The organism is Nonomuraea sp. 10N515B (genome assembly GCF_052245915.1).
In the GTDB taxonomy this organism is placed as follows: domain Bacteria; phylum Actinomycetota; class Actinomycetes; order Streptosporangiales; family Streptosporangiaceae; genus Nonomuraea.
Genome location: NZ_JBQQBQ010000021.1, coordinates 1 through 56964 on the forward strand (window position 1 = coordinate 1; position 56964 = coordinate 56964).

Here is a 56964-nt window from a genome sequence, read left to right on the forward strand (position 1 = left end):
CAATGATCATGTTCGGATGAATCATCCAAGCAATAACCGTCAAAAATGACGGGGTCATACATGTGTGATGCACATGCACTGGCTTTTAACACACTGTTGAGTTCTCAAGAAACGGACGCGTACATCCCCACCAGGATCTCTCGAGATCCAAGTGTGGAGGCTCCTCACACTTCGTTTCCTTCAGAATACCAGACCCGGACGATTCCTGTCAAACCGCCCGATCCGGGAGCTTCCGGACCTGCCTCTCCTCGAGGCAACCATGCTAACTTACCCTGACTTTCGGCTCTTGTCCAACCGCGTGGTGGGCGCAACCCGAAGCCGGGGCTCGTTCGGAGGGATGCCAGGGCTAACCGGCCCTGCGTTGAAAACTGTAGCAGCCTCAACGGCGCAGAAGGTCCATCTTCGGTAACGAATGGACCTTCCCCGCGTACGTACGGTTCAAACACCGAGCCCGGCGAGCTGTGCCTCCAGCCGCGCGATGTCGGCGGATGCCTGCTCGGCCCGGCTTCTGACCTTGGCCACCACGTCGTCCGGCGCCTTGGCCATGAACTGCTCGTTGCCCAGCTTGGCGGCCACCTGTGCGGCCTCCTTGCGCGCGGCGGCCAAGTCCTTCTCCAGCCGCTTGCGCTCGGCGACGACGTCGATGGCGCCGGCGGTGTCGATTTCCACCGTCACGTCGCCCACCGAGAGCCGCGCTGTGGCGCTGAACGACTCCGTCGGCTGCGTCAGGCGCAGCAACGCGCGGACCGCCGTCTCCTGATCCGCCAGCTGCGTGCCGGCGAGTCCGAGCCGGGCGGCCACCTTCTGGCCCGGCTTGAGGCCCTGATCCGAGCGGAACCTGCGCACCTCGGTCACCAGCTCCTGCAGCGCGTCGATCTCCGCCTCGGCGGCGGCGTCCGCGTAGCGGGAATCGGCGACCGGCCACGGCGCCACGACGATCGACTCGCCGCCTGTGACGGCCCGCCACAGCTCCTCGGACACGAACGGCACCAGCGGATGAAGCAGCCGCAGCAAAGCGTCGAACACGTGGCCGAGCACCAGCCGCGTGTGGTCGAGCCCCTCACCGAGCTGGATCTTGGCCAGCTCCAGGTACCAGTCGCAGACCTCGTCCCACGCGAAGTGGTAGAGCAGGTCGGCCGCCTTGGCGAATTCATAGTCCTCGAAGGCGGCGTCCGCGGCCGTCACCACGGTCTGCAGGCGCGACAGGATCCACCGGTCGGCCGCGGTCAGGTCGGCGCCGTCGAGCGACCCGACAGCGGCGCCGTTCATGAGCGCGAACCTGGTGGCATTCCAGATCTTGTTGCAGAAGTTGCGTGAGCCGGCCGCCCACTCCTCGCTCACCGCGACGTCGGCGCCGGGGTTGGCACCACGCAGCAGCGTGAAGCGGGTGGCGTCGGCGCCGAAGCGCTCGATCCAGTCGAGCGGATCGACCACGTTGCCGAACGACTTGGACATCTTCTTGCCGTATTGGTCGCGGACCATTCCGTGCAGCGCCACGACGCGGAACGGCGGCTCGCCGTCCATGGCGTAGAGCCCGAACATCATCATCCTGGCCACCCAGAAGAACAGGATGTCGTAGCCGGTGACGAGCACGGACGTCGGGTAGAAGCGGGCCAGCTCCGGCGTGGCGTCCGGCCAGCCCATCGTCGAGAACGGCCACAGCGCGGAGGAGAACCAGGTGTCCAGGACGTCGGAGTCCTGCGTGTAGCCGGCGGGCGGCTCCTCGTCGGCGCCCACGCACACGACATCGCCCTCGGGCCCGTACCAGACCGGGATGCGGTGCCCCCACCACAGCTGGCGGGAGATGCACCAATCGTGCATGTCGTCGACCCAGTCGAAGTAACGCTTGGCCAGCTCCGGCGGGTGGATGCGGGTGCGCCCGTCGCGAACCGCGTCACCGGCCGCCTTCGCCAGAGGCCCGACGTTGACGAACCACTGCAGCGACAGCCGCGGCTCGACGACCGTCTTGCAGCGCGAGCAGTGGCCGACCGAGTGCACGTAGGGGCGCTTCTCGGCGACGATCCTGCCGTCCGCGCGCAGCGCGGCGACGACGGCCGGCCGGGCCTCGAAGCGATCGAGCCCCTGGAACGGCCCGTGCGCGGTGATCACGCCGCGCTCGTCCATGACGGTCAGCGACGGCAGGGAATGACGCCGTCCGATCTCGAAGTCGTTGGGGTCGTGGGCGGGGGTGACCTTGACCGCGCCGGTGCCGAAGGCAGGATCGACGTGCTCGTCGCCGACCACGGGGATCATGCGACCGGTGAGCGGCAGCTCGACCATCGTACCGATCAGGTGGGCGTAACGCTCGTCCGAGGGGTGAACGGCCACGGCGGTGTCGCCGAGCATGGTCTCGGCTCGTGTGGTGGCCACGACGATCTCGTCGGAGTAGCGGATCGAGACCAGCTCGCCCTCGTCCTCGCTGTGCTCGACCTCGATGTCGGACAGCGCGGTGAGGCAGCGCGGGCACCAGTTGATGATGCGCTCGGCGCGGTAGATCAGCCCGTCGTCGAAGAGCCTCTTGAAGATCGTCTGCACCGCACGCGAGAGACCCGTGTCCATGGTGAAGCGCTCGCGTGACCAGTCGACGCCGTCGCCCAGCTTGCGCATCTGGCCGAGGATCCGGCCACCGGACTCCTCTTTCCACTGCCAGACCCGCTCAACGAACGCCTCGCGTCCCAGGTCGTGCCGCGACAGCCTTTCCTTGGCCAGCTCACGTTCGACGACGTTTTGTGTGGCGATGCCCGCGTGGTCCATGCCGGGCAGCCAGAGCGTCTCGCGCCCCTGCATGCGGGCGCGGCGCGTGAGCGCGTCCTGGATGGAGTGGTCGAGTGCGTGCCCGATGTGCAGGACGCCCGTGACGTTGGGCGGCGGCAGGACGATGCTGTATGGCTCGCCCGAGCTGCCCGGGTCGGCGCCGAAGTAGCCTTCGGATACCCAGCGGTCATAGTTCCGGGTCTCGACGTCGGCCGGTGTGTATTGCGTAGGCAGCTCTGGCGTTGTCACAGTGACCAATTCTAGGGAGGCGTACGAGCGGAAAAGGCCCCAAGCCCCGAAGGCGGGGCACTGGGGGCATGGCGTATGACGGCCCACCCTGAGGTGAAATGGGCCCAATACGCCGAAGCGCCCGCGTGGCGGACTGCCACGGGGCGCTCGGTGCGCGGGGAGGACGGCTCAGGCCGACTTCTCGCGAGGCGTGCGCTGCTGCTTCGCGGCGAGCTGGTCGCGTGGTACGAGAGTCGGGATCGCGTGCTCGAGCACCGACTCGCGGGTGATGACCACCCGGGCGACGTCCTGCCTGGAGGGCACCTCGTACATGACCGACTGGAGCACCTCCTCCAGGATCGCGCGCAGGCCGCGGGCGCCGGTGCCGCGCAGGATGGCCTGGTCGGCGATGGCCTCGAGCGCGCCGTCGGTGAACTCCAGCTCCACGCCGTCGAGCTCCAGCAGCTTGCGGTATTGCTTGACCAGCGCGTTGCGCGGCTCGGTGAGGATCTGGATGAGGGCCTCGCGGTCGAGGTTGTGCACCGAGGTGATGACCGGCAGGCGGCCGACGAACTCGGGGATCATGCCGAACTTCAGCAGGTCCTCCGGCATCACGTCGGCGAAGATGTCGGCCGTGTCGACCTCTTCCTTCGACCGGATGATGGCGTTGAAGCCGATGCCCTTCTTGCCGATCCGCGACTCGATGATCTTTTCCAGACCCGCGAACGCACCGCCGCAGATGAACAGCACGTTGGTCGTGTCGATCTGGATGAACTCCTGGTGCGGGTGTTTGCGACCGCCCTGCGGAGGCACCGAGGCCGTGGTGCCCTCCAGTATCTTCAGCAGCGCCTGCTGAACACCCTCGCCTGAGACGTCACGCGTGATCGACGGATTTTCGCTCTTGCGGGCGATCTTGTCGACCTCGTCGATGTAGATGATGCCGGTCTCGGCCTTCTTGACGTCGTAGTCGGCGGCCTGGATGAGCTTGAGGAGGATGTTCTCCACGTCCTCGCCGACGTAGCCGGCCTCCGTGAGCGCGGTGGCGTCGGCGATGGCGAAGGGCACGTTGAGCATCTTCGCGAGGGTCTGCGCCAGCAGCGTCTTGCCCGAGCCCGTCGGCCCGAGCAGCAGGATGTTGCTCTTGGCCAGCTCCAGGCCGTCGTCTCTGCCCCGGTCGCCGGACTGCACCCGCTTGTAGTGGTTGTAGACCGCCACCGAGAGCGCCTTCTTCGCCTTGTCCTGACCGATGACGTAGGCGTCGAGGAACTCGTAGATCTCCCTCGGCTTGGGCAGGTTGTCCCACTTGAGCTCGGAGGACTCCGACAGCTCCTCCTCGATGATCTCGTTGCAGAGATCGATGCACTCATCGCAGATGTAGACGCCTGGACCGGCAATGAGCTTCTTGACTTGCTTCTGGCTCTTTCCGCAGAAAGAGCACTTCAGCAGGTCTCCCCCGTCGCCGATGCGTGCCACCCCAGATACTCCTTTGCGTGGGACCGCCCTGCCCTTGCGAGCAGTGTCTCCGGACATCCTCCGGACTTGGCCGAACCGCTCAGGTTTCGACGTTACCGTCTTCTGGGCCCTCAGTGAGCCCCCTAGCGGCGAGTCGCACCGGAACGTGCCCTATTGGGCAGCGCCCCGGTGCGTCACGTCTCGTCTAGGAAGCTACGGCCTGAGCTCGTTTCTTCCTGGACGGGATGATGTCATCGATCAGACCATACGCCTTTGCCTCGTCCGCGTTGAGAATTTTGTCGCGTTCGATGTCCTTGCGGACTTCGGCGGAGGTCTTGCCCGTGTGCTGGGCCACGATGTCCTCCAGGAGAGTCCGCATGCGCAGAATCTCCCTGGCCTGGATCTCGATGTCGCTGCCCTGGCCGCCGCCCTCGGTGGACGGCTGGTGGATCAGCACCCGGGCGTTGGGCAGCGCGAACCGCTTGCCTGGGGTGCCGCCGGACAGCAGCACGGCCGCCGCGGAGGCGGCCTGGCCGAGGCAGACGGTCTGGATCTCCGGCCGGACGAACTGCATCGTGTCGTAGATCGCCGTCATGGCCGTGAAGGAGCCGCCGGGCGAGTTGATGTAGATGCTGATGTCACGGTCGGGATCGAGCGACTCCAGCGTCAGCAGCTGGGCCATCACGTCGTTGGCCGACGCGTCGTCGATCTGCACTCCGAGGAAGATGATGCGGTCCTCGAAGAGCTTGTTGTACGGGTTCATCTCCTTCACGCCGTATGACGTGCGCTCGACGAAGGAGGGGAGAACGTAACGGCTCTCGATGTTCATGTCAGCTCCCCCTAGGAAACCGGGCCCTGTGAGGGCACCTGTCGTGCGCTACGGACGACGTGGTCGATGAAGCCGTAGTCCTTGGCCTCTTCCGCCGTGAACCAGCGGTCGCGGTCGGAGTCGGCCTCGATCTGGTCCAGCGGCTGCCCCGTGTGGAAGGCGATCCGCTCCGCCAGCGTCTTCTTCACGTAGAGCATCTGCTCGGCCTGGATGGCGATGTCGGCAGCGGTGCCGCCGATGCCGCCGGACGGCTGGTGCATCATGACACGGGCGTGCGGCAGGCCGAAGCGCTTGCCCCTGGCCCCGGCGGTGAGCAGGAACTGCCCCATCGAGGCCGCCATGCCCATCACAACCGTCGATACGTCGTTCGGCACGTATTCCATCATGTCGTAAATCGCCATGCCTGCACTCACCGAGCCCCCCGGCGAGTTGATGTAGAGCGTGATGTCGCGCTCTGGGTCGTCGGCTGCAAGGAGCAGCAGCTCGGCGCAGATGCGGTTGGCGATCTCGTCGTTGACCTCCTGCCCGAGCACGATGATGCGCTCCCTGAGCAGGCGCTGGTAAAGCTGGTCTTCAAGCCGGAAGGCGGAGCCGTTCTCACGGCCTCGAGACTCAGGCTGATAGAAGGTCGGCGGGCTGGTCACAGCGTCACCTTCCGATGCGTCGTAATCGATTGGCTTTGCTTGTGACCTTAACGCGCGCCGCCTACAGGTCATGCCCGGTCCCCCGCACTGTTCGCTGACGGCGCATGTTCGGGGCCTTGCGCCCGGGTGTCCGGGCCATCCAACCGGCGACCACCCCTGGCAGCCCTCAGACGGCGGTCCTCGCCGACCAGGAGGCGGTGGCCGGTCGAGGAGGGCCTCGTGCCCTTGGCGCTCCCCATGGGCCCTCTGAGCGCCCCCAGCGTCGCCTTGCGGCCGGGCCGTCCCTGGCAGCCACGGTGCCCGCGGGTCGTGTGCGGGCGCGGGAAGGGGCGGAAGCGTCGCCCGCAGCAGTGGCGGGGGCGCCGGAACGTCGAAGCCCCCGGACCGATTCGATCCAGGGGCTTCGTGGTGCCCGGCGAAGGGCGTGAGCTTACGCCTCGGGCTTGTCCTCGGCCTCGGCCTCTTCCTGAGCAGGCTCTTCACCGTTGATCTCGGTGTAGATCGCCTTGAGGTCGACGTCGTTGCCCTCGGTGTCCACGATCTTGGCGGCGTCGCCGATCACGGACTTGGCCTTGTCGCGGACGATCTCGACCATGGCCAGCGTGAGCTGGTCGTTGTCGGCCAGGTGCTTGGCCAGCTCGTTGGGCTGGACGCCCATCTCCATGGCGCGGCGCACCACGAAGTTGGTCAGCTCCTGCTCGGAGACGCCCAGCTCCTCGGCCTTGACGATCTTGTCGAGCACGAAGCCGACCTTGAGCGCGCGGGCGGAGTTCTTCTCGAACTCGTCGAAGCGCTCCTCCTCCGTCGTCTGGTAGAGGCGGAAGAAGGCGTCGCGGCTCAGGCCGCTCTCCGCCACCTGGTGGTCGAGGTTGTGCTTGCGGGCGTCGACCTCGGCCTTGAGCGCGCTGTCCGGCAGCGGGATGTCGATCTGCTCGAGCAGCGCGTCGAGCGACTTCTCCCGGGCCTGCACGACCTGGTCGATGAGCTTGTTGCGGCGGGCCTGCTCGCGGATGCTGGCCTTGAGCTCGTCGAGCGTGTCGAACTCGCTGGCCAGCTGGGCGAACTCGTCGTCCAGCTCCGGCAGGACCTTCTCCTTGACCGACTTGACGGTGATGATCACGTCGGCTTCCTCGCCGGCGTTCTCGCCTCCGACCAGCTCGGTCTTGAAGCTCTTCTCCTCGCCGGCGGACATGCCCTCGAGCGCGGTGTCGAGGCCCTGCAGCACGGAGCCGGCGCCGACCTCGTAGGAGACCTCGCTGGCCTGCTGCTCCTCGATGTTCTTGCCGTCGATCTCGGCGCGCAGGTCCATGACGACGAAGTCGCCGTTGGCGGCCGGGCGCTCGACGCCGGTCAGCGTCGCGAAGCGCTGGCGCAGCGCGTCGAGCTGCGTGTCGACGTCCTCGTCGGAAACCTCGGCGGAGTCGACCGTGACCTCGATGCCGGCGTAGTCGGGCACCTCGAAGTTGGGCCGGATGTCGACCTCGGCGGTGAACTCGATCTGCTCACCGTCTTCGATCTTCGTGACCTCGATGTCGGGCTGGCTGACGGGGAAGACGTCGACCTCGTCGACGGCCTGGCCGTACAGCTTGGGCACCGCGTCGTTGAGGGTCTCCTCCAGCACTACCGCCCGGCCGAAGCGCTGCTCGATGATGCGGGCCGGAACCTTGCCAGGCCGGAACCCGGGGACGCGCACCTGCTGCGCGACCTTCTTGTATGCCGCATCCATGCTCGGGCGCAGCTCGTCGAACGGCACCTCGACAGTGAGCTTGACCCGCGTGGGGCTGAGCTCCTCGACAGCGGTCTTCACGGAATGGTCTCCTTGATCAAGCTACGAGTGATCGCGGGCGCGTCCATCGGTACGGCCCACGCGCCGCGCCCACATGTGCGGTGTTGGGGCATGCTCTGCCACGGCCGCATCCAACGCCGATGGTCCAGTCTAGGGCAGATGCACACCCAACAACGACGCCCGCCGCCGTCAGAACTCCTCCGAGATCGTCCGCAGTAGCTCGATCGTCTCATCGGGGGTGGTGCTCACGGCACACAGCCGCTCCATCACCTCGGTGTATCGGTCCACATCCTCACGCTTGTCCAGGTAGAGCGCGCTGGCGAGCTGCTCGACGTACACGACGTCGGGCAGGTCGGGATCGGGGAAGCGCAAGATGCTGAACGCCCCGCCCTCGGCACTGTGCCCGCCGAAACTGAACGGCATGATCTGGATCGTGATGTTCTGCTGGCGCATGAGGTCGATGAGGTGCTCCAGCTGGGCCCTCATCACCTCGGCTCCGCCGATCGGCCGCCGGAGCGCGGCCTCGTCGATCACCGCCCAGAAGACCGGCCCGTCCGGCTTGTCCAAGATCCTCTGGCGCTCCAGCCGGAGATCGACCCTCCTGGCGATCTCCTCCGCCCCAATGCCCGCCGCACCGGCGGTCACCACAGCCCTTGCGTACTCTTTGGTCTGCAACAGTCCCGGCACGAACTGGACTTCGTAGGTCCTGATCCTGGCGGCCGCCTCTTCGAGGCCGACGTACGCCTGGAACCACGTGGGCAGGACATCGTTGAACCGGTGCCACCAACCCGGCTCGTTGGCGGTGGCGACCAGGTCGAGCACGGCGGAGCGGGCCTGCTGGTCCACGACCCCGTACAGAGTCAGCAGGTCGGCCACGTCGCGTTCTTTGAACCCCACTCGGCCCAGCTCCATGCGGCTGATCTTGGATTCCGAGCCACGGATGAGGTGGCCGGCCTCCTCACGAGTGACGTTCTTCGCTTCCCTGAGCTTGCGCAGCTGGGAGCCCAGGAGGATGCGCAGCGCCGTCGGCCCGGAACCCGGCTGGTTCTGCGTCACTTTGCCTCCTATCAAGGTCCGCACACACAGTGACACCACATCGCCTTGAATGACAAGGTCTCAACCTCGTGTCCGATTCCGGGATCTATGCCCAAAAACGGTGTTTGCTATTGCACATTGCAGCTGCACGTGCATTTGGGTCTTGCAGCCGCAGCGGTCGTGACCCATGATGGCTTAGTGCATATTGGGCCAAACATGCACTAACCAAGGCTGAACGGGGAGGTATCGGCGGCATGGTGGAGGATCCTCTGGCCACTGCCGATTGCCTGCAGATCACCCGCGAAGTGGGCTTCGACCACCTGCTCTCGGGTGGCGGCCAGCCGTACACGACCGCGTGCCCGTTGCCCTTTCAGGCCGACTCTGTGAAGACCGCCAGGGACGTGACCCGCTCCACACTGCAGGGCTGGGGACTGCACGACCTGAGCGACGACGCCGCGCTCGTGGTGTCGGAGCTGGTGACGAACGCCGTCAGATACGCGATGTACGCCGCCGGGCGCCGGGAGATCGAGCTGCTGCTCATGCGGGTCGCGCCGCACGTGCTGCTCGCGGTGGCCGACCCCAGCGACGAGGTGCCGCGGCCCAAGGAGCCGGATTTCATCTCCGAGAACGGGCGCGGCCTTTACATCGTCGAAACGTACAGCCAGTGCTGGGGCTGGGACCCCCTGGCTCGCGGCGGCAAGGCCGTCTGGGCGCTGTTCCGCACGGAATCCTGACCCAACCTTTAGATCACCTGGTACGGCGTCTCCCTGTTCTCTCTCGTGACCAGAATGCTAAATTGGTCATCGGTCAACAGTCACGAGGAGGCCTTTGTGCATGCCGAGCACCGCGGGCGGGCTGACCGGATTCTCGACGCGGCCAAGGAGCTGCTGCTGCGCTGGGGATACCGGCGGGTGACGATCGACGAGATCGCCAAACGCGCCGGGGTCGGCAAGGGCACGATCTACCTGCACTGGCGTACCCGCGAGCAGTTGTTCTTCGCCGTCGGCGCCAGGGAGGCGGTGGCCATGCTGGAGGCGGTCGTCGCGGGCATGCGGGCGGATCCTGACGAGATCGCGCTGCACCGGTACATGCGCCGGTTCTTCCTGGAGGCGATGCGGCGGCCGGTGCTGCGGGCGATCTTCACCAGGGACGCCGAGATGCTCGACAAGTTCCTCGCCAGCCCGGCCAGGAAACCGCTCGAGGGCGCCAAGTTGCTCGCCTCGCGCGAATACCTGGGTGAGCTCGCCCGGCACGGGTTGCTGCGGGAGGGTCTGCGACCCGAGGACCTGGACTATCCGCTGCCGACGATCGTGTTCGGGTTCTTCGCCGTCGAGCCGCTGCTTCCGGCCGAGGTCACGCTCAGCCTGGAGGAGAAGGCCGGCGTCCTGGCCGACACGTTGCGCAGGACGTTCGAGCCGGAGCGGCTGCCCGACTGCGCGCCGGCGGCCGAGCGGGTCATCGAGATCTTCGAAGGGCTCTCCCGTGACTTCCGTGACGCGGCTTATGGAGGCGGCGATGGGACATGACATCCGTGGGCTGCACCACGTGGGACACGTGGTGCATGACATGGGACAGGCGCTCGAGCGATACCGGCGGATGGGGTTCGCGCTGCCGGGGCCCGCGTACCCGGTGGTGGGCGAGCCGCCCGAGCCGGTCGGGGTGGGCAATACACACGCGTACCTCACCGGCGGCTTCCTCGAGCTGGTCACCGTCGCCGGGGCGGGGCGGGTTCCCGGCGACGCGCGGCTGATCCCGCTGCGGGCGCCCGCGGAGCGGCTGCCCGCGCTCAAGGAGGCCGTCCGCGGCACGGCGGCCAACCTGGAAGCGTGCCTGCGGCGCTTCGAGGGTGTGCACATCCTGATGTTCGACGCACTCGGCATCGACGGCGCCGCCGCCCGGCTGACGGCCGGCGGCGTCGGGCACGGTGGGGTGCAGGCGGCCCAGCGGCCGGTCGAGACGGCGGACGGGGTGCGGATGGAGCCCGTCCGGTGGCTGGAGATCGACGGCTCCGAGCCGGGGCTCGTGCCGGAGGGACGGGTCGGGCTGGCGGAGAACGCCTCCGCGCATGAGGCCGCCGACCATCCCAATGGCGCGGTCGAGCTGGTCGAATGCGTGTTGTGCGTGGCCGACGACGAGCTGGACGAGGCCGAGCGGCGCTATGAGCGTTATGTGGGACGTACGGCATCGCGGGACGGGCTCGTGCGGACCTTCGCGCTCGGCGGCGACGGTGCTCACATCACGCTGGTCGGCGCGTCCCGGCTGGACGCGCTGTTGCCGGGCGAGGGTGCGGTGGCGCTGCCCGGGTTCGCGGCGTACGCGGTGGCGGTGCGGGACGTCGCGGCCACCGGGCGGTTCCTGGGCGAGGCCGGGATGACGGTCGGTGAGACCGCCGCAGGCGAGATCTTCGTGCCCGCCCGCGAGGCGCTCGGCACCGCGATCGTCTTCCGTCAGCGGTGACGGCGAAGCGGCAGGGGACCGTTATTCGCCGGTAACGCCGTCGATACGCTCGCGTAGAAGATCGGCGTGACCGTTGTGGCGGGCGTACTCCTCGATCATGTGGACGAGGATCCAGCGGTGCGTGCAGTCCCGGCCGTTGCGGTCGCCGACGGCGTCCAGCGGCGTGGCGGCCGAGATGGCGCGGGCGCGCTCGATCTCGTCCTGCCACGTGGCGAACGCCTCCTCGGCCGAGGCGGTGTCGACGTCGTTGAAGTCGGCGTCGTTGTCGCGGTCCTTGTCCCACAGCTTGGGGATGTCCTCGCCGTTCAGCACGCGGCGGAACCAGGAGCGTTCGACGTGCGCCATGTGCCTGACCAGGCCGAGGAGAGACAGGGTCGAGGGCGGGGCCGAGCGCAGGCGCAACTGCTCGTCCGACAGGCCCGCGCATTTGACGGCGAGGGTGGCGCGGTGCCATTCGAGCCAGTTGTTGAGCACCGTCAGCTCGTCGCCGGTGAGGGGCGGTGGGGTACGGGAGTCGATCACGAGCCCTGACCTTACCTTCGGCCTGGTGTGCGGCTTTCAGTGCATGGAGATGTGCACGTGGTCGAAGTGGTTCTCGGTGATGCTGCCGCGGTCCGACATTCCGCTCCAGCCCGAGCTGTGGTTGATGCGCTGCTTCCAGATCACGTACTTGATGCCGAGCTTGTCCATGTTCTTGATCGCCCACTCCGCGATCCGGTCGCCCAGCGCGAGGTTCGCGGCCGACGGCATCGAGCCTCCGGTGCTCATCATGAAGTCGCAGGCGCGTCCGAGCGGGTGCTCGCCGCTGGAGCCCGAGCGGAAGCACCCCACCGTGTACGGCAGCGAGAAGTTCTTGCCCACCTGCTCGCGCATGAGCCGGGTGCGCGGAGTGATGTTGTCGGAGCCGGAGGGAAGTTCGGGGGCCCAGCTGCCGTCGGATTTGCGGCCGGTGCCAAACGGCACGAGGTCCTGGAGCTTCTTCTTGATGTCCTCGATGACGTCCTCGGCCTCGTCGCGCTGCTTGTCCACCTCGGCCGCGTCCCCGCGGATCTCGGCCGCCAGCGCGGCGGCGTCCTTGGCGGCCTTCTCCTTGTCGTCACGGGCCTTGGCCACGCCCTGCACGAACGCCTGCTGTTCGACGGTCAGCTGGTTGAGCACGGCCGCGCTGCCGCCGCTCGCGGGCAGCATGAAACCCGGCACCGGGGGGTTCCCGTTCTGGTAGCGAAGCCGGGCGATCTCGGCGACCCGCTGCTCGGCCGCGGTCAGCGTCTGCTCCGCGGTGGCCAGGCGCTCATTGGCCGTTTTGGCGGCCTGCTGGGCCTTGGCCAGCTCGACGCGCTTGAGGTTGTACTGCTCGATGAGCTTGTCGATCTTGCTGTTGAGCTGCTTGAGCTGGGCGCGGAGCTCGGACTCCGTCGGTTTGGGTGCCGCCGACGCCGCGGTCGCCGGGAAGAAGGCAACGGCGGCGGCGGTGATGAGGCTGATGGCAAGACTCGCGAGGGACGGCGAAGGGAGCGGAGCTCCCGAGCGAATCAGGGCAGCCGCCACGTAGATGTTTCCTCTCCCTCTGCCGGCCGGGTTAGCTGACGGGTTCGGGCATGGGAGATCCCTACCACCGAAGTGGATTCACCCCACGTGCGATGGGTCCCCGGCTCCCGGGCAACTCGCCCGGGATTAGGCGGGCACCGGCCGTTACGGCCGGTGCTTATCGGGATATTAGTGGTAGATCACGAGTCATGCGACCTTAAGTAGAAATCTATTAGTGATCTACTCGTGATCGAAGCATGCGTGCGGCCTCCTCCGGCAGCACGTCGTTGACGAAGGCCCCCATCGCCGACTCCGACCCCGCCAGATACTTCAGCTTCTCCGGCGCCCGCCTGATGGTGAACAGCTCCAGGTGCAGGTAAGCCAGCTCACGGCCCTGTCGTACCGGCGCCTGGTGCCAGGCCGCGATGTACGGCATCACGACCCCGAACAGCCCGTCGAACGCCTTCAGCACCGACGTGTACAGCGGCGCGAACGCGGCACGCTCCGCCTCTGTCAGCGCCGCCAGGTCGGGCACCTGCCGGTGCGGGTAGAGGTGCACCTCGAACGGCCAGCGCGCGGCGGCGGGCACGAAAGCCGTCCACAGCTCGTTGGCCGCCACCACCCGCGTGCCGGCGGCGCGCTCGGCGGCCAGCACGTCGGCGAACAGGTTTCCCTTGTAGCGAGCGGCGGCGCCCAGCTGCAGCTTGGTCCGCGGGGTGACGTACGGATAGGCGTAGATCTGGCCGTGCGGGTGCGCGAGCGTGATGCCGATCTCCGAGCCCCGGTTCTCGAAGCAGAAGACCTGCTCCACGCCCTCGATGGCGGACAGTTCGGCCGTGCGGTCGGCCCATGCCTCCATGACCAGCTCGACCTGGGCGTCGGACAACCGGGAGAAGGACGAGGAGTGCTCGGAGGTGAAGCAGACCACCTCACAGCGGCCCACGGCCGGACGGACCTCACTCAGCCCGCCCACTTCCCCATAAGTCCCGATATTTTCGGAAAAAGAGGGGAAGCGGTTCTCGAACACCACCACGTCGTAGTCGTACGCCGGGATCTCCGTCGAGCGCGTCTCCGACGACGGGCACAGCGGGCACTCGGCCGCCGTGCCGGTCGGCTGGTGCGTCCGCGTCTGCCGGTGCCCCGCGATCGCGATCCACTCCTCGGTCAGCGGGTCGTAGCGCAGCTCAGAGGCCACCGGCCGGGGGTCCAGCGTCCGCCGGTCGATCGCGCTCCTGTCGGCGTCGTCCCGCCGGTCGAAGTAGATCAGCTCTCGGCCGTCGGCCAGGTTGGTGATGGTGCGCTTCAAAGCGAGCCCTCCGCGATGATCAGTTCCCCGGCCGTTTCGGCCAGGTGCGTACGTGCTTCCTCCGGCAGCCCCGCGTCGCTGATGACCACGTCGGCCTCGCTCAGCTCGGCGATGGTGCTGATGCCCACCGTGTTCCACTTAGTGTGGTCGGCCGGGACGACCAGGCGGTTGGCGGCCGCCACCAGCTCCCTGTCGGTCTCGGACTCGAGCAGGTTGGGCGTGGTGAACCCGGCCCGCACGCTCATCCCGTGCACGCCGAGGAAGAGCGTGTCCACGTGCAGGCGGCGGATGGCGGCCACGGCCACCGGGCCCACTAAGGCGTCCGATGGCGTGCGTACGCCGCCGGTCAGCACCACCGTGCGGTCGGCGCGCGGATTGCGGTGGAAAACGTCGGCGACGGGGATGGAGTTCGTGATCACCGTGAGCTCGGGCACACCGATCAGGTGGTGCGCCAGCACCCAGGTGGTGGTGCCCGCGGACAGCGCCACAGCGGTGCCGGGGCGCACCAGTTGTGCCGCGCAGCGCGCGATGGCCTGCTTCTCCTGCTGCTGGCGGGCGGACTTCGCGGTGAAGCCCGGCTCCTCGGTCGATCCCGGGCCGAGGGCGGTCGCGCCGCCGTGCACCTTTTCCAGCAGGCCCCGCTCGGCCAGCACCTCGAGGTCGCGGCGGATGGTCATGTCGGAGACGCCGAGCTCGCGGACGAGGTCGGCCACCCGGACACCGCCGTCGCTGCGTACGCGTTCGAGGATCGCCTGCTGACGCTGCTGTGCGAGCACGCCCCCTCCTTCCAACAGATTCCACCAAATTATGACACGGATAAGTTCGGGGAATGTTAGATCGGGTGGCGTCGCTTGCCCTGGTCGGCGCAGGCGAGAGACGGTGAGGGATCAATGCCGTAGCACCCGATCATCGGAGGCGAGCGTATGGCCAAGCGCGCACGCAAGGGCAAAGCACGCAAGAAGAAGAAGGCTAACCACGGCAAGCGGCCCACCGCACGCTGACCCGGGTGGCCGCCTCTGCCCGGCGGCCACCCGATTTCACCCGGGTAGTTCGGTGAGGGCCTGGTCGATGCGGTCCTGCGGGAGGGTGTAGTCCTCCAGTTGCCCGGCCAGGTGACGATCGTAGGCGGCCAGGTCGAAGTGCCCGTGGCCGCAGAGCGCGGTGAGGATGACCTTCTTCTCGCCGCTTTCCTTGCAGCGCAGCGCCTCGGCGACGGTCTCGGCGAGCGCGTGCGTGGGCTCAGGGGCGGGCACGATGCCCTCCGTCCTGGCGAAACGCACGCCGGCCTCGAAGCATTCGTTCTGGGATCGCGTGACGGCCTCGAACAGGCCCAGCTCGTACATGTGCGACAACAGCGGCGACATGCCGTGATACCGCAGGCCGCCCGCGTGGATCGGGTCAGGCACGAACGAATGCCCCAGTGTGTGCATCTTGAGCAGCGGCGTGAGCCCGGCGGTGTCGCCGAAGTCGTAGGCGTAGACGCCGCGGGTGAAAGACGGGCAGGCGGCGGGCTCGACCGCACGGAACACGGTCGAGATCCGTCCCGCCAGCTTCTCCCGCAGGAACGGGAAGGTCAGGCCGGCGAAGTTGGAGCCGCCTCCCGTGCAGCCGATGACCAGGTCGGGCATCTCGGGGAGCTGCTCGAGCGCCTCCTCGCCGATCACCGTCTGGTGCATGAGCACGTGGTTGAGCACCGAACCGAGCGCGTAGCGGGCGTCGGGGGTCGCCGCGGCCACCTCGACGGCCTCGCTGATGGCGATGCCCAGGCTGCCCGGCGAGTCGGGGTGGTCGGCCAGCACCTTGCTGCCCGCGCCCGTCACGGAGGACGGGCTGGCGTGCACGGTGGCGCCGTACACCTGCATGAGGGAGCGGCGGTACGGCTTCTGGTCGTAGGAGGCGCGGACCATCCAGATCTGGCACTCGATGTCGAACTGGGAACAGGCGAACGCCAGCGCCGATCCCCATTGCCCGGCGCCCGTCTCGGTGGTGAGCAGCCGTACGCCCTCGCGCGCGTTGTAGTAGGCCTGCGGCACGGCCGTGTTCGGCTTGTGCGAGCCCGCGGGCGAGCCGCCCTCGTACTTGTAGTAGATCCTCGCCGGCGTGCCGAGCGCTTTCTCCAGGCGCCGCGCCCGGATCAGCGGCGTCGGCCGCCAGAGCCGGTAGACGTCGAGCACCTCCTGCGGGATCGCGACGAACCGCTCCCCGCTGACCTCCTGCGCGATCAGCTCCATGGGGAAGAGCGGAGTCAGATCGTCCGGCCCGATGGGCTGCCTGGTGCCGGGATGCAGCGGTGGAGGCGGCGGAGCGGGCAGGTCGGGAACGATGTTGTACCAGTTGCTGGGGATCATCGCCCCAGTCTGCGCCGGGAACGCGCGGCATTCCAGCATCCCAGCGCGCCGGGCCGGCGGGCCGGGGGCTACGAGCTGCTGGGCCGTGCTACGAGCCGGGCCGTGCTACGAGCCGCTGGGCCGTGCTCTGTCGCCGAGGACCAGGACGGCGAGCCGATCCGGATGATCGGCCCTCACCACCACGTCCGCCGCCTGCTGCGGGCGGACCTCATGCTCATATCTTTCGTACGCGGGCAGCCGCCACCGCTCCTCCTCAGGCGTCCCCCGCTCCAGAGCCCCCGCCGACAGCCACACGTGCACGCTGACGTCGAACGCGAGCCCCCGTCCCAGCAGCAACGTCCCGTCGACCAGCACCACGCCGCCCTGGGGCAGCTCCTGGTACGGCTCCCGGTACGCCCGGTCCACCCGGCTGTCCCACAGCGCCCGCAGCACCCGCCCCGATCCCCCGGCCTCCAGCGGCTCGAGCACCTCCCTCCGCAGGCCCTTCACGTCGAGCCAGTCCTCGTAGAAGGCGTCGGGATCGGTCCTGCCGTGCTCCAGGCGCAGCGACGCGGGCCGCAGGAAGTCGCCCGCCGACACCCGCAGCACGGGCCGCCCGCGCGACCGGAGCGGCGCCACGAGGTCGTCAGCGAGCGTCTGAGGACGCGTGGCGGGCGCCCCGTCCACGGCCACCCGCACCCATTCCTCCCCCGGCCGCGCGGAGATGAGCTCGGCCAGTTCCTCGATGAGGACGTCACGGGAGATCGGTCGCGCACGCATCGTCCCTAGCTTACGATCGCCGATCTCGCGGCAGCATTGAAGGCGTGCTCCTGATGCGCTGAGGATGTGCGCATGGATGATCAGGAATTGGCGAAGGTCTATCGTGACACGAACTTCCAACCCGCCCCTGGCGAAACCGTGGTGCACAAGGGGGTGGCGAACCTGTGGGCGGGGCCTGAGGCAGTGGGCGGCCGTCTGTGGCTGACCAGCCGGTCGCTCGTGTTCCGTTCGCATGCGGTGAACGCCCAGAGGGGCGTCTGGGCGTGGCCCATCGAGGAGATCGTGTCGACCGCGCCGGTCAACACCCTCGGGATCGTCCCGAACGGCTTGGCGGTCATGTTGCGGAACGGGGATCGGGTCCGCTTCGTGGTGCGTAAGCGGCGCGCCTGGATTCAGGTGATCGAGCAGACGAGGGGCTGATCCCTTCATTCGATTGCTGAAGAAAGTGCGGAGAACACGAAGGCCAGGTCGCCTCATGCGGCTGACCTGGCCTTTTGGTGCTTGGAGCGGACGACGGGAATCGAACCCGCGTAGCTAGTTTGGAAGACTAGGGCTCTACCATTGAGCTACGTCCGCGCGAACCGGTCGAACTCTGGTCTAGACTTCATCCGGTCGTCAGGGCGTAAGCGTACCGGAGTCCCGGAGCGCATGCGCACTCGGCGAGACGGGGCGTGGCGCAGCTTGGCAGCGCGCTTGCTTTGGGAGCAAGAAGTCGCAGGTTCAAATCCTGTCGCCCCGACTTCAGGACCAGCAGGAAGGCCCCCTCCAAGATCGGAAGGGGCCTTCTGAGTGACAAACTGAGTGACATGTCCGCAGGCAGCGCCTACGGCGCGCCGAAGATGCGATCCATAGCCACAGCTCCGGACTGGACCACAGGCCGGATCTGCATGCGGTAGACCGCTTCAGTCGTCGCCGTGCTGCTGTGGCCGACCAAGCGAGAGATCTCTTCCAGCGGAACGCGCGCCGGACATTGGAGGCATCCAGTTCGGTGCCGTTCTCCGAGGGGAAGACCAGACCGCTGTCTGACCATGAATCCCCGTGAGCCTGCTGTTGGCGAGCGCGGTGCTCGGTCAGCACCTCGACACACTTCGTAGGCAGCGCGAGCGTCCGTCGAGACCTGGGGGTCTTGGTGTCACCACCAGCCCGTACAGATCTCCAGACCGCCATGTAGGGCGGAACCAGCGGAGTGGCTTGAGGATCCCCGTCGAGATCTACATGATCCCATGTGAGGGGCCGCAGTTCCTCGGTGCGTGCTCCCGTGAGGAGCGAGAGCACGATATAAGCGTGCATGCGGGTGCCTTCTGCGGCAGTGAGTACGGCTTCCGCTTGCGCGAAGGTGAGTGCCTTCGAAGGCCGTCCCGCCGTACCCGTGGGCACGCTGCACAATTCGACCACGTTCCGCTTCACCTTGTCACGCGCCATGGCTCGCTTGATGGCCCTGTTCAAGCATGAGTGCATGATCTGCAGCGTCCGGGTGCTCAAACTGCTGGACTTGCTGGCGAGCCATTTGTCGACATCTTCGGCGCGGAGATCCCGAAGCTTGCGCGCTGCGGGTGGGACGACGGCAGACGGGCAGCCAGGGCAGAGCAATTGTGGTCGGCAATATCTCCGACATACTTCAAATATACCGCCCCCTCATACGATCTCATCGTTGGTATCTCTCGACGAAAGGCGGGATCATGAGAAAACCGGCTAGCTCAGTCATGCGGCGATTCGCTGTGGGGCTTGCAACATCCATGATCGCCATTGGCGGAGTAGCGATTACACCGCAAGCGGCTGCAGCGTCTCCCGGATTCCTGTACACCAAGTGGGGCGCGACATGCAAGCAGGGGACCGCAAAAAAGACCTACGATACCGGCATCTCGCGGTACAAAGTCGGCGAGCAGCACGTCAGCTTCGCGTTTGGATTTCCTACGGGGAAAAGCACCACTCGGGAAAAAGCCTACAATCTCGCGGAAGTCATTGCAATCTGTACTAAAGGAATCGGACCTAATCTCTGGAGGTGGAGGATGGACTACTACGGCCTTGAGCGCGGGAAGGTCAGTCGACTGAGGTTCGCGAAGCAGTCGTGCAAGCGGGACGGAACCTGCAGCGGGAAGCCATACGGCATTACGTACGGCGCATGGCGGGCGGGCTGGACTCACCTAAAGGCGTGACGAAAGGGTTCTCCGCCACAGGAACGACAGATCTGACCCCCCAACCTGAGTGACAAAAAGAATGGCATCGAAGACGCCAACGGAAACCTACCTATGCCCTACGATGCACATGAACAGAGGGGTTGACCAGGCAAAACGCAAGGTCAGGAGATGACCCCAAAAGCTTCGCATCGAAGAAGTCAGGATGGTTGACAGCCCGACGGAAACGTCTGAGGCGTGATTGGCCGAAAGGTCGAAGGGGAGCCAGACCGGGAGCCACCCACGATGAACTCGCCTGGACAGGACTGAACACCACTGACCGGCACGACCTCGCGCCTGAACCAGCACGAACTGATCAACATCACGAGATTCTGGTTCGAGTCCAATCACGGCGCGAGTGGCAAACTGAGTGATATCAGGGAAGCATGCCACCGCTCAATCATGCACAACGGTGCACAACGCAGACCGTCTGAACAGGCAAAACGCCACATCTCTTGATCGCTGGTAGTGCTTTGGGAGCAAGAAGTGCAGGTTCAAATCCTGTCGCCCCGACCAGCTCAAGGGCCGCATCCGATCCGGAGGCGGCCCTTGTGCGTCCGTCCCACACAGCCGGGAGGCCGGCGAGGGCGGAAGGCCGGCTGCAGCGCGGCGCATGAAAGCACACATCTCAGGGCATGCGGGCGATGAGCGACTTCGGGGCGATCTGGCGATAGGCGTCGGCGACGATCTCGGCCACCTCCGCCCAGTCCACCTCCGGCACATCCAGATAGACGCCCAGCCAGCCACGATGCCCCACATACGGCGGCCGGAAGAAGCGCTCGGGATCCTCGGCCACCAGTTCCTGCTGCGCCCCGGCCGGGGCCGCGCACCAGAACGCCAGGCGGTCGTCGTGGTGGTGGTCGGCGAACATCACGAACGTCTTCTTGTCCCGGACGAACCAGGTCGGCTCTCCGTGACTCAGCCGTTCGGTGACCTCCGGCAGGGCCAGGCAGAGCGCGCGCAGCCGGTCCAGCGCGGCGTCCACGGCCGCGTCAGCCCGTCAGCGTGAGGGGGTTGACGAGGTCGGCGTAGACCAGCAGGCCCGCCATGATCATCATGACGATGGCGATCGCGTACGTCAGCGGCAGCACCTTCGCGATGTCCACGTACCTCGGCTCGGGACGGCGCATGATCTTGGCGTACGCCCGCTTGATGCCCTCCCACAGGCCCCCGGCGATGTGGCCGCCGTCGAGCGGCAGCAGCGGGATGAGGTTGAACATGCCGATCGCCAGGTTGAAGCCGGCCAGCAGGTTGACGAAGATGGCGATCTTCTTCTCGTTGGACAGGTCGGAGGCGAGGATCTCGCCGCCCATCCGGCCCGCGCCCACGACGCCGACCGGGCCCTCAGGGTCGCGTGCCTCGCCCGAGAAGGCCGCGTGCCAGACGCCGACCATCTTCTCCGGCAGGTTGAGCAGGGAGCCCGCCACGCGGGCCGTCAGCGCGCCCATGTAGCCGACGACCTCGCCCATGCTCTGGCGCTCCATGACCTCCGTCGGCAGCACGCCGAGGAAGCCGACGTTCTTGTCGATCTTCTGGGGGTCCTGGAGGTTGGGGCGGTCCTGGGCGATGAGGGTGACGTTGAGCGTCATCGCCTTGCCGTCGCGGACGATGCCGAGCTGGACCGGGCCGGGCCCGTGGCCGCGGATCAGGCGGGTGGCGTCTTCCCAAGTGTTGATCTTCTGGCCGTCGAAGGAGACCATGCGGTCGCCGGGCTTCATCTTGGCCTGGGCCGCGGGGGTCAGCTGGTCGTCGGGCTTGCACGTGGTGCGCTGCTCCGAGATCGGGATCACGCAGGTGTTGGTCTCGGGGGACACGACCGGGGCCCAGCTCGGCAGGCCGATGCCGACCAGCAGGATGCTGAAGAAGACGAACGCGAGCACGAAGTTCATCAGCGGCCCGCCGGACATGATGATGACCTTCTGCCACCACTTCTTGCGGTAGAAGACGCGGTCGTCGTCGCCGGGCTGGACCTCCTCCTGGGCGGCGTCGCGGGCCGACTCGATGAGGGCCTGGAACGGGCCCGTCGAGGTGCTCCTGACCTTCGCCGGGTCGTCGCCGGGACGCGGCGGCAGCATGCCGATCATGCGGATGTAGCCGCCGAACGGGATCCATTTGATGCCGTATTCGGTCTCGCCCTTACGCCGGGACCACGCGGTCGAGCCGAAGCCGACCATGTATTGGGTCACCTTGACGCCGAAGAGCTTGGCGGGCACGAGATGGCCGACCTCGTGCAAGGCGATGGAGAGCATCAACCCGAGCAGGAAGATGATGATCCCCACCAAATAGAGCCAGTTCATCTATGCGCGCTCCAGGGCAAGGCGGACGGTCCCGACAGCCCCAGGGTAGTCGAACTCCCCCGGCCCGACGTGGCGCCGGTGAAGCCAGGCATGGCTCGGCGGCGCCGGGCAGACTGCTACGGGCGCCAGATCAGCACGAGGGCGCAGTCGTCGTTGTGGCCGGAGGCCATGGCGTTGACCAGGGCTCTGGCACCGTCACGGAAGCCGGACGGCAGCAGCCGCTCCGCCTCGCCGAGCAGCCGGTCCAGCCCGGCGTCGATGTCGCGGCCGGGCTGCTCGATCAGCCCGTCGGTGAACAACAGCAGCGCGTCGCCCTTGCGCAGGGTGCCGCTGTCGGGCTCGCAGTGCAGGTCGGGCACCACGCCGAGGACCACGCCCTTGGCCGAGGCGACCTGCCAGTTGCCCGTGCCCGCGTCGAACTTCACCACCGGCGGATGCCCGGCCGACGTGATCGTGTAGTCGCCCGTAGCCAGGTCGAGGCGCAGGTGCACGGCGGTCACGAAGCCCTCGTCGCCCCGCTGGCGGTGCAGGTACGTATTGCAGGCAGGCAGGAAGTCCTCGACCGAGCCAAGCAGGCCGCCGAACGTGCCTGACAGCAGCAGCGCTCTGGTGCCCGCGTCCACGCCCTTGCCGGACACGTCCACGAGGGCGATCTCCACGGTGTTCCCATCACGCATGGAGACCAGGAAATCCCCGCCGAAGGAGGACCCGCCGGCCTGCTTGAGCACCACCTTGGCGCCCCAGTCCTTGGGCAGCGGAGGCAGCTCGCCCTGGCTCTTGAGCCGGTCGCGCAGCTCCAGCAGCATCGCGTCGCCACGCAGCCCCTGCACACCCAGCTTGCCCCTGGTGCGGGCCATGAGCAGGGCGAGCACGGTGGTGAAGGCGATCGTCACGGTGAGCCCCAGCCCGATCCTGGCCACACCGAGCGTGATCGCGATGAAGCCGAGCGCGACGCCCACAGCCACGAGCAGCTTGATCAGGCTGCGCAGCCGCAACTGGAGCCCGCCGAGCAGGGTGACGAGGATGAGCAGCGAAGGCGAGAACCACTCGGTCGAGACCTTCGCGGCCAGCGCGCCGATGACGATCGCCAGCGTGGACAGGGCGATGAGCAGGTTGCGATCGCGGGCCAGCGGGCCTCTGCGAACGAATCGGACAATGGGCACGAGGAAGGGCACCCGTACGAGGACCGCACGGACCCGTGGCGGGATCAGCGGCGCCGGACGGGAACTCATGATGCGCCTGACTGTATCGGTCTGGCCCGTGTTTGGGCAGCCCACTTGACCAACACCTTGATCATTAAGGACGGATATTCAGTGGCCTTCCCCCTTTGCGCGCTCCTACGGTGGACTGATGACGTATCCGATCCGTCCCATCGATGAGACCGAGTGGCCGGCGTTCACCCAGGTTCTCGAAGAGGCGTTCAACTGGACCCCGCAGCCGCAGCAGGCCGAGCGGTGGAAGGCCGAGACGGAGTTCGACCGCACGCTCGCCGTCTTCGACGGTGATCTCATGGTCGGGGTCACCGCGGTTCTCAGCTTCACCATGACGGTGCCCGGCGGGCAGTTGCCCGTCGGCGGCGTGACCTCCGTCGGCGTGCTGCCCTCGCACCGCCGCCGCGGGGTGCTGTCCTCGATGATGCGCAGGCAACTGGCCGACATCCGCGAGCGCGGTGAGCCGGTGGCCGCGCTGTACGCCTCCGAGTCGGTGATCTACAGCAGGTTCGGGTACGGCAGGGCCGCCGGCATGCTGACGTTCCGCATCAGCAAGCGCGCCTCGGCGTTCGTCAAGAACGCGCCGGTCGACCCGTCGCTGCGGATCAGGGTGGCCAAGCCCGCCGCCGTGCGCGCCGAGCTCGAGAAGGTGTACGCGTCCGTGGTGACCGCCCGGCCGGGGCGCTACGAGCGCCATGCGGCCTTCTGGGACAGCACGCTGGCGGATGAGGAGTTCGACCAGCGGGGGTCGGGCCCGCTGCGCGCGGTGCTGGCCGAGGACGATCGGGGCGTGCGCGGCTACGCGGTGTTCAGGGTCAAGGGCTCCTGGGACGACCACGACCTGCCTACCGGGGAGCTGCAGCTGCAGGAGCTCGAGGCGGCGGACCCGGCGGCCTACGCCCTGCTGTGGCGCAGTGTCCTGGATCGCGACCTCATCACGACGGTGCGGGCGGTCAGGCCGGTGGACGACCCGCTGATCTCCTTGCTGGCCGACCAGCGGCAGCTGCGCGCGGGCTGGAGCGACGAGCTATGGGTACGCGTGGTCGAGGTGGACCGAGCGCTGGCCGGCCGCGCCTATGCCGCGCCGGTGGACCTGGTGATCGAGGTGGAGGACGAGGTGTGCCCGTGGAACGCGGGCCGCTGGCGGCTGACCGCGGACACGACGGGCGCCGCATGCAAGCCGGTCGACGACGAGCCCGACCTGACCGTGCCGGTGGCCGCGCTCGGGTCGGCCTACATGGGCGACGGGCAGCTCGTCCAGCAGTTGGAGGCGGGGCTGCTGCGCGAGCACCGGCAGGGCGCGGTGCGGTCGCTGGCCACGGCCATGTCCTGGAGCCCCAAACCGTGGGCCGGCCGGGTCTTTTGACGTAGGGTCGAACAATGGCGCTGCAAAGCTTGCAGATCACCGCGACCATCGCCATGCGGGCGCGTGACGTGTCGAGACCGTCGAAGGAACAGCAGGAGGCCGCCGATCGGCGGCCCCTGCGCGATGAGATGCCCAGGCGCGAGACCAAGGGCAAGGGCCGATGAGATCGGATGGTCACGGCAGCGAGGGCAGCTGGCCGATCGTCTCGTAGGTGGCCAGCTGGGCGATCCGCCTGCTGTGACGCTCGCTGCCGGAGAACGTCGTGGTCAGGAAGACCTCGACGAACCTGGTGGCGTCCTCGATGGGATGCATGCGCGCACCGATGCTGATCACATTGGCGTTGTTGTGCTCGCGGGCCAGGCCGGCCGTCTCCTCACTCCAGGCCAGGGCCGCGCGAATGCCGCGCACCTTGTTGGCGGCGATCTGCTCGCCGTTGCCCGAGCCGCCGATCACGACCCCGAGGCTGGCGGGGTCGCCGGCGACGCCCTCGGCGGCACGCAGCACGAAGGCGGGATAGTCGTCCTCGGCGTCGTAGACGAAGGGACCGCAGTCGGTCACCTCGTGCCCGTGATCCTTCAGCCAGGACACCAGGTGGTTCTTGAGCTCATAGCCGGCATGGTCGGCACCGATGTAGACACGCACCCGACCAGTCTTCCACAGCCCCGGCGCTTTGGTTCGCGGGCTAGAGTAAGGACCTGATCGGTTGTCCAGTCCTTACGAAGGCAGGAACCCATGCGAGAGATCCGCGTCATCGGCGATCCCGTCCTGCGCACGCCCGCCGAGCCGGTCACGGATTTCGACCGCGAGTTGCGCCGCCTGATCGAGGAGATGTTCCAGGCGATGTACGCGGTCAACGGCGTGGGGCTGGCCGGCCCGCAGATCGGCGTGTCGCGGCGGCTGTTCGTCTACGACATCAACAAGCGCAAGGGCCATGTGATCAACCCGACGCTGACGGTCGACGACCCCGAGGAGATCGTCGACGAGGAGGGATGCCTGTCGGTGCCCGACCGCCGGACGCGCCTGCCGATCTACGCCCCGGTGGCGCGCGCCGTGGGCGTGACCGTCGAGGGGCTCGACCGGCTGCAGCGGCCGGTGCGGATCAAGGCCCGCGGCTCGCTCGCGCGCTGTTTCCAGCACGAGACCGAGCACCTCGACGGCAAGCTGTACGTCGACCGCCTCCCGAAGGACGAAGCACGCAAGATCGTCCTCAACGCGTAGGTTGGGGCCATGAGCGTACTTTCTGGAAAGGGCGCATTGGTCACAGGAGGCTCCCGGGGCATCGGCAAGGCGATCGTGGAGCGGCTGCGGGAGGACGGCGCCGAGGTCGTCTTCTGTTACGAGCACTCGGAGGAAGCGGCGCGGCAGGTCGCCAAGGAGACCGGCGCGCAGGCCGTACGGGCGGATCTCGGCGGCAAGGACGACCTGCAGCGGCTGTTCGCCGAGGCGGAGGCGCGGCTGCCGGGGCTGGACATCCTCATCAACAACGCCGCCACCACCGCCGGGCAGAAACCCATGGCGGAGGTCACGGACGAGGACTACGAGCGGGCGTTCGCGGTGAACACGCGCGCGGTGTTCCTGGCCATGCAGTGCGCGGCGCGGACGATGCGCGACGGCGGGCGCATCGTCAACATCTCCACGCTCAACACCCAGGTGCCCGCGCCCGCGCTGGCGCTCTATTGCGGCAGCAAGGGCGCGATCGAGCAGTTCGCCAAGGTGGCGGCGCGGGAGCTGGGCGGGCGCGGGATCACCGTCAACGTCGTCTCCTCCGGCGCCCTGCTCATGGTCGCGCTCGCACGGGGCTCCGCTGGTCACGCAAGCTGCCGCTCTCCGCCCCAGGCTCGCCGCTCCGTCGACACCGACATGCTGCGCAACGCCAATCCGCCGGAAGCGCTGGCGCAGACCCAGGCCTTCACAGCGCTGCAGCGGCTCGGGCGGCCCGAGGACATCGCGGCGGTGGTCGCGTTTCTAGCCGGTCCCGACGGGCGGTGGGTGACCGGCCACAATCTCCTCGCCAGCGGCGGGTTGATCGTCTAAAGCTGGAGTGACTTGATCTCCAGGTATTCCTCCAGGCCGTGCTCGCCGAGCTCCCGCCCCACGCCGGACTGCTTGTAACCGCCGAAGGGGGCCAGCGGGTTGAACTTGCCGCCGTTGATGGCGACCTGACCGGTGCGCAGCCGGCGGGCGACCGCGACCGCGTGATCCTCGGCGCCCGACCAGACCGCGCCGGCCAGGCCGTATTTGGTGTCATTGGCGATCTTGACGGCCTCGTCCTCGTTCCTGTAGGGGATCAGCGACAGCACCGGGCCGAAGATCTCCTCCTGTTCGATCGTCATGCCGGGCTCCACGCTCGCGAACACGGTGGGCTCGACGTAGTAGCCGCGCTCGTGCGGCCGCTCGGTCCCCCCGGCCACCAGCCGGGCGCCCTCCTCCTGGCCGCGGTTGATGTAGCGGATCACGCGGTCGCGCTGGACCTGGGAGACCAGCGGGCCGATCCTGGTGGACTCGTCGAACGGGTCGCCGACGGTGTATTTGCGCGCGGCCTCGACGGACAGACGGACGGCGGTGTCGTACTGGTCGCGGTGGACGAGCATGCGGGTCCACGCCGAGCAGGTCTGGCCCGCGTTGACGAAGCAGTTGGCCACGCCGACCTTGACGGCCGTCTCCAGGTCGGCGTCGGGCAGGATGACGTTGGCGGACTTGCCGCCGAGCTCGAGCGCGACCCGCTTGACCGACTCGGCGGCCAGCGAGGCGACCCGGCGTCCTGCGGCCGTCGAGCCGGTGAAGGAGACCATGTCCACCTCGGGATGGGCGGCCATGGCCTCGCCCACGACCGGGCCACGCCCGCTGAGCAGGTTGAACACGCCCGGGGGCAGGCCCACCTCGTCGAAGATCTCCGCCAGCGCGTACGCCGCCAGCGGCGCGACCTCGCTCGGCTTGAGCACGACGGTGCACCCGGCGGCCAGCGCGGGACCGACCTTGCAGATGATCTGGTGCAGCGGATAGTTCCACGGCGTGATCGCCGCGACCACCCCGATCGGCTCCTTGACGACCAGCGAGTTGCCGACACGGGACTCCCGCGGGTGGCCTTCGGCGAGCGCGGCGTAGGAGGCCAGCACACCGGCGGGCATCAGCGTCTGGACCTTGAGGGCGAAGCCCAGCGGCGAGCCCATGTCCGTCGCGATGGTCTTGGCGATCTCGTCGGAACGCTGTTTCAGCAGCTCGGCCGCGTCGGCGAGGAGCTTGCCGCGCTCGGCGGGGCCCGTCTGCGACCAGACGGGGAAGGCACGTCGCGCGGCGTTCGCGGCCGATTCCACATCGTCGGGGGAGCCTGCGGGCACGCGGTCGATGATCTCTTCCGTGGCCGGGTTCACGACCTCGATGGGCTCGTCGGACGCCGACGCGGTCCAGGAGCCGCCGATATACAGCTGACGCATGGCCACCATCCTGACAGTGCCGGGGACCGGCCGCGAGGGCCGGTCTCCGCCCGGGATAAGTCTTCTACACCGCTACCAGCTTCTTTTCCCCCGCCAGGGTATGGCTATTGCGCCGACAAAATGGATTTGTCAATCAAAGTCCGGTCTGCGGGTACGGGTGCGCTTCAACTCGAAGAAGTCATCGAACTCCGTGACCGCCAGCACGCCGTCCCACAGCCTGCCGGCGTCCTCGCCCCTGATGATCTTGGTGATGACCGGCCCGAAGAAGGCGTTGGCCCCCACGCGGATGATCGGCGTGCCGACCTCCTGCCCGACGAGCGTGATGCCTTCGTCGTGCGAGGCGCGGATGGTCTCGTCCCACTCTTCGGACTCCATCGCGTCGGCGAGGTTCTTGTCGAGGCCGACGGCGTCGAGCGCGGCCTCGTTGATCTCGCGCAGGCGTTCGGGCTGCTTGCTCATCCCCTGGTTGTGCAGGCGGGTGCCGAGCTCGGTATAGAGCTGCCCGACGTACTCCTCGCCGTGCTTGGCCGCGGCCGCGGCCGCCACCCTGATCGATCCCATGGCCTTGGCAGCCCGGGCCTTGTAGTCCTCCGGAACGTCTTTGTCCTCGTTGAGGAAGTGCAGTGACATGAATCGGAAGCGGGGCTCGATGGGGCGGACCTGCTCCACCTCGAGCAACCACCGCGAGGTGACCCAGGCGAACGGACACGCGGGGTCGAACCAGAGGTCCACGGGAATCTTCTCAGCCATGTCTGGCCATAACCTGAAGGGGTTCGGGTCCTATTCCCACCGTGACAGGATGACGGACAACCCCGACGAAGTGGTGAAAAGGAGCGCAACTTGGCAGGCAACCTGACCCGGGACGAGGCACGCGAGCGCGCCCGGCTGCTGAAGGTCGAGTCGTACGAGGTCGCACTCGACCTGACGGAAGGGGAGGAGCGCTTCGAGAGCGTCACGACGGTCCGCTTCGGCAGCGCCACCGCGGGCGCGTCCACCTTCATCGACCTGCACGGCGCGCAGGTGCGCAAGGTGACGCTGAACGGCCGGGACCTCGACGTGACCGCATACGACGAGGAGAAGGGCCGCTTCCCGCTCCCCTCGCTCGCCGAGTCCAACGAGCTGCGGATCGACGCCGACTGCGCCTACATGCGCACCGGCGAAGGCCTGCACCGCTTCGTCGACCCCGTCGACCAGCGCGTCTACCTGCACAGCCAGTTCGAGACGGCCGACGCCCACCGCATGTACGCGTGCTTCGACCAGCCCGACCTCAAGGCCACCTTCCGGCTGACCGTGCTGGCCCCGGCCGACTGGGAGGTGATCTCCAACGCCGCCGCCGTCGACGTGGAGGACCTGCCGGAGCAGGCAGGCAAGCACGGGACGGTGCACGCCGCCAAGCGGTGGGAGTTCGCGGTCACGCCGGTCATGTCCACCTACATCACGGCGCTGGTGGCCGGGCCCTACCACAAGGTCACCTCGGAGCACGACGGCATTCCGCTCGGCCTCTACTGCCGGGCCTCGCTGGCCGAGCACCTCGACGCCGACAACCTCTTCGAGATCACCCGGCAGGGCTTCGACTTCTTCCACCGGGTGTTCGGCGTGCGTTACCCGTTCGGCAAGTACGACCAGCTCTTCGTGCCCGAGTTCAACGCCGGCGCCATGGAGAACGCGGGCTGCGTGACGTTCCTGGAGGACTACGTCTTCCGCTCCCGGGTCACCGACGCGGTGGTCGAGCGGCGCGCCGAGACGATCCTGCACGAGATGGCGCACATGTGGTTCGGCGACCTCGTCACCATGCGCTGGTGGGACGACCTGTGGCTGAACGAGTCGTTCGCCACGTACATGTCCGTGCTCGCCCAGGCCGAGGCCACCCGGTGGGGCAAGGGCGCGTGGACGACGTTCGCGAACGTGGAGAAGGCCTGGGCCTACCGCCAGGACCAGCTGCCGTCCACGCACCCGATCGCCGCCGACATCCCCGACATGCAGGCGGTCGAGGTCAACTTCGACGGCATCACGTACGCCAAGGGCGCCTCGGTGCTCAAGCAGCTGGTCGCGTACGTGGGGCTGGACAACTTCCTGGCCGGCGTGCGCGACTACTTCGCCGAGCACGCCTGGGGCAACACCGAGCTGAAGGACCTGCTCGACGCCCTGGAGCGCACCTCAGGGCGGGACCTGTCGGCCTGGTCGAAGGAGTGGCTGGAGACGTCCTGGGTCAACACGCTGCGGCCCTCGTTCGAGGTGTCCGGCGGCCGGTTCACCCGGTTCGAGGTACTGCAGGAGGCGCCGGCCGACTACCCGACGCTGCGCTCGCACCGCATCGCGATCGGCCTCTACTCTCTGGTGGACGGCAAGCTGACGCGGACCAGGCGGGTCGAGCTCGACGTGGTGGGCGCGCGGACGAACGTGGCTCAGCTGGTCGGCGAGGAGCAGCCCGACCTGGTGCTGCTCAACGATGACGACCTGACCTACGCCAAGGTCCGGCTCGACGACGACTCGCTGCGGACGCTGGTGGACGGCGGCATCGTGACGTTCACCGAGTCGCTGCCGCGGGCGCTGTGCTGGTCGGCGGCCTGGGACATGACCCGCGACGGCGAGATGTCCACGCGCGACTACGTCAAGCTGGTGGTCTCGGGCGCGGGCACGGTCACGGACATCACCGTGCTGCAGACGATCCTGCGGCAGGCACGCATGGCCGCCCAGCAGTACGCGGACCCGGCGTGGCGGCCGGAGGGCCTGGCGCTGCTGGCCGGCGAGCTGCGCTCGCTGATCGGCACGGCGGAGCCGGGCTCGGACCGCCAGCTGGCGTTCCTGCAGGCGTTCGCGCCGGTGGCCACGTCGGTGGAGGACCTGGACCTGCTGCAGAGCATCCTGGACGGCACGGAGGTGCCCGAGGGCCTGAGCGTGGACGCCGATCTGCGCTGGACGCTGCTGCACGCGCTGGTGACCGGCGGCCGGCGGGGCGAGCCCGACATCGAGGCCGAGCTGGAGCGGGACCCTACGGCGACGGGTGAGCGCTCGGCCGCGCAGTGCCGGGCCGCGGTCCCGACGGCCGAGGCCAAGAACGCGGCGTGGGAGCGGATCGTGGGCGGCAAGCTGGCCAACGCCATCGCCAGGACCACGATCGGCGGGTTCCAGGACCCGCACCATCCCGAGTTGCTCGAGCCGTTCCGTGCGAAATACTTCGCCGAGGTCGGGCGGATCTACAAGGAGTGGACGTTCGACCAGGCGTCGTCGTTCGCGGTGGGGTGCTTCCCCTCGCTGCTCATCGAGCAGGCGACCGTGCAGGCCGCGGAGGACTACCTGGCCGACGAGCAGCCGCCGCAGGCGTTGCGCAGGATGATCCTGGAGGGCGCCGACGGCGTCCGCCGCGCGCTGCGCAACCGCGAGAAGGACGCCGCGTCCGCCTGATCCTCAGCTGAAGGCCCCCGCCATGCCTGGCGGGGGCCTTTTGCGTTTCCGTGATGTTTCCGGCTCTTGACAGGGGGCGCCCGGACGACGATATTTCGGTACTAACTTTACTTCTAAAGAAAGTTCTGGACCTTCATGGCAGCCACTGACCGCGGCGATCTCACCAGGACGGCGATCCTGGCCCTGCTGGGCACCGGCGGGCCGCTGAGCCGGACCGAGATAGCACGCGAGCTGGACCTCAGCCCCGCCACCGTCACGCAGCTCACCCGCGAGCTCATGGGGCACGGGATGCTCGAGGAGCTCGACCTCAAGCCGTCGCGTGGCGGGCGGCCCGCCGTGCGGCTCGGGCTGGTGGGCGGGGCCGGGCGGGCGCTGGGCGTCAAGGTGACGGCCGATCATCTGGTGCTGGTGGACGTTCGCCTGGACGGCGAGGTGCTGGGGTCGTGGGAGCGGCCGTTCGACCCGTCCGGGCCCGACGCGCTGGACGAGCTGGCGGCGGCCGTGGAGTCGGCGGTGCCGGGCGACGGGCCACCGCTCCTGGGGGTCGGCGTCGGGGTGCCCGGCAGCGTGGAGGACCAGGCGGCCGGCACGGTGAACGCGCCGACGCTGGGGTGGCAGGCGATGCCGGTCGGCGAGCGGCTGCGGCGGCGGCTGCGGCTCCCGGTGCTGGTGGAGAACGACGTGAACGCGCTGGCGGTGGCCGAGCGGCTGTATGGGCGGGGGCGTACGCACCGGGACTTCCTCGTGGTGACGATCGGCCGCGGCGTGGGCGCGGCGATCGTCACCGACGGCCGGGTGTACCGGGGGGCGCGGGGCGGCGCGGGCGAGTTCGGCCACCTGCCGGTGGACCCGGAGGGACCGGTGTGCGGCTGCGGCGCCCGCGGCTGCCTGGAGGCGTTCGTGGGATCGGCGGGCCTGCTCGCGGCGGCCGGCGCCAAATCCGGCGATCGCGCGGACGCACTCGCCGCACCTGCTGCACCCGCCGCGCCCGACGGGAGGGACGGGCGTGATCCGCTCGGGGCGGTGGCGGCGCTGGGGCGGGCCGCCGCGGGCGGTGACCCGGTGGCACGTGCCGTGTTCGAGGAGGCCGGCGCGATCCTGGGGCGGGCCACCGCCGGGCTGATCAACGTCGTGGATCCGGAGGTCGTGGTCGTGCTCGGCGAGGGCACGGCGGATTGGCCGCTCTGGCGGGACGGCTTCGAGCAGGCCCTCAGGGCGCAGCTCTACCCGGGGCGGCGCGACATCTCCGTCGAGGTGGAGAGCTGGGACGACACGAGCTGGGCGCAGGGGGCGGCGGCGCTGGTGCTGGCGACCCCGTTCGACGCGGCGGGCGCGGCGGGAGAGCAGGGCCGCCTGGTGCGTGCCCGGCTGATCGGAGCCACCCCATGAGCGCCCCATCCGCCCGCACGAGCGAGGAGACGACCCCATGACCCTCACCGCGGCCCCGCCGAAAGCGCGGGCCACGCACCAGCGGGCCAAACCGCGCAAGGGCTGGCGGTACGCCGGGACCGTCGCTGTGTTCCTGCTGCCGAGCCTCGTCCCCCTGACGCTCTACACGATCATCCCCATGCTCGGCTCGCTCTGGACGAGCCTGCACGAATGGGACCTCATCACCGAGATGCGCTGGGTCGGCCTGGGCAACTACATCGAGCTGATCGGCGATCCGGAGACCCGGGCGGCCTTCCTGCACACGCTGTACTTCATCGCCGGCTATCTGCCGCTCGTCTATGTGGGCGGCCTGGGCCTGGCGGTGCTCCTCAACCGGGCGATGGCCGGGCGGAGCCTGCTGCGCGGGGTGTACTTCCTGCCGGTGATCACCAGCTGGGTCGTCGTGGCGCTGATGTGGAAGTGGCTGCTCAACCCGGCCAGCGGCATCGTCAACTGGGCCCTCGGCCTGTTCGGGGTCAGCGGCCCCGGCTGGTGGACCGACCCTGACTGGGCGATGCCGTCGATCATCCTCGCCTCGGCCTGGAAGGACCTGGGCTTCGTGATGATCATCCTGCTGGCCGGGCTGCAGGCGATCCCCCGCGAGTACCAGGAGGCCGCCATGGTCGACGGCGCCACGGCGTGGCGCAGGTTCCGGCACATCACGCTCCCGTTGTTGTCCCCTTCGACGTTCTTCGTGGTCGTGATCTCGCTGATCAACGGCTTCCAGGTCTTCGACCAGGTCAAGATCATGACGGGGGGCGGGCCCGGTGGGGCGACGCAGGTGGTCGTGTCGCAGATTTACGACCTCACCTTCAGGTACGGCCGGGCCGGCGCGGCCTCGGCGCTGTCCTGGTTGCTGTTCGCGGTGGTGCTGATCGTGACGATCGTGCAGGTCCGGGGGCAGAGGCGGTGGGTCACGTATGGGTAAGATCCTCCGCTACCTGCTCGTGGGGTTGGGCGCGCTGGTGATGTTGTTCCCGTTCGCGTGGGCGATGATCACCTCCGTCACGCCGGGCGACGCCGTGCTGGCCGTGCCGCCTGACTTCACGCCCGAGGGCGCGAGCCTGGACGCGTACGGCAAGCTGCTCGAGACGCTGCCGTTCTGGCGGATCGTGGCCAACAGCGCCTGGATCGGCGCGGCCTCGACCCTGCTGCAGCTCATCACCAGCGCGATGGCCGCCTACGCGTTCGCCCGGCTGCCGTTCCCCGGCCGGGGCGCGTTGTTCGCGGTGTACCTGGCGACGTTGATGATGCCGCTGCCGGTGCTGGTCGTGCCGCTGTTCATCGAGATGCGCACGTTCGGTCTCGTCGACACGTACTTCGCGTTGCTCGCGCCGACGATCGCCTCGGCGTTCGGGGTGTTCCTGCTGCGGCAGGCGATCAACCAGGTGCCGCGGGAGTTCGACGAGGCGGCCGTGCTGGACGGCGCCGGCCATTTCCGGATCTTCCTGTACGTGGTGCTGCCGCTGATCCGGCCGGCGCTGGCCACGTTCGCCATCTTCGGCTTCATGGCCAGCTGGAACAGCTATCTCTGGCCGCTGATCATCATCAAGTCGCCCGAGTTCATGACGCTCCCGCTGGGCCTGGCCACGTTGCACGGCCAGTTCACCACGCAGTGGGACGTGGTCATGGCGGGGTCGGTGATCAGCGTCGTACCGATCCTCATCCTCTATGTCTTCGCGCAGAAGCACGTCATCGCCAGCGTCGCGCAGAGCGGGCTCAAGTAAAGGAATCCCCCCATGACCAGAAAAGTCACCATTGCCACCGTGGCGGCCCTCGCATTGCTCGCCTCCGCCTGCTCCCAAGGGTCGGCCACCAGGGCCCCCTCCGGCGCTGACGGCAAGACCACCGTGCGCTACTTCACCTTCTCCGCGGCCCCCGACCATCTCAAGGACCTCGACACGATCGAGAAGGCCTTCGAGAAGGAGAACCCGAAGGTGGACGTGGTCGTCGAGACCGCGCCCTTCGAGGAGTACTTCACCAAGCTCCAGACCAGCATCGCCGGCGGCACCGCGCCGGACGCGTTCGAGCTCAACTACGAGAACTTCGTCACCTACGCCAGCGCGGGCTCCCTGCTCGACCTGGGCACGGTGGGCGGAGACGGCGACACCTCGGTCTACGCGCAGGAGTCGCTCAACGCGTTCAAGCGGGACGGCAAGCAGTACGCGCTGCCCGCCTCCTTCTCCACGGTCGTGCTCTTCTACAACAAGGACCTCTTCAAGAAGGCCGGGGTGGCCGAGCCCACGGCGGACTGGACGTGGGCCGACGAGCAGGCCGCCGCGGCCAAGCTGACCGACAGGAAGAAGGGCGTGTACGGCGACTTCCAGCCGGTGCAGTTCTTCGAGTTCTACAAGACGCTCAAGCAGGCGGGCGGCGAGTTCCTGTCGGCCGACGGCAAGAAGTCCGCCTTCAACAGCCCCGAGGGCGTCAAGGCCGCCACGTGGCTGGTCGGCAAGGTCGGCAAGTCGATGCCGACCGAGGCCGAGATCGGCGGTACCGCCGACTACGACACGAACCTGTTCAAGTCCGGCAAGCTCGCCATGTGGCACAACGGCATCTGGCAGTTCGCGGGCCTGAAGGACGTGCCGTTCGAGTGGGACGTGGTCGTCGAGCCCGGTGACGCCGCCAAGGCCAGCGCGGTCTTCCACAACGCCGTCGCGGTCTCGTCCGGCACCAAGGCCGGCAAGGACGCCTACGCGTGGGCCCGGTTCCTGTCGTCGTCGAACGTCGCCGCCACCACCCGCATCCAGTCGTCCTGGGAGCTGCCGCCGGTCGCCGACCAGCAGGTGCTCTCCGGTTACCTCAAGGACCCGAAGCCGGCCAACCGGCAGGCCGTGTTCGACTCCCTCAAGTCGATCGCGCTGCCGCCGGTCATCAAGCGTCAGCAGGAGATGCAGGACGCCGTGACCAAGCAACTGACCGAGGCCGCCGCCGGCCGCACGTCCGTGGAGGACGCGCTCAAGGCCGCGGCCGCCGACGTCGACGCCCTGCTCACGTAATTCGTAAGGAGAAGACCCGTTGTCCCTCGTCGCGCACAGCCTCGACGTGATCACGAGATTGCAGTCGCCCACCGGGGCCTATCCGGCCTCGCCCACCTTCTCCGCCTACCGCGGCTACTCCTGGCTGCGGGACGGGGCGTTCATCGCCGAGGGGGTGAGCAGGCACGGTGACGTGGCCGGGGCGGACGCCTTCCACGCCTGGTGCGCCAGCGTGGTCGGCGACCGGGCGGGCCAGGTGGACTCGCTGGTCTCCCGGGCCGCGCGCGGCGAGAACGTGCTCGTCTCGGAGATGTTGCCGACCCGCTTCACGCTCGACGGGATGGACGGCGCGGACGACTGGTGGGACTTCCAGCTCGACGGGTACGGCACGTGGCTCTGGGCGCTGCGCGAGCACGCCGTACGGCACGGCAGGGCGGTCCCCGGGGTCGAGAAGGGGGTCAGGGCGGCGGCCAGGTACCTGACGGCGTTCTGGCATCTGCCCTGCTACGACTGGTGGGAGGAGCACGTCGAGCAGCGGCACGTGGCCACGCTGGGCTCGATCCATGGGGGCCTGCGGGCCGCCGTCGCGCTCGGCGTGCTGAGTTCGGCGGAGGAGGCGGCCGCGCTGGAGGCGGTCGAGGGCGTCGCCGAGCTGGTCGAGCGGGAGGGCGTCACCGGCGGGCGGCTGCGTAAGTGGCTCGGGAGCGACGCCGTGGACGGCAGCCTGCTGGCGTGCGTGGAGCCGTTCGGGCTGTATCCGGCCGGGCATCCGGTCGGGGCGGCGACGGTTACCGAGGTCGAGCGGCAGCTGGCGAGGGACGGCGGCGTGTACCGCTACCTCGCCGACACCTTCTACGGCGGGGGCCGGTGGGTGCTGCTGGCCGGGTTCCTCGGCTGGAACCACGCGGCGGCGGGGCGGCCTGCCGAGGCCCGCCGCTACCTGGACTGGATGGCGGCTCAGGCGACGCAGGAGGGGGATCTGCCCGAGCAGGTGTCGGACCTGCTGCTGGCGCCCGGGCGGCTGCAGGAGTGGCTCGACCGGTGGGGGCCGGTGGCGACGCCGCTGCTGTGGTCGCACGGGATGTACCTGATCCTCGCGGACGAGCTGGGAGTGCGGGCATGAGCATGAGGCATCGGCCTTTCGGGTCGGGGCATCCGTACGCGACGACCGAGGACCAGCGGGTGCCCGCCCGGCCGCTCGACGGCGAGGCGGTGGAGTTGCGGGTGCGGGCCTCGGCGCGTGTTGAGGCGGTCGTCTGCGAGTGGGTCGTGGACGGGGACGCGCCACTGGAGTTGTCGCTGCTCCCTCGCCACGCCGAGCCGGAGGCCGGCCAGGACGTGAGCACGCAGGCGGCGCCGGGCACGGCTGGCGGTGCTGGCGCGCCGGACACGGCTGGCGGTGCTAGCGCGCCGAGCATGGCCGACGGGGCCGACGGGGCGGTCGATGGCGGGCATCTTGCCGCCGCGCAGGCCAGGGCCGCTCGCGCCGCGGCCGGATCGTGGGCCGTGCGGACGCCGGTCCTGGAGGCCGGGCGCCGCTATTCCTACCGCTTCCGAGCCACCCTGGCCGGCGGCGGGAGCCGTACCAGCCGGTGGTTCGAGGTGTCGGCGGCGAGCTGGTCGGACGACGGCGGGAAGCTGGACGTCAGGGGCGCCGACCGGATCGTGCCCGGAAGCGTGCGGTGGCTGGCCGACGCGGACGGCGTGCTGCGGGTGCGGTTCGAGGTGGCGCTCGCGCCCGAGGAGCACGTGGTCGGGTTCGGCGAGCGGTTCGACGCCGTGGATCAGCGCGGGCGCGACGGAGCTCGGCTCGACGCGGTCGTCTTCGAGCAGTACAAGGCGCAGGGGCGGCACGGGCGCACCTACCTGCCGATGCCGTTCGCGCTGGTCGTGGGCGGGGAGGTGAGCTGGGGACTGCATGTGGCGACCTCGCGGCGCACCTGGTACGACGTCGGCGATCGGCTGCTGGTGGAGGCCGAGGTGGGCAGGGACGGCGTGCTCGGCGTGCGCTTCCACGACGGGCCTGAGCCTGCGGACGTGCTGCGCGGGTTCCTGGATGAGGTCGGGCGGCCGGCCGAGTTGCCGTCGTGGGTGTTCCGGCTCTGGGCCAGCGGCAATGAGTGGAACACGCAGGAACGCGTGATGGCCGAGATGGACCGGCACCGCGAGCACGGGATCCCCGTCGGCGCGCTGGTCATCGAGGCGTGGAGCGACGAGACGACGTTCACGGCCTTCCGCGGGGCCGCGTACGAGGCGTCGGAGGAGCCGCATCGCCTGGCCGACCACACCTTCCCTGCCGACGGCCCGTGGCCCGACCCCAAGGGCATGGTGGACGAGCTGCACGAGCGCGACATCAAGGTGCTGCTCTGGCAGATCCCGCTGCAGAAGATGCGCCCGCATCCCCGGCATCAGGCCGCCGTGGACGCCCGGCAGCTCGTCGAGCACGGGTACGGGGTGCGGGAGGCGGACGGCCGGCCGTACCGGAACCGAGGGTGGTGGTTCCCGCTCGCGCTCATGCCCGATCTGTCGTCGCAGGAGGTCCGCGACTGGTGGACGGCCAAGCGCCGCTATCTGGTCGAGGAGGTCGGGATCGACGGGTTCAAGACCGACGGCGGCGAGCACGCCTGGGGGCACGACCTGCGGTATGCCGACGGGCGGGACGGCGCGGAAGGCAACAATCTCTTCCCCGTCCACTACGCCCGCGCCTTCGGCGATCTGCTGCGGGCGTGCGGGAAGGCGCCGGTGACGTTCAGCAGGGCCGGGTTCGCCGGGTCGCAGCCGCACGGGGCGTTCTGGGCCGGGGACGAGGACTCCACGTGGGAGGCGTTCCGGTCCTCCGTCAGGGCCGGGATCACGGCTTCGGCCTGCGGGATCGTGTACTGGGGGTGGGACCTGGCCGGGTTCTCCGGCGAGGTGCCGGACGCCGAGTTGTACCTGCGGGCGGCCGGGGCGGCGGCGTTCATGCCGATCATGCAGTACCACTCGGAGTTCAACCATCACCGCACGCCCATCAGGGACCGCACGCCGTGGAACGTGGCCGACCGGACCGGGGACGAGCGGGTGATCCCGGTGTTCAGGCGGCTCGTGGAGGTGCGCGAGCGGCTGGTGCCGTACCTGGCGGGGCAGGCGCGGCAGGCCGTGGGCGGCGGGGCGCCGCTGATGCGCGGGCTGTTCTTCGACCACCCGCACGACCCGGACGTGTGGCGGTTTCCGCTGCAGTACAAGCTCGGGGACGCGTTGCTCGTCGCGCCCGTCACCGAGCCTGACGTTTCGGAAATTTCCGTTTATCTACCAGAAGGCGAGTGGATCGACGTCTGGACAGGACGTGCCCTCTCTGGCGGCAGGGAGGTACGACTGCCCGCACCGCTCGACCGCCCGCCCGTCCTCTGTGCCGCCGAGCACTGGTCCCGCCTCTCCCCCGTGTTCGCTGCCTGAGAAGGAGTATCCGTGAGCCGGTTACGGTCGGCCGTCATCGTGGTGGTGATCGCCTTGTCAGCGTCCTTCGTCTCCGTCCCCGCCGCCCTCGCGCTCGCGGGGGTGCACCACAGTCCGACCGGAATCGACGATCTCTACTCGGCCGAGCCGACGGAACGGGTGCCGCGTGACCCGATGGCCGGCGAGGCCGTCGAGATCAAGGCCACGACCTGGCCGATCGAGCCGGGCCAGACGGTCTGGGTCACGTGGACCAAGAACGGGGCCAACCAGACCCCGATCGGCGCGGCCTGGGACTACAACAGCGGCGGCAACAGCTACTGGAAGATCAACTTAGGTACGTTCGCCCGGGGCGACAAGATCTCCTACACGGTCAACGCGGACGTGAACGGGGGCGAGCAGAAGAGCGTCGGCCCGTTCACGTTCACGGTCACCTCCTGGAGCACGGTGACGAACGTGACCGGCTTCACCAACAACGGCACGTCGGTGGACGTCACGACCGGGGACAGCGCGGGGAGCTTCACGCCGAAGATCCGCTTCGCGTTCCCGGCGCTCGACCGGTTCAGGACCCAGATCGCCCCCAGCGGGCAGGGGCTGAACATTTCCGGAGTGTCCGGTTATACGGTGACCGACTCGGCGAGCACGCTCGCGATCTCCACCAGCTCGCTCGTGCTGAAGATCCAGAAGTCGCCGTACCGGCTGTCGGTCTACAAGGGCGACGGCACGACGCTGATCACCCGCCAGTACGATCCCGCGACGTTCAGGAACATCGGCTGGGCCAGCGACGGCGCCACCACGATCACCAAGATCGAGGACCACTTCATGTCCCCGGCCGGCGAGCGCTTCGAGGGCTTCGGCGAGCGCTACGACCGGCTCGACCAGCGCGGCACCGATGTGCACAATTATGTCTACAACCAGTACAGGGACCAGGGCGCCACTCGGCGCACCTACCTGAGCGTGCCGTTCTTCCTCAACTCGGCAGGCTACGGCGTCTACCTCCCGACCAACCGGTACGCGATCTTCAACCTCAGCACGCATCTGCCCGACCTGGCCGGATTCACAGTGGACACTGGCGGCGGCCTCGACTCGACGCTGGACTACCACTTCTACACGGGCACGCCGGCCGAGATCCTGGACGACTACACGGCGACCTCGGGCCGTCCGCTGCTGCCGCCGAAGTGGGCCTTCGGCGTGTGGATGTCGGCCAACGAGTGGAACACCCAGGCCGAGGTGAACGCCGCGCTGGCCAACGTGGCGGCGTACAAGATCCCGCACACGGCGATGGTGCTGGAGCAGTGGAGTGACGAGGCCACCTTCTACGTGTGGCACGGCGCGACGTACACTCCCAAGCCGGGCAGCGGCAAGCTCTCCTACGGCGACCTGACCTTCCCGGCCGGCACGGCGTGGCAGGACCCGAAGGCGATGGTGGACAACGCCCACAGCAAGGGGATCAAGATGATCCTCTGGCAGATCCCGGTGTTCAAGGAGAACTTCGACACCAATCCGCCGACCGCTCCGCAGCAGCACCTCAACGACAAGGCATACGCGGAATCGCAGGGCTACGTCGCGAAAAATCCCGCTAACGGCCCCTATCGCATCCCGACCGGCCAGTGGTTCGGCGACAGCATGGTCCCCGACTTCACCAGCACGGCCGCGACCGCCTGGTGGATGAGCAAACGCGATTACCTGATCGACGAGATCGGCATCGACGGCTTCAAAACCGACGGCAGCGAGGCCATCTTCGGCCGGGGCGTGCAGTTCGCCGACGGCCGCAAGGGCGACGAGATGCACAACGCCTACCCCAACAGCTACACCGGCGCATACAACACCTACGTCAAGGGCAAGCGGCCGGATGGCGCGGTCTTCAGCCGGGCCGGCACGGCAGGCGCCCAGACCAGGTCGATCTTCTGGGCCGGCGACCAGAACTCCAGCTTCTCCGCCTTCCAGGAGGCGGTCAGGGCGCAGCTCAGCGCGGGCCAGTCGGGGGTGCCGTACACGGCCTGGGACCTGGCGGGCTTCACCGGGACCTTCCCGAGCGCGGAGCTCTACCTGCGCTCAGCGGCGCAGGCGACGTTCTCCCCGATCATGCAATATCACTCGGAGAAGGCCGATCCGGGCACGTCGGAGGCCCGCACGCCGTGGAACGTGCAGGCCCGCACCGGCGACACGAGCGTGGTGCCGGCCTTCCGCAGGTTCGCCAACGTGCGCATGAACCTGATCCCCTACCTCTACACCGAGGCCAAGGCGAGCGCGACCACGGGCGTGCCGATGATGCGCGCGATGAGCTTCGCCTTCCCCGGCGACGCGACGGCCGCGACCCTGGACCAGCAGTACATGTTCGGCTCGCAGCTGCTCGTCGCGCCGATCACCGCTCAGGGCGCGACCTCGAAGAACGTGTACGTGCCCGCCGGTGAGTGGTACGACCTGTGGAACGGCGGCCGCTTCACCGGCCCCGGCACCAAGACCTACAACGCCGGCCTGGACACGATCCCGGTCTACGCCAAGCCGGGCGCGATCATCCCGCTCAACCTCAACGCCGACTACCAGCTCGGCGGCGAGATCGGCAACAGCGTGGACACCTACACCAACCTGACCTTCCGGATTTATCCGTCGGGCACCACCTCATACGCATATTTCGAGGACAGCGCGAACGCCATCCGCACCCTCACCTCGGCGGAGAACTGGGCCGGGCACGCGGTGACCGTCACCGTGCCGCCGCTGACCACGACCAGCACCCTGCAGGTGGCGAGCACCAAGCCCGCCTCCGTCACGGGGGCGAGCGCCCGCGCCTCGCTGGCCGACCTCAAGGCCGCCGCCGAGGGCTGGTGGTGGGACCCGATCCAGCAGCTCACCCACGTCAAGCTCGCAAGCGCCGCCGCCACCAGGACGGTCACGCTCAACGGCGTGAACAAGAGCGGCTACGAGGCCGAGTTCGCGACAGGCAGCGGCACCTCGACGAACACCGACCACGCCGGCTACACGGGAACCGGCTTCGCCGACGGCTTCGCCACCTCCGGCGACGCAGTGACGTTCCAGGTCAGGGCCGACGCGGCAGGCAGCCACCAGCTCACGTTCCGCTACTCGACCACCGTGAACGCCACCAGGACCGTCTACGTGGACGGCGTGTCCGCCGGCACGCTGTCACTGCCCGCGCTGGCGAACTGGGACACGTGGGGCACCGCCACGCTCACCACGTCCCTGACCGCGGGCGCCCATACCGTCAAGATCGCCTATGACACGGCGAACACCGGCGGGATCAACCTCGACAACCTGGTGGTGGCCCGATGATGGGGGGTGCCATGACCCGCGCGCTCGTCTTCTTGGCGGCATTGCTCATGCCCTCCCTCGTGGCGTCCTCCGCCCAGGCGGCGGTCCAGCGTGTGGAGTTCACCAGCGGGCCGGCGTACCTGATCGTGGAGTTCCTCGACGACGACCTCGTGCACTTCGAGCTCGCCAACGGGACGAGCCCCGGCGTGAACGACTCGATCTTCACCACGCCGCAGGTCGCGAAGAAGGACTACCTGGGCCCGACCAGCTTCACGCAGTCGGGCAACACGCTCACCACGCCCGCCATGAAGGTCGAAGTCACGGCCGGGACGTTGTGCGTCAAGGTCTCGGACCCGGCAAGGCTGCTCTACGAGGCGTGCCCGCGCAACCTCGCCCAGGCGTGGAAGGGCCTGACCATCACCAAGGGCTCGATCCAGAACGCCTACGGCCTGGGCGAGCAGTTCTTCATGGGCGGCAGCGCCGACGGCGACTGGGTGGGCCGCACCCGCTCCCCCGGCGGCGCCTACGGCAACGCCATGGTCTTCGACACCGACAACGGCCCGGTCGGCAACACGCAGATCCCGGTGCTCTTCGCGGTGGGGGCGTCGAACCTGAATTACGGCCTCCTGCTCGACCAGGTCTACAAGCAGGAGTGGAACCTGACCGGCTCCCCCTGGACGGTGGACACCTGGGGCGACCAGCTCCGCTGGTACACGATGACCGGGCCCGACCTGCCGGACCTGCGCAAGGACTACATGGAGCTGACCGGCAGGCCGCCGGTGCCGCCGAAGAAGGCGTTCGGCATGTGGGTGTCGGAGTTCGGCTACGACAACTGGGCCGAGATCGACAACCGGCTCAGCGGGCTCCGTGCCGACGCGTTCCCGGTGGACGGGTTCGTGCTGGACCTGCCCTGGTTCGGCGGGGTGACGGCCGGCTCGGACAACACCCGCATGGGCACGCTCTCCTGGGACGCGACCGCCTTCCCCAACACCTCCGCCACGATCAACGACTACGCGACGAACAAGGGCATCGGCCTGATGACCATCGAGGAGTCGTACGTCGGCAAGAACCTGCCCGAACACGCCGACCTGGCCGCGCGCGGCTATCTCGTCAGATCGGGCTGCCCGGGCTGCGCCCCCGTCTACCTGACGACCAACGACTGGTGGGGACGGGGCGGCATGATCGACTGGACGCAGGAGGCGGCCGCCGACTACTGGCACACGCTCAAGCGGCAACCCCTCGCCGACCAGGGCGTCCAGGGCCACTGGCTGGACCTGGGCGAGCCGGAGATGTACGACGCCGGCGACTGGACCTCCGGCGTGCTGCCCGGCAAGCACGCCCACGCCGACTACCACAACATCTACAACCTCAAGTGGGCCGAGAGCGTGGCCCGCGGATACGCCTCCGGCACCAAGCGCCCGTTCATGCTCGCCCGCTCGGGCGCGGCCGGCATCCAGCGGCACGGCGTGGCCATGTGGTCGGCCGACATCGGCTCCAAGCTGACCGCGCTGGCCCAGCAGCAGAACGTGCAGATGCACATGTCGATGTCCGGCATCGACTACTTCGGCTCCGACATCGGCGGCTTCCGCAGGGAAATGCTGAATTCAGACCTGAACGAGCTCTACACGCAGTGGTTCGCCAATGGCGCCTGGTTCGAGGTGCCGGTCCGCCCGCACACGGAGAACCTGTGCAACTGCGCCCAGACCTCGCCCGACAAGATCGGCCACAAGGCCAGCAACCTGGCCAACCTGCGCCAGCGGTACGAGCTCGCGCCCTACTACTACTCGCTGGCCCACCGCGCTCACCGCTTCGGCGAGCCCGTGGTGCCGCCGCTGGTGCACTACCACCAGAACGACCCGAACGTACGCGAGATGGGCCACCAGAAGCTCATCGGCCGTGACCTGCTCGTCGGCGTCGTGGCAGGCGCCGGCGAACGCGACCGCGACGTCTACCTGCCCGCCGGCACCTGGTACGACTACGCCACCGGCGAGAAGCTCACCAGCTCCGGCCAGTGGTTCACCGACCGCCCGCTGTGGGTCAACGGGGTGTTCCGGCTGCCTGCCTTCGCCCGGGCAGGGGCGATCATCCCGAAGGCGCACGTCGACGACAAGACCATGAACGCGATGGGCAAGCGGACCGACGGCACGACCAGGAACGAGCTGATCGCCCGCGTGTACCCGGACACCACGTCCACCGATTTCACCCTTTACGAGGACGATGGGGCCACGACGGCGTACCAGAGCGGCTCCGTCCGCACGACGCAGATCAGCCAGCAGCTCAGCGGCGCCACGGCCACCGTCACCGTCGCCGCCTCCAGCGGCGACTACAGCGGCGCGCCGTCCAGCAGGCCGACCGTGGTGGAGCTGGTCGCCGGCACCCAGGCGTCGGCCGTCACGCTGAACGGCTCCCCGCTCACCCAGCACGCCACCAAGACCGCCTTCGACGCGGCCGCCGGCGGCTGGTACAACGCGGGCGGCAACCTCATCGTCGCCAAGGCGGCGAGCGCGAGCGTCACCACGGCCAAGACGTTCGCGTTCACGCTCGGCCAGGCGCCGGCGTCGATGACGTTCAGGTGCGACAACGGCACCACCGCTCCCGGCCAGTCGGTCTACGCCGTTGGCAGCGCCCCGCAGCTCGGGTCCTGGTCCGTGGCGAGCGCGGTCAAGCTGTCACCCACGGCATATCCGACCTGGACCGGCACCATCGGCACACTTCCGCCGAACACCGCCGTCGAGTGGAAGTGCGTCAAACGCCAGGAATCCGGCTATCCAGACACCGCTGACCTGTGGGAACCAGGCGCCAACACCTCCTTCACCACCCCCGCCACCGGCAACGGCGGCACGACCACCGGCGCCTTCTGAAACCTACGGCGACATCGCCGTTACGCTCCCCCGAGTTTGGCCATGTCAGCGAACGCCCGGTGTTAGCCTCGATGGCGTGCTAGGCGCGGGGACCACCCTCAATGACCGCTACATGCTGGCCCACCGCCTCGGCGGTGGGGGCATGGGCGAGGTGTGGCGTGCCGACGACACGGTTCTCGGGCGCGCCGTCGCCGTCAAGGTGCTCATCCCGGCCCTGACCGAAAACCCCACGTTCGCCCAGCGCTTCCAGAACGAGGCCAGGGCCATGGCCACCCTGACCCACCCCGGCGTGGTCGACGTCTACGACTACGGCATCGCCGACGTCAACGGCCGCCAGGTGAGCTTCCTGGTCATGGAGCACGTGCCGGGCGAGTCGCTCGACCGCGTGCTGCGGCGTGGCCCGCTCGGCGTGGAGGCCACCATGCGCCTGGTCGCGGAGGTCGGCGACGCGCTGGCCGCCGCGCACGCGCAGGGCATCGTGCACCGCGACGTCAAACCCGCCAACCTCATGATCAGGCCCGACGGCGGCGTGGCGCTCACCGACTTCGGCATCGCCCACTCGGTCTCGGCAGGCCACCTGACGGCCACCGGCACGATGTTGTGCTCGGCGGGCTACTGTGCGCCGGAGATGGCCACTGCCAGCGAGGTGACGCCGGCGGTGGACGTCTACGCGCTGGGCGTGGTGGCCTACGAGTGCCTGACCGGTCGCCTGCCGTTCCAGGGCGACACGCCCGTGCAGATCATCTTCAAGCATCTCAACTCTCCCGTGCCGCCCCTGCCCGCCGAGGTGCCTCCGGGCCCGCGGCAGGTAGTCGAGCGTGCGCTGGACAAGGCACCGGACCGGCGCTGGCCATCGGCTGCGCTGATGGCCGAGGCCGCGCGCAGGGCGCTGGCCACACCCGGCACGGCACCCGCGCCGCGCCGCGGCCGTGCCATGAGAGCGGCGCTCACCGCGGCAGCCGCCGTGGTCGTGACGGCCGCCGTGGCAGGCGCCGTCTGGCTGCGCCCGGTCACGCCCACGGTCCTCGACGAAGTGCCGCCGACCGTGCGGGGCACCTCGGTCACGGCCGCGCCCACCACGCCGCCCTCGACCAGGCAACAGTCCGCACCGCCGACCAGGCGCGCCCCGAGCTCCAAGCCGACCAGGGTGACGACCCCGGCGCCGAGCCCTTCGGCGACGGTCACGCCGACCAAGCCGACCAGCTCGCCCACTTCCAAGCCCACCACGTCCGAGCCCACGCAGGAGCCGTCCCAGGAGCCGACCACGCCCGGGCCCGAGGAACCGTCGTCCGAGCCCACCGAGGGCAAGCCAACGAGCGACATTCAGTGCATACGTGAGCCATGTCCGTAATCGCTCCTCGCTCGTGAGAAAGTCGTCGCGTGGATACCACTCGTGACCTCCTGATCGCCCTCGCCCGCCGTTACGCCTTCGCCGACCTCGGAGCGCTCGCGCCGGCGGCGGAGATCTCCGAGGTGTGCGAGTTCGGGCACCGACTGCTCTCGCTCGACGCGGAGGACTTCGCGGTCGAGGCGAAAGTGGTGCCCGCCGAGCTGCGGCGGCGGGCGCGGGCCTGCCACATGCCGCAGACGCCGCGCGAGCAGCCGCGGGGGGCGCTGGAGTCCCTGCGGCCGGCCTATGGGCTGCTGCTCGAGGTGATCGCCGTACGCTGGCACCGTCGCGAGCTGAGCCCGATGATCGCCGCCGTGCACATCGCCAGCGAATACCTGCCGCTGCTGGCGTTCGAGCCACAGCTCGGCCATGCCGGGGACCCTGCCCGCTGGCCCGAAGGGCTGAGCGCGACCGGCAGCAGGTTCGGCGTGATCGGCGACCGCGAGTGCGACCACACCAAGTCCGAGCAGTCCGCCACCAACCGGACGCTGCGGGTCTCCACGGAGCCGAACGAGGGCTGGCGCGCGTATTTCGACCGCCAGCACAGCCAGGTGGCCGGAGCACTCGCCGTATGCGTCGCCGCCTGCCGCAACCCCTGCACGGCCATGGACTGGATCGCCCCGGAACCCTACGCCGACCTCCAGCTACGCGCCCGCACGGCCCTGTCCTTCGCCGACACCCCGCTGGTAAGGCTGCGCCACGCGGCACCGGTAGGCCACGGCTTCGGCGTCCCCTCACCCGAAGAGGTCCTCGACGCCTGGGAACGCAGCCGCACCGCCCTGGACAAGAACCCGATAGGCGGTGCCGCCATGAAGGACGACGGCTTCCCCCTGCCAGGCCTGCCGTCCCTCTTCTCCGCGATCGCCGCCGCCGAAATCCAGCCGGCCACACTGCTGAACGGCGTGAGCGACCACATCGTCACGCTGCTGGAGCGGCTCTGAACCACGGAGCCGGTCAACTAGACGCTCCGTCACGGCGAGCAACCCGTGAGCCTTCACGACCGGCCATGACAGACGGCAGGGACTACGGCGCGTGCGGTGACGCTGGGCGACCGTAAAGGATGGTTGTTTGGGGTTAGGGGCGGCGAGAGGTCGATGCTTCGCCGAGCGACGCGATGCCGTACAAGATGCCACCGATCACGTCGCCGACGCTGAACGCGGTCGCCATGGACATGGCGGTGAGGCGGCAGGCGTTGTCGCTCAGCCGCCGCCTGGCGCGCTCTCCCGTCACGATCTCCAGCCCTCGCCCCTTGACGTCCACCAGGATCACCACGGCGTCGTCCGCTTCCTCGCCGAGGGCGGCGTGCAGGCGCTCGGCGAAGTGCCGCCGCCCGCCGACCGGCTCCCCGAGGAACAACCCGAACCGGAGCCCGCTGCGCTGCTCGGCAGCCCGCAGGGCCTTCCTGATGTCGTCCGCCTGAGCGGTGGTCAGTCCTCGCATCGTCAGCCTCACCATCCGGCGGACGCGCCGCCGACGTGCCGGCCCGGCTCCGCCGTCTCGGCCGCGGCCACCCAGTCGGCCTCGGGAACGGTGGCCCAGTGCGCCACCCGGTCGGCCAGCACCAGGCCCGAGGTGCTCACGCCGCGTTCGCTGCCCGACGGGCCGCCCAGCCACACGGGGCCGGACTCCACCCTCCGCTGCACGCTGCGTCCAGGCACCATGACCAGCAGGCTGATCAGCACGAACAGCCCCATGGAAACCCCGAAGAGAAAGAGCAGGATCTCTGCCGCGCCGTCCACACCATGAACGTAAACCTCGTAAGCGAGTCCGGCCAGACCCCATACGGGCGAAGGGTTAGGATCTTGTACGACCCGTAAGCTTCTCTAGAGAAGAACGTTAGTAATACCCCGAAACCGGGCGTGGAACACGATGAGCTGGGCCATAAAACTATGGACAGGGCAACACTAGGAATCAGTCAGATGTGCGGGCTACGGTGAGTGACGTGGACTCCGACAAACAGCGAGAAGACGGTCACAACGCGTCACCTATCTGGGTGAGCGACCGGCCAGAAAGCGAGCAGACCGCCGCCGCGAAGCCATCGGCGCCCACCTCCACCTACGCGCCCGTCGAGCGCGCGTCCGTGCGTAGCCTGCTGCAGCAACCGCGTTTCCGCCGCCTGCGCAACCGCCTGCTGGCGGCCGTCGGCGTGGCCTTGGTGGTGGGCTTCCTCGTGGGGGACTGGCGGGTCGGCGTGACCGCGGGCGTGGTCGCGGCGATCCTGGAGGCGGTTTACCGCGCGCGTTCCAACTCCTCCGTGCCCGCCTGGCGGCGCGCGTCTGTGGCGGAGCGACGCACCGAGGCACAGCTGCGCAAGCTGGAGCGCCTGGGTTACCGCACGCTGCACGCCCGGGCGATCCCGAACAGCGAGGCCCAGATCGACCACCTCGTGGTGGGCCCCACAGGCGTGTACGCGGTCGACTCCGAGAAGTGGGACAAACGCCTTCCCGTACGCGTGCAGATGGGCAAGAAGCTCTTCCACGGCCCCTTCGACCAGAAGGCCAGGCTCAACGAGGCCAAGTGGGAGGCGTCGCAGGCAGGCGAGTTGATCAGCAGGTCGTTCGGCCGCGAGGTGTCGGTCGTGCCCTCGCTCGCCATCTACGGCCCGGCCGTGCCCTGGAAGATCATGACGATCCGCGGCGTGGACGTCTACCAGGGTGACCGCGCCCGCAAATGGATCACCAAGCGGGAGCGGGCGTTGACCGCCATGGAGATCGACCGGATCTACGACATCGCCGCCAGGGAGCTTCCCGCCCGCTACGGCGAGGGCTGACCACTCCCCACGACGCGTCCGGCACTCCCACCGTGCGCGGCGTCATCTTGGCCTGGCTTCGGTTGCGCCACGATCCGGTAACCGGCCGTCCGATGCGTGGACGGTTGTCTCAGTTGCCGGGCGGTGGTCGTAACATGTGAAGACTTGCTAGCGATGGGAGAAGCCCAATGCCCGCCCTCAGGTCACGTACAGTCACCCACGGCAGGAACATGGCCGGTGCCCGGGCCCTGCTCCGGGCGACCGGCGTAGCCGGGAGCGACTTCGGCAAACCCATCATCGCGGTGGCCAACAGCTTCACCCAGTTCGTGCCGGGTCACGTGCATCTCAGGGAAGTCGGCGACGTCGTCTCGGCGGCCATCAGGGAGGCAGGGGCGATCCCGCGCGAGTTCAACACGATCGCCGTGGACGACGGCATCGCGATGGGCCACGGCGGCATGCTCTACTCGCTGCCGTCGCGCGAGCTGATCGCCGACGCCGTGGAATACATGGTCGAGGCGCACTGCGCGGACGCGTTGATCTGCGTCTCCAACTGCGACAAGATCACGCCGGGCATGCTGCTGGCGGCGTTCAGGCTGAACATCCCGACGATCTTCGTCTCCGGCGGCCCCATGGAGGCCGGCAAGACCCCGGGCAAGAAGCTCGATCTGATCGACCCGATGATCGCCGCCGCCGACGACTCCGTCTCCGACGCCGAGCTGCTGGAGATGGAGGAGAGCGCCTGCCCCACGTGCGGGTCCTGCTCCGGCATGTTCACCGCCAACTCCATGAACTGCCTGGCCGAGGCCATCGGGCTGGCGCTGCCCGGCAACGGCACGATCCTGGCCACGCACAAGGCGCGCAAGACGCTCTTCGAGGACGCCGGCCGGCAGCTCGTGGAGATCACCCGCCGCTACTACGAGGACGGCGACGAGTCGGTGCTGCCGCGCTCGATCGCCACCCGCGAGGCGTTCGAGAACGCCATGACCCTCGACGTCGCCATGGGCGGCTCGACCAACACGATCCTGCACATCCTGGCCGCGGCCCGCGAGGCGCAGGTGGACTTCGGGCTCAAGGAGATCAACGAGATCTCGTTGCGCGTGCCCTGCCTGTGCAAGGTCGCCCCGGCCACGAACAAATACCACGTCGAGGACGTCCACCGCGCCGGCGGCATCCCGGCCATCCTGGGTGAGCTCGACCGGGCCGGCCTGCTGCACCGCGACGTGCCCACCGTGAACGGCGGCACGCTCGCCGACATGCTGGCCGCCTGGGACGTGAAGTCGCCGTCGGCGAAGCCCGAGGCCGTGGAGCTGTGGCACGCGGCGCCCGGCAACGTGCGCACCGTCAAGGCATACTCGCAGGACAACCGCTGGGACGACCTCGACCTCGACCGGGCGGCAGGCTGCATCCGCGACCTCGAGCACGCCTACACCGCGGACGGCGGGCTGGCCGTGCTCTACGGCAACATCTCGCGGGACGGCGCGGTGGTGAAGACGGCCGGGGTCGACGAGTCGATCTGGACGTTCAGCGGGCCCGCCGTGGTGTTCGAGTCGCAGGAGCAGGCGGTCGAGGGCATCCTGGGCGGCAGGGTCAAGGCGGGCGACGTGGTGGTCATCCGCTACGAGGGCCCCAAGGGCGGGCCCGGCATGCAGGAGATGCTCTACCCGACCTCGTTCCTGAAGGGCAAGGGCCTGGGCAAGGTCTGCGCGCTGATCACCGACGGCCGTTTCTCCGGCGGCACGTCGGGGCTGTCGATCGGCCACGCCTCGCCCGAGGCGGCCGAGGGCGGCGCGATCGCGCTGGTCGAGGATGGCGACATCATCGACATCGACATCCCCAACCGGTCGATGGAGCTGCGCGTCCCGGAGGCCGAGCTGACGGCCCGGCGCGAGCGGCTGCTGGCCGACCTGGGGGGATACCGGCCGCGGGAGCGCAACCGGCCGGTGAGCGTGGCGCTGCAGGCGTACGCGGCGATGACGACGTCCGCCTCGACGGGCGCCTCCCGCGACCTGTCGCAGCTGTCGAAGTAAGCGCGGCCTGTGCGGCAGGTGACAGGGTTCTCGCCTGCCGCACAGACTTTCGAAAAATGTCGGTGGTCATCCCTATTGTTGGGGTATGACGACAGTCGTGAAGCACGATACTCGCCCGCTGACGACCGCCGAGATCGCCGCCCTCGCACTCTCCCTCGCCCACCTCGGAGCCGGCCCCCAGGCCGTCACCGCCCGGCGCGGCCTCCAGCACGCGTTCGAGCACCTGGAGCTCGACGACGACGTCATCGCCACCACGCTCACGACGCTGACCGAGCCGCTGCCCGTGGAGATCGCCTCCAGGGCCAGGCTCATGGCCGACGCCATCACCAGCCGCCTCATGATCCGCCTGCACTACCAGGACGCCTCGGGCGTCGTCACCAGCCGTGACGTCGAGCCGGTGACGTGCCTGGTCCACCGCGAATACTGGTATCTGGTCGGGGTGTGCAGGATGCGCCGGGCGATCAGGGCCTTCCGGTTCGACCGGATCATCGCGGTCGAGCCCACGCTCACGCCGTCCCGTCCGCATCTCGCCGACCGGTTCCTGCCGTTCCAGCGCCGCCGGCGCAGCAGGGCCGCGTAAAGAAACTGGCCTGCTCTTGACCGTTCGCACCCCCGGCCTTTGGGGTCGGGGGTGGCAGGCTCCGGCACATGCGCGTACGGGGGATCTGGCCCTTTGCCCTACTGATCATGGCGCCCGGGTGCGCCACTCCGTCGTCCGGGACGCCACGCCCGGTCACCGTGGTGCCCCGTGTGCAGGCCCCTGTCGTCGTCGAGCGCGCGCTGCCGCCGGACAGGCGGCGCGCCCTCGACCGGGCGCTGGAGCGCTACCTGCGGCAGCGGCCCGGCCGGGCTTCGGTGGCCGTCTACGACAAGACGACCGGCATCAGGTACGCCTTCCGCGAGCACACACCGTACATGCTGGCCAGCGTGGCCAAGGTGGACATCCTGCTGGCGTTCCTGCTGGACAAGCAGCGCGAGGGACGGCGGCTGACCGCCTACGAGCACCGGCTGGCCGACCGCATGATCCGCAACAGCGACAACGACTGCGCGCACGAGCTCTACATGATGATCGGCGGCCAGAACGGGCTCTCCCGGGTGCTGCGCACGCTCGGTGTCCAGCACACGCGACCCGGGCCAGGGCTCTCCTGGGGATCGACCCGCAGCCGCCCGTCCGACCAGGTGAAGGTCCTGGAGCGGCTCACGGACCCGAGCGGCCCGCTGTCGGACCTGCACCGGCGGTATGCGCTCAAGCTCATGTCATCGGTCGTGCCCGAGCAGGCGTGGGGCGTCAGCGCAGCCGGCGGCGAGGCGCTGAAGAACGGATGGCTGCCGGCTCACGTGCACGGCGGGCTGTGGACGATCAACAGCGTGGGACGGCTCCGCGTGCGCGGGCACGAGCTGCTGATCGCCGTCCTGTCGGAGCGCAGCCCGGACATGGAGACCGGCGTCGCCACCGTGGAGCACCTGGCCCAGGTGGCGGTCAGCGCCCTGACGACCCGGGCGAAGACGACGGTCTCGTCCTAGGAGCAGCAGCCACCGCCGCAGCAGCCGCCGCCGGTCGCCCGGGGCGCGGCCGCGCCGCCCGTCATGGCCACGGTGGACAGCAGCTTCACCGTGTCGTCGTGGCCCTCCGGGCAGGCCGCCGGGTCGTCGGAGGCCGACATGGGACGGGACACCTCGAACGTGGAGCCGCAGGCGCGGCAGCGGAAGTCGTAACGCGGCATGGACTAAGCGTAGGCGATATGCGCGTAGTCGGACACGGGCTCGTAGCCGATCGCCTGGTAGATGGCGTTGCTCGTGGGGTTGTCCAGGTCGGTGAAGAGCACGACCTGCTCGCAGCGCTCCTCCAGCCCGGCCTGGCTGGCATAGGCCGTGACGGCGGAGCCGTAGCCGCGCTTGCGGCACGACGGAGGCGTGTAGACGGGCCCGATGCGGCAGACGCCGCCGGCCGCGGGCGAGAGCGCGGCGAGCGAGACCGGCACACCGTCCGCCTCCCACAGGAACAACTCCCGGGCCGCGATCCGCCGGGCGACGCGGTCGGCGGCATCGCCATCGGGCAGCGCGACCTCCTCGCCGAAGGCCTGATGCCAGCTGACCAGGAGCGGATAGTCGGCGGGCGTGGCGAGCCGGCCACGGCCGGGCACGCCGGGGATCCGCAGCGTGCCGAGCCGGTAGAGCCGCTCGGACAGGACCCGGCTGGGCGGCCCCATCAGGCGCGCGACCTCGTCGGTGAGCCGCACCGGGCCGACGAGCGCAGGGATGTCGTGATCGAGCGCCTCCACCAGCGGCGCGACGGTCTCGACCGGCATGACGGCGAGCCCGATCGGGTAGGGCGGGGTGTGGAAGGCCGCCCCGCGCACCTCGCCGTCCACCGTCCACCAGCCGAAACGGGCGCCCTTGGCGGACATGCCGGCCCTCAGGTTGGCCAGGACGGTCAGCGCGACGGTGTTGCCCACCGGGTCGCCGAGCAGGAAGGGCTCGGCGACCGCGGCGTAGGCCTCGACGTCCGAGGTGAAGGTCCACATGCCTGGCATGGTGCCAGGCCGGGACCGCCCCGTTCAAAGCGGTTTTCGGGGCCCCTTTATGCGGCGGCCTCGAGGTAGGGCGCCCACAGAGGGTCTCCGACGAGCGACGCGCCGATCAGCCTCCAGTGGGCGCCCCGTGGCACCGCAGGGCTGACGCGTAGCGTCCACCCCAGCTCCTCCAGGTATTTGTCGGCCTTCCTGTGGTTGCACGTCGTGCAGGACGCGACGCAGTTTTCCCAGGTGTGGGCGCCACCCCGGGACCGCGGGATGACGTGGTCGATGGTCTCGGCCCGCTGGCCGCAGTAGGCGCAGCGGTAGTTGTCACGGCGCATGAGCGCCGCCCTGGTCAGGGGAATGCGCGACCGGTAGGGGATGCGGACGTATCTGCGGAGCCTGATCACCGAGGGCACGTCGAGCGTGCAGCTGGCCGAGCGCAGCACCGCGCCCCTGCCGTCGCGATGCACGATGTCGGCCTTCTCCCGCAGCACGAGCACGATGGCACGGTGCAGCGAGAGGGTGGTCATGGGCTCGTAAGTGGCATTGAGCAGCAGGACTTGGCGCGTCATCGTGCCTCTCCCTGCTGCGCGCGTATCAAAGGGGACATGCCGCGGCATGTCCCGCCTGTCGGCCCCTCCTGGGGCACTCGTGCTTCCGTCACGTGGACCTCCGCCGGACGGCCCAGCGGATGGTCACCACGGCACCGTCCTGTCACCAAGTCTGGCGTTTGCACCGTGGTCCCCGCCACCCCAAAAACATCTGGCCGGAATGACTAGAGGGACGCACGATACGTTTTATGCCCGCTTCACCAGCGCTTTACCCCTCCCCATTGGCAGTAGGGTTCCGTGCATGACGCGAGAGCCGTATCCAACTGCACGCCGCGAAGAGACCGTCGACATCCTGCACGGAACGCCCGTTCCGGATCCCTATCGGTGGCTCGAGGACCCCGACAGTCCGGAGACGAAGGGATGGCTCCTCGCGCAGGCTGAGCTGTTCTCCCGCGGAAGGGGCCAGCAGCGGTTCAAGAGCCGTATCGCCGAGCTGCTCAGGTCCGGCTCGGTCGGCACGCCGGCCTGGCGCGGCGGACGCCACTTCTTCAGCCGCCGCACCCCCGACCAGGAGCACGCCGTCTACTACGTCGTCGAGCCGGACGGGACCGAGCGGGCGCTGGTCGACCCCATGGGGATCGACCCGTCCGGGCTGACCACGCTCGACGCCGTGCAGCCTGACAAGGAGGGGCGCCTGCTGGCCTACCAGATCTCGGTCGGCGGCGACGAGGAGTCGGCGCTCTACGTCATGGACGTGGCGACGGGCACGCGCGTCGAGGGCCCGATCGACCGCTGCCGCTACTCCCCCATCGCCTGGATGCCGGGCGGCGAGGCGTTCTACTACGTGCGCAGGCTGCCGAGCACCGAGGTGCCGGAGAACGAGACGCAGTTCCACCGCCGCGTCTACCTGCACCGCGTCGGCACCTCCACCGAGGACGACGTGATGATCTTCGGCGAGGGGCTGAAGATGACGAACTACTACGGCGTCTCGGTCTCGCGGGACGGCCGCTGGCTGCAGGTGTCCGCGCACGAGGGCACCGCGCCGCGCAACGACCTCTGGGTGGCCGACCTGACCGCCTCCCCGCTGGAGCGGCCGGAGCTGACGGTGGTCCAGGAAGGCGTGGACGCGCAGACCGGGCTGGCCTTCGGCCGCGACGGCAGGCTCTACGTGCACACCGATCGCGAGGCGTCCAGGGCCAGGGTGTGCGTCACCGACCCGGCCACGCCCGGCTACGACACCTGGCGCGAGCTGATCCCCGAGGACCCCGAGGCGGTGCTGAGCGACTTCGCGATCCTCGACGACCTCGAACGCCCGGTCATGCTGGTGGGCTGGACCCGTCACGCGATCAGCGAGATCACCGTCCACGACCTGGAGACCGGCGAGCGGGTCGGCGAGGTGCCCACGCCCGGGCTCGGCACGATCGGCGGCATCTCCGAGCGCCCCGAAGGCGGCCACGAGGCCTGGTTCGGCTACACCGACAACACCACGCCGCCCACCATCCAGCGCTACGACGCCAGGACCGGCGAGACGACGCTGTGGGCGGCCTCGCCGGGGGCGGTCGAGGTGCCGGAGGTGCGCACCCGGCAGGTCGTCTACCAGTCGAAGGACGGCACGGACGTCCGCATGCTGATCATCTCTCCTCTTGAGGAGAGCTCGGGCCCGCGGCCCACGATCCTTTACGGCTACGGCGGCTTCGGCCTGTCGATGACCCCCGGCTACTCGGCGTCGGTCCTGGCCTGGGTGGAGGCCGGCGGCGTCTACGCCATCGCCAACCTGCGCGGCGGCGGCGAGGAGGGCGAGGACTGGCACCGCGCGGGCATGCTGGCCCACAAGCAGAACGTGTTCGACGACTTCCACGCGGCCGCCGAGCACCTCATCGAGACCGGGGTGACCACCTCCGCCCAGCTCGGCATCTCCGGCGGCTCCAACGGCGGCCTGCTCGTGGGCGCCGCGCTGACGCAGCGCCCTGAGCTCTATGCGGCCGTGGTGTGCTCCGCGCCGCTGCTCGACATGATCAGGTACGAGCAGTTCGGCCTCGGGGCCACCTGGAACGTCGAGTACGGCAGCGCCGAGGACCCCGAGCAATTCGGCTGGTTGCTGGGATACTCGCCCTACCACCACGTCCAGGAGGCGGTGACGTACCCGGCGACGCTGTTCACCGTCTTCCAGTCCGACACGCGCGTGCACCCGCTGCACGCGTGGAAGATGTGCGCGGCGCTCCAGCACGCCTCGACGGCGGAGCGGCCGGTGTTGCTGCGTAACGAGGCCGAGGTGGGGCACGGAGCGCGCGCGGTGAGCCGCACGGTCGACCTGTCGGCCGACACGCTGACCTTCCTCGCCACGCACACCGGACTCTAGTCTGGACACATGAGCACGCTGGGGCCGGCCATGGTGGAGGCCGCCCCCAGCGCTGCGTTGCGCCCCTACGTGACGCGGCTGTGCGCTTACCGGGAGCACTACGGCTCCCCGGTCACGCGGTCGGAGGCCGCGATGCCGGGGGCCGTGCTCATCCTCGCGTTCGGCGCGCCGATGGAGGTGGGCGGGGAGCGGTTCACGGCGTTCACGGGCGGGCTGGGCGACCGGTTCACCGTCACCCGCGTGAGCGGGCCCTGCGAGGGCGTGGAGGTGGTGCTCACGCCGTTCGGGGCCAGGCGCCTCTACGGCTTGCCGCTCCGGCACCTGACGAACCTGACCGTGCCGGTCGGGGACCTGCTGGGGCCGTGGGCGGACATGGTGGTGGGCCGGCTGG

The 56964-nt window shown here is 68.9% G+C and carries 49 protein-coding genes, 2 tRNA genes and 1 riboswitch (1 of these 52 only partly in view); of the genes, 27 read left to right on the forward strand and 24 right to left on the reverse strand.

Annotation, left to right across the window (positions count from 1 at the left end; translation table 11 throughout):
• Positions 1 to 438: 438 nt before the first annotated feature.
• The 6 genes from ACTWQA_RS28630 to ACTWQA_RS28655 form a co-directional block, all read right to left on the reverse strand.
• Positions 439 to 3012, reverse strand: a complete 2574-nt coding sequence (locus tag ACTWQA_RS28630; RefSeq protein ID WP_443162166.1) for a valine--tRNA ligase — start codon at positions 3010 to 3012, stop codon at positions 439 to 441.
• Between the two features lie 159 nt (positions 3013 to 3171).
• Positions 3172 to 4455 carry an ATP-dependent Clp protease ATP-binding subunit ClpX gene (gene clpX / locus ACTWQA_RS28635; protein ID WP_138691280.1) on the reverse strand — a complete coding sequence of 428 codons (1284 nt, stop codon included), beginning with the start codon at positions 4453 to 4455 and terminating at the stop codon, positions 3172 to 3174.
• 184 nt (positions 4456 to 4639) lie between these two features.
• A complete protein-coding gene (locus ACTWQA_RS28640; protein WP_305915140.1) occupies positions 4640 to 5263 on the reverse strand; it encodes an ATP-dependent Clp protease proteolytic subunit in 624 nt (207 codons plus the stop codon).
• Positions 5264 to 5274: 11 nt separating this feature from the next.
• Entirely contained in the window at positions 5275 to 5907 is a 633-nt protein-coding gene (locus ACTWQA_RS28645) for a ClpP family protease (protein WP_305915717.1), read from the reverse strand.
• Between the two features lie 430 nt (positions 5908 to 6337).
• The gene (gene tig, locus ACTWQA_RS28650; RefSeq protein ID WP_443162167.1) at positions 6338 to 7714 is read right to left on the reverse strand and encodes a trigger factor; all 1377 of its coding nucleotides are present in this window, start codon (positions 7712 to 7714) and stop codon (positions 6338 to 6340) included.
• Between the two features lie 168 nt (positions 7715 to 7882).
• Positions 7883 to 8749, reverse strand: a complete 867-nt coding sequence (locus ACTWQA_RS28655; RefSeq protein ID WP_443162168.1) for a helix-turn-helix domain-containing protein — start codon at positions 8747 to 8749, stop codon at positions 7883 to 7885.
• Positions 8750 to 8982: 233 nt separating this feature from the next.
• Between ACTWQA_RS28655 and ACTWQA_RS28660 the strand changes: the two genes are divergently transcribed.
• The 3 genes from ACTWQA_RS28660 (at position 8983) to ACTWQA_RS28670 (ending at position 11185) form a co-directional block, all read left to right on the forward strand.
• Positions 8983 to 9462: an ATP-binding protein gene (locus ACTWQA_RS28660; RefSeq protein WP_305915143.1), complete on the forward strand. Its 480-nt coding sequence runs from the start codon at positions 8983 to 8985 to the stop codon at positions 9460 to 9462.
• A 96-nt stretch (positions 9463 to 9558) separates the two neighbouring features.
• On the forward strand, positions 9559 to 10254 hold the full coding sequence (locus tag ACTWQA_RS28665; protein ID WP_443162169.1) for a TetR/AcrR family transcriptional regulator: 696 nt from the start codon (positions 9559 to 9561) through the stop codon (positions 10252 to 10254).
• Positions 10244 to 11185, forward strand: coding sequence for a VOC family protein (locus ACTWQA_RS28670; RefSeq protein WP_443162170.1), 942 nt, complete (start codon positions 10244 to 10246; stop codon positions 11183 to 11185). The genes ACTWQA_RS28665 and ACTWQA_RS28670 overlap by 11 nt, the downstream gene beginning before the upstream one ends.
• A gap of 21 nt (positions 11186 to 11206) precedes the next feature.
• Here the strand turns inward: ACTWQA_RS28670 and ACTWQA_RS28675 are convergent, their stop codons facing one another.
• From ACTWQA_RS28675 to ACTWQA_RS28690, 4 genes are all read right to left on the reverse strand, one after another.
• A complete protein-coding gene (locus ACTWQA_RS28675; RefSeq protein WP_305915146.1) occupies positions 11207 to 11707 on the reverse strand; it encodes a DinB family protein in 501 nt (166 codons plus the stop codon).
• Between the two features lie 36 nt (positions 11708 to 11743).
• Positions 11744 to 12733 (reverse strand): coiled-coil domain-containing protein, encoded by a 990-nt coding sequence (locus tag ACTWQA_RS28680; protein WP_443162171.1) that lies wholly within the window; start codon positions 12731 to 12733, stop codon positions 11744 to 11746.
• A gap of 6 nt (positions 12734 to 12739) precedes the next feature.
• Positions 12740 to 12876: riboswitch (cyclic di-AMP (ydaO/yuaA leader) on the reverse strand.
• Between the two features lie 68 nt (positions 12877 to 12944).
• Positions 12945 to 14018, reverse strand: coding sequence for a galactose-1-phosphate uridylyltransferase (gene galT / locus ACTWQA_RS28685; protein WP_443162172.1), 1074 nt, complete (start codon positions 14016 to 14018; stop codon positions 12945 to 12947).
• A complete protein-coding gene (locus tag ACTWQA_RS28690) occupies positions 14015 to 14794 on the reverse strand; it encodes a DeoR/GlpR family DNA-binding transcription regulator (protein ID WP_443162173.1) in 780 nt (259 codons plus the stop codon). The genes galT and ACTWQA_RS28690 overlap by 4 nt, the downstream gene beginning before the upstream one ends.
• Positions 14795 to 14941: 147 nt before the next feature.
• Between ACTWQA_RS28690 and ACTWQA_RS28695 the strand changes: the two genes are divergently transcribed.
• A complete protein-coding gene (locus tag ACTWQA_RS28695; RefSeq protein WP_371825749.1) occupies positions 14942 to 15019 on the forward strand; it encodes a 50S ribosomal protein bL37 in 78 nt (25 codons plus the stop codon).
• 36 nt (positions 15020 to 15055) lie between these two features.
• Here the strand turns inward: ACTWQA_RS28695 and ACTWQA_RS28700 are convergent, their stop codons facing one another.
• Positions 15056 to 16366 carry a TrpB-like pyridoxal phosphate-dependent enzyme gene (locus ACTWQA_RS28700; RefSeq protein WP_443162174.1) on the reverse strand — a complete coding sequence of 437 codons (1311 nt, stop codon included), beginning with the start codon at positions 16364 to 16366 and terminating at the stop codon, positions 15056 to 15058.
• Positions 16367 to 16471: 105 nt separating this feature from the next.
• On the reverse strand, positions 16472 to 17125 hold the full coding sequence (locus ACTWQA_RS28705; RefSeq protein ID WP_443162175.1) for a uridine kinase: 654 nt from the start codon (positions 17123 to 17125) through the stop codon (positions 16472 to 16474).
• Positions 17126 to 17197: 72 nt separating this feature from the next.
• On the opposite strand from ACTWQA_RS28705, the gene ACTWQA_RS28710 reads away from it, so the two are divergent.
• A complete protein-coding gene (locus ACTWQA_RS28710; RefSeq protein ID WP_443162176.1) occupies positions 17198 to 17545 on the forward strand; it encodes a hypothetical protein in 348 nt (115 codons plus the stop codon).
• Positions 17546 to 17627: 82 nt separating this feature from the next.
• On the opposite strand, the gene ACTWQA_RS28715 is transcribed toward ACTWQA_RS28710, so the two are convergent.
• Positions 17628 to 17701 (reverse strand) — tRNA-Gly (locus tag ACTWQA_RS28715).
• A gap of 89 nt (positions 17702 to 17790) precedes the next feature.
• On the opposite strand from ACTWQA_RS28715, the gene ACTWQA_RS28720 reads away from it, so the two are divergent.
• Positions 17791 to 17864: transfer RNA gene (locus ACTWQA_RS28720), tRNA-Pro, on the forward strand.
• Between the two features lie 2063 nt (positions 17865 to 19927).
• Here the strand turns inward: ACTWQA_RS28720 and ACTWQA_RS28725 are convergent.
• The 3 genes from ACTWQA_RS28725 to ACTWQA_RS28735 form a co-directional block, all read right to left on the reverse strand.
• Positions 19928 to 20284, reverse strand: a complete 357-nt coding sequence (locus tag ACTWQA_RS28725) for an MmcQ/YjbR family DNA-binding protein (RefSeq protein WP_443162177.1) — start codon at positions 20282 to 20284, stop codon at positions 19928 to 19930.
• Positions 20285 to 20291: 7 nt separating this feature from the next.
• Complete coding sequence (locus ACTWQA_RS28730; RefSeq protein WP_443162178.1) at positions 20292 to 21596, reverse strand: M50 family metallopeptidase; 1305 nt, start codon at positions 21594 to 21596, stop codon at positions 20292 to 20294.
• A gap of 116 nt (positions 21597 to 21712) precedes the next feature.
• Positions 21713 to 22828, reverse strand: coding sequence for a PP2C family protein-serine/threonine phosphatase (locus tag ACTWQA_RS28735; protein ID WP_443162179.1), 1116 nt, complete (start codon positions 22826 to 22828; stop codon positions 21713 to 21715).
• A 118-nt stretch (positions 22829 to 22946) separates the two neighbouring features.
• Between ACTWQA_RS28735 and ACTWQA_RS28740 the strand changes: the two genes are divergently transcribed.
• Both ACTWQA_RS28740 and ACTWQA_RS28745 read left to right on the forward strand, forming a co-directional pair.
• Positions 22947 to 24173, forward strand: a complete 1227-nt coding sequence (locus ACTWQA_RS28740) for a GNAT family N-acetyltransferase (protein WP_443162180.1) — start codon at positions 22947 to 22949, stop codon at positions 24171 to 24173.
• A gap of 14 nt (positions 24174 to 24187) precedes the next feature.
• Entirely contained in the window at positions 24188 to 24337 is a 150-nt protein-coding gene (locus ACTWQA_RS28745) for a hypothetical protein (RefSeq protein WP_443162181.1), read from the forward strand.
• 10 nt (positions 24338 to 24347) lie between these two features.
• Here ACTWQA_RS28745 and ACTWQA_RS28750 read toward each other — a convergent pair whose 3' ends face one another.
• On the reverse strand, positions 24348 to 24815 hold the full coding sequence (locus tag ACTWQA_RS28750; RefSeq protein WP_443162182.1) for a ribose-5-phosphate isomerase: 468 nt from the start codon (positions 24813 to 24815) through the stop codon (positions 24348 to 24350).
• Positions 24816 to 24905: 90 nt separating this feature from the next.
• On the opposite strand from ACTWQA_RS28750, the gene def reads away from it, so the two are divergent.
• Both def and ACTWQA_RS28760 read left to right on the forward strand, forming a co-directional pair.
• Entirely contained in the window at positions 24906 to 25391 is a 486-nt protein-coding gene (gene def, locus ACTWQA_RS28755; RefSeq protein WP_443162183.1) for a peptide deformylase, read from the forward strand.
• A 9-nt stretch (positions 25392 to 25400) separates the two neighbouring features.
• Positions 25401 to 26207: an SDR family oxidoreductase gene (locus ACTWQA_RS28760; RefSeq protein WP_443162184.1), complete on the forward strand. Its 807-nt coding sequence runs from the start codon at positions 25401 to 25403 to the stop codon at positions 26205 to 26207.
• Here ACTWQA_RS28760 and ACTWQA_RS28765 read toward each other — a convergent pair.
• Entirely contained in the window at positions 26204 to 27607 is a 1404-nt protein-coding gene (locus tag ACTWQA_RS28765; RefSeq protein WP_443162185.1) for an aldehyde dehydrogenase family protein, read from the reverse strand. The two genes, ACTWQA_RS28760 and ACTWQA_RS28765, sit on opposite strands and share 4 nt — an antisense overlap.
• A 129-nt stretch (positions 27608 to 27736) precedes the next feature.
• On the reverse strand, positions 27737 to 28357 hold the full coding sequence (locus tag ACTWQA_RS28770) for a mycothiol-dependent nitroreductase Rv2466c family protein (RefSeq protein ID WP_443162186.1): 621 nt from the start codon (positions 28355 to 28357) through the stop codon (positions 27737 to 27739).
• A gap of 90 nt (positions 28358 to 28447) precedes the next feature.
• Between ACTWQA_RS28770 and pepN the strand changes: the two genes are divergently transcribed.
• From pepN to ACTWQA_RS28825, 11 genes are all read left to right on the forward strand, one after another.
• Positions 28448 to 31012 (forward strand): aminopeptidase N, encoded by a 2565-nt coding sequence (gene pepN, locus ACTWQA_RS28775; protein ID WP_443162187.1) that lies wholly within the window; start codon positions 28448 to 28450, stop codon positions 31010 to 31012.
• A 135-nt stretch (positions 31013 to 31147) separates the two neighbouring features.
• On the forward strand, positions 31148 to 32401 hold the full coding sequence (locus ACTWQA_RS28780) for an ROK family protein (RefSeq protein WP_443162188.1): 1254 nt from the start codon (positions 31148 to 31150) through the stop codon (positions 32399 to 32401).
• A 37-nt stretch (positions 32402 to 32438) separates the two neighbouring features.
• Complete coding sequence (locus ACTWQA_RS28785; RefSeq protein ID WP_443162189.1) at positions 32439 to 33368, forward strand: carbohydrate ABC transporter permease; 930 nt, start codon at positions 32439 to 32441, stop codon at positions 33366 to 33368.
• Positions 33361 to 34167 (forward strand): carbohydrate ABC transporter permease, encoded by an 807-nt coding sequence (locus ACTWQA_RS28790; RefSeq protein WP_443162190.1) that lies wholly within the window; start codon positions 33361 to 33363, stop codon positions 34165 to 34167. Before ACTWQA_RS28785 ends, ACTWQA_RS28790 begins: the two co-directional genes overlap by 8 nt.
• Before the next feature lie 12 nt (positions 34168 to 34179).
• A complete protein-coding gene (locus ACTWQA_RS28795; protein ID WP_443162191.1) occupies positions 34180 to 35439 on the forward strand; it encodes an ABC transporter substrate-binding protein in 1260 nt (419 codons plus the stop codon).
• A 19-nt stretch (positions 35440 to 35458) separates the two neighbouring features.
• Positions 35459 to 36541, forward strand: coding sequence for a glycoside hydrolase family 15 protein (locus ACTWQA_RS28800; protein WP_443162192.1), 1083 nt, complete (start codon positions 35459 to 35461; stop codon positions 36539 to 36541).
• Positions 36538 to 38853: a glycoside hydrolase family 31 protein gene (locus ACTWQA_RS28805; RefSeq protein WP_443162193.1), complete on the forward strand. Its 2316-nt coding sequence runs from the start codon at positions 36538 to 36540 to the stop codon at positions 38851 to 38853. Before ACTWQA_RS28800 ends, ACTWQA_RS28805 begins: the two co-directional genes overlap by 4 nt.
• Before the next feature lie 12 nt (positions 38854 to 38865).
• Complete coding sequence (locus tag ACTWQA_RS28810; RefSeq protein WP_443162194.1) at positions 38866 to 42138, forward strand: TIM-barrel domain-containing protein; 3273 nt, start codon at positions 38866 to 38868, stop codon at positions 42136 to 42138.
• Positions 42139 to 42149: 11 nt separating this feature from the next.
• Positions 42150 to 44978 carry a TIM-barrel domain-containing protein gene (locus ACTWQA_RS28815; RefSeq protein ID WP_443162195.1) on the forward strand — a complete coding sequence of 943 codons (2829 nt, stop codon included), beginning with the start codon at positions 42150 to 42152 and terminating at the stop codon, positions 44976 to 44978.
• A gap of 76 nt (positions 44979 to 45054) precedes the next feature.
• Positions 45055 to 46329: a protein kinase domain-containing protein gene (locus ACTWQA_RS28820; protein WP_443162196.1), complete on the forward strand. Its 1275-nt coding sequence runs from the start codon at positions 45055 to 45057 to the stop codon at positions 46327 to 46329.
• A 29-nt stretch (positions 46330 to 46358) separates the two neighbouring features.
• Positions 46359 to 47309 carry a hypothetical protein gene (locus tag ACTWQA_RS28825; RefSeq protein WP_443162197.1) on the forward strand — a complete coding sequence of 317 codons (951 nt, stop codon included), beginning with the start codon at positions 46359 to 46361 and terminating at the stop codon, positions 47307 to 47309.
• Positions 47310 to 47442: 133 nt separating this feature from the next.
• Here the strand turns inward: ACTWQA_RS28825 and ACTWQA_RS28830 are convergent, their stop codons facing one another.
• Both ACTWQA_RS28830 and ACTWQA_RS28835 read right to left on the reverse strand, forming a co-directional pair.
• A complete protein-coding gene (locus tag ACTWQA_RS28830; RefSeq protein WP_305915174.1) occupies positions 47443 to 47808 on the reverse strand; it encodes a TPM domain-containing protein in 366 nt (121 codons plus the stop codon).
• An 8-nt stretch (positions 47809 to 47816) separates the two neighbouring features.
• Positions 47817 to 48107, reverse strand: a complete 291-nt coding sequence (locus ACTWQA_RS28835) for a hypothetical protein (protein WP_305915175.1) — start codon at positions 48105 to 48107, stop codon at positions 47817 to 47819.
• Between the two features lie 203 nt (positions 48108 to 48310).
• Between ACTWQA_RS28835 and ACTWQA_RS28840 the strand changes: the two genes are divergently transcribed.
• The 4 genes from ACTWQA_RS28840 to ACTWQA_RS28855 all read left to right on the forward strand — a co-directional run bounded on the left by ACTWQA_RS28840 (position 48311) and on the right by ACTWQA_RS28855 (position 52668).
• Positions 48311 to 49138 (forward strand): nuclease-related domain-containing protein, encoded by an 828-nt coding sequence (locus ACTWQA_RS28840; protein ID WP_443162198.1) that lies wholly within the window; start codon positions 48311 to 48313, stop codon positions 49136 to 49138.
• Between the two features lie 167 nt (positions 49139 to 49305).
• Positions 49306 to 51144 (forward strand): dihydroxy-acid dehydratase, encoded by a 1839-nt coding sequence (gene ilvD, locus ACTWQA_RS28845; protein WP_305915177.1) that lies wholly within the window; start codon positions 49306 to 49308, stop codon positions 51142 to 51144.
• Positions 51145 to 51229: 85 nt separating this feature from the next.
• A complete protein-coding gene (locus ACTWQA_RS28850) occupies positions 51230 to 51724 on the forward strand; it encodes a helix-turn-helix transcriptional regulator (protein ID WP_443162199.1) in 495 nt (164 codons plus the stop codon).
• Between the two features lie 170 nt (positions 51725 to 51894).
• The gene (locus ACTWQA_RS28855; protein WP_443162200.1) at positions 51895 to 52668 is read left to right on the forward strand and encodes a serine hydrolase; all 774 of its coding nucleotides are present in this window, start codon (positions 51895 to 51897) and stop codon (positions 52666 to 52668) included.
• Here ACTWQA_RS28855 and ACTWQA_RS28860 read toward each other — a convergent pair.
• Genes ACTWQA_RS28860 through ACTWQA_RS28870 form a run of 3 tightly spaced genes read right to left on the reverse strand, consistent with a single transcriptional unit; the run spans position 52665 to position 54235 of the window.
• Positions 52665 to 52868, reverse strand: a complete 204-nt coding sequence (locus ACTWQA_RS28860; RefSeq protein ID WP_305915180.1) for an FmdB family zinc ribbon protein — start codon at positions 52866 to 52868, stop codon at positions 52665 to 52667. The two genes, ACTWQA_RS28855 and ACTWQA_RS28860, sit on opposite strands and share 4 nt — an antisense overlap.
• A gap of 3 nt (positions 52869 to 52871) precedes the next feature.
• Positions 52872 to 53669: a GNAT family N-acetyltransferase gene (locus ACTWQA_RS28865; RefSeq protein ID WP_443162201.1), complete on the reverse strand. Its 798-nt coding sequence runs from the start codon at positions 53667 to 53669 to the stop codon at positions 52872 to 52874.
• A 56-nt stretch (positions 53670 to 53725) separates the two neighbouring features.
• On the reverse strand, positions 53726 to 54235 hold the full coding sequence (locus tag ACTWQA_RS28870) for an HNH endonuclease (protein ID WP_305915182.1): 510 nt from the start codon (positions 54233 to 54235) through the stop codon (positions 53726 to 53728).
• 280 nt (positions 54236 to 54515) lie between these two features.
• Here ACTWQA_RS28870 and ACTWQA_RS28875 point away from each other — a divergent pair, with 280 nt between their 5' ends.
• Positions 54516 to 56573 carry a prolyl oligopeptidase family serine peptidase gene (locus ACTWQA_RS28875; RefSeq protein WP_443162202.1) on the forward strand — a complete coding sequence of 686 codons (2058 nt, stop codon included), beginning with the start codon at positions 54516 to 54518 and terminating at the stop codon, positions 56571 to 56573.
• Between the two features lie 9 nt (positions 56574 to 56582).
• A protein-coding gene (locus ACTWQA_RS28880) for a DUF6597 domain-containing transcriptional factor (protein WP_443162203.1) crosses the window boundary here: on the forward strand, positions 56583 to 56964 show its 5' portion. It continues 233 nt past the right edge of the window; the window shows 382 of its 615 coding nt (coding positions 1-382); its start codon is at positions 56583 to 56585; its stop codon lies off the right edge, out of view.

What these genes read in the sequence shown, in the direction of transcription:
- ACTWQA_RS28640 (WP_305915140.1), bottom strand. Translation starts at nt 5,263, where the DNA reads ATGAACATCGAGAGCCGTTACGTTCTCCCCTCCTTCGTCGAGCGCACG.
- ACTWQA_RS28660 (WP_305915143.1), top strand. Translation starts at nt 8,983, where the DNA reads ATGGTGGAGGATCCTCTGGCCACTGCCGATTGCCTGCAGATCACCCGC.
- ACTWQA_RS28670 (WP_443162170.1), top strand. Translation starts at nt 10,244, where the DNA reads ATGGGACATGACATCCGTGGGCTGCACCACGTGGGACACGTGGTGCAT.
- ACTWQA_RS28695 (WP_371825749.1), top strand. Translation starts at nt 14,942, where the DNA reads ATGGCCAAGCGCGCACGCAAGGGCAAAGCACGCAAGAAGAAGAAGGCT.
- ACTWQA_RS28700 (WP_443162174.1), bottom strand. Translation starts at nt 16,366, where the DNA reads ATGATCCCCAGCAACTGGTACAACATCGTTCCCGACCTGCCCGCTCCG.
- ACTWQA_RS28705 (WP_443162175.1), bottom strand. Translation starts at nt 17,125, where the DNA reads ATGCGTGCGCGACCGATCTCCCGTGACGTCCTCATCGAGGAACTGGCC.
- ACTWQA_RS28710 (WP_443162176.1), top strand. Translation starts at nt 17,198, where the DNA reads ATGGATGATCAGGAATTGGCGAAGGTCTATCGTGACACGAACTTCCAA.
- ACTWQA_RS28730 (WP_443162178.1), bottom strand. Translation starts at nt 21,596, where the DNA reads ATGAACTGGCTCTATTTGGTGGGGATCATCATCTTCCTGCTCGGGTTG.
- ACTWQA_RS28735 (WP_443162179.1), bottom strand. Translation starts at nt 22,828, where the DNA reads ATGAGTTCCCGTCCGGCGCCGCTGATCCCGCCACGGGTCCGTGCGGTC.
- ACTWQA_RS28740 (WP_443162180.1), top strand. Translation starts at nt 22,947, where the DNA reads ATGACGTATCCGATCCGTCCCATCGATGAGACCGAGTGGCCGGCGTTC.
- ACTWQA_RS28745 (WP_443162181.1), top strand. Translation starts at nt 24,188, where the DNA reads ATGGCGCTGCAAAGCTTGCAGATCACCGCGACCATCGCCATGCGGGCG.
- def (WP_443162183.1), top strand. Translation starts at nt 24,906, where the DNA reads ATGCGAGAGATCCGCGTCATCGGCGATCCCGTCCTGCGCACGCCCGCC.
- ACTWQA_RS28760 (WP_443162184.1), top strand. Translation starts at nt 25,401, where the DNA reads ATGAGCGTACTTTCTGGAAAGGGCGCATTGGTCACAGGAGGCTCCCGG.
- ACTWQA_RS28765 (WP_443162185.1), bottom strand. Translation starts at nt 27,607, where the DNA reads ATGCGTCAGCTGTATATCGGCGGCTCCTGGACCGCGTCGGCGTCCGAC.
- ACTWQA_RS28770 (WP_443162186.1), bottom strand. Translation starts at nt 28,357, where the DNA reads ATGGCTGAGAAGATTCCCGTGGACCTCTGGTTCGACCCCGCGTGTCCG.
- ACTWQA_RS28780 (WP_443162188.1), top strand. Translation starts at nt 31,148, where the DNA reads ATGGCAGCCACTGACCGCGGCGATCTCACCAGGACGGCGATCCTGGCC.
- ACTWQA_RS28785 (WP_443162189.1), top strand. Translation starts at nt 32,439, where the DNA reads ATGACCCTCACCGCGGCCCCGCCGAAAGCGCGGGCCACGCACCAGCGG.
- ACTWQA_RS28790 (WP_443162190.1), top strand. Translation starts at nt 33,361, where the DNA reads ATGGGTAAGATCCTCCGCTACCTGCTCGTGGGGTTGGGCGCGCTGGTG.
- ACTWQA_RS28795 (WP_443162191.1), top strand. Translation starts at nt 34,180, where the DNA reads ATGACCAGAAAAGTCACCATTGCCACCGTGGCGGCCCTCGCATTGCTC.
- ACTWQA_RS28805 (WP_443162193.1), top strand. Translation starts at nt 36,538, where the DNA reads ATGAGCATGAGGCATCGGCCTTTCGGGTCGGGGCATCCGTACGCGACG.
- ACTWQA_RS28815 (WP_443162195.1), top strand. Translation starts at nt 42,150, where the DNA reads ATGACCCGCGCGCTCGTCTTCTTGGCGGCATTGCTCATGCCCTCCCTC.
- ACTWQA_RS28830 (WP_305915174.1), bottom strand. Translation starts at nt 47,808, where the DNA reads ATGCGAGGACTGACCACCGCTCAGGCGGACGACATCAGGAAGGCCCTG.
- ilvD (WP_305915177.1), top strand. Translation starts at nt 49,306, where the DNA reads ATGCCCGCCCTCAGGTCACGTACAGTCACCCACGGCAGGAACATGGCC.
- ACTWQA_RS28850 (WP_443162199.1), top strand. Translation starts at nt 51,230, where the DNA reads ATGACGACAGTCGTGAAGCACGATACTCGCCCGCTGACGACCGCCGAG.
- ACTWQA_RS28860 (WP_305915180.1), bottom strand. Translation starts at nt 52,868, where the DNA reads ATGCCGCGTTACGACTTCCGCTGCCGCGCCTGCGGCTCCACGTTCGAG.
- ACTWQA_RS28865 (WP_443162201.1), bottom strand. Translation starts at nt 53,669, where the DNA reads ATGTGGACCTTCACCTCGGACGTCGAGGCCTACGCCGCGGTCGCCGAG.
- ACTWQA_RS28870 (WP_305915182.1), bottom strand. Translation starts at nt 54,235, where the DNA reads ATGACGCGCCAAGTCCTGCTGCTCAATGCCACTTACGAGCCCATGACC.
- ACTWQA_RS28875 (WP_443162202.1), top strand. Translation starts at nt 54,516, where the DNA reads ATGACGCGAGAGCCGTATCCAACTGCACGCCGCGAAGAGACCGTCGAC.